The organism is Streptomyces sp. CNP082 (genome assembly GCF_059570535.1).
Map to the genome: position 1 here is coordinate 230,687 of NZ_JCANSZ010000001.1, position 57,671 is coordinate 288,357.

The 57,671-nt window shown below is 72.9% G+C and carries 54 protein-coding genes and 1 pseudogene (2 of these 55 running past the window's edge); 5 read left to right on the forward strand and 50 right to left on the reverse strand.

What is annotated here, in order from left to right; genetic code table 11:
* From metK to pyrR, 13 genes are all read right to left on the reverse strand, one after another.
* Positions 1-299, reverse strand: the start of a protein-coding gene (gene metK / locus B124_RS00940) for a methionine adenosyltransferase (RefSeq protein ID WP_496500646.1). It extends 913 nt beyond the left edge of the window; the window shows 299 of its 1,212 coding nt (coding positions 1-299); the start codon lies at positions 297-299; the stop codon falls past the left edge of the window.
* 218 nt (positions 300-517) lie between these two features.
* The gene (gene coaBC / locus B124_RS00945) at positions 518-1,768 is read right to left on the reverse strand and encodes a bifunctional phosphopantothenoylcysteine decarboxylase/phosphopantothenate--cysteine ligase CoaBC (RefSeq protein WP_496500647.1); all 1,251 of its coding nucleotides are present in this window, start codon (positions 1,766-1,768) and stop codon (positions 518-520) included.
* Positions 1,769-1,860: 92 nt separating this feature from the next.
* The gene (gene rpoZ, locus B124_RS00950; protein ID WP_018836705.1) at positions 1,861-2,133 is read right to left on the reverse strand and encodes a DNA-directed RNA polymerase subunit omega; all 273 of its coding nucleotides are present in this window, start codon (positions 2,131-2,133) and stop codon (positions 1,861-1,863) included.
* A gap of 31 nt (positions 2,134-2,164) precedes the next feature.
* Positions 2,165-2,758: a guanylate kinase gene (gmk, locus tag B124_RS00955; RefSeq protein ID WP_496500648.1), complete on the reverse strand. Its 594-nt coding sequence runs from the start codon at positions 2,756-2,758 to the stop codon at positions 2,165-2,167.
* 38 nt (positions 2,759-2,796) lie between these two features.
* Positions 2,797-3,120: an integration host factor gene (locus B124_RS00960; RefSeq protein ID WP_018836707.1), complete on the reverse strand. Its 324-nt coding sequence runs from the start codon at positions 3,118-3,120 to the stop codon at positions 2,797-2,799.
* 207 nt (positions 3,121-3,327) lie between these two features.
* The gene (gene pyrF / locus B124_RS00965) at positions 3,328-4,206 is read right to left on the reverse strand and encodes an orotidine-5'-phosphate decarboxylase (RefSeq protein WP_496500761.1); all 879 of its coding nucleotides are present in this window, start codon (positions 4,204-4,206) and stop codon (positions 3,328-3,330) included.
* A 29-nt stretch (positions 4,207-4,235) separates the two neighbouring features.
* A complete protein-coding gene (locus tag B124_RS00970; protein WP_496500649.1) occupies positions 4,236-5,378 on the reverse strand; it encodes a quinone-dependent dihydroorotate dehydrogenase in 1,143 nt (380 codons plus the stop codon).
* 118 nt (positions 5,379-5,496) lie between these two features.
* The gene (gene carB, locus B124_RS00975; protein WP_496500650.1) at positions 5,497-8,817 is read right to left on the reverse strand and encodes a carbamoyl-phosphate synthase large subunit; all 3,321 of its coding nucleotides are present in this window, start codon (positions 8,815-8,817) and stop codon (positions 5,497-5,499) included.
* Positions 8,810-10,006 carry a glutamine-hydrolyzing carbamoyl-phosphate synthase small subunit gene (gene carA / locus B124_RS00980; protein WP_496500651.1) on the reverse strand — a complete coding sequence of 399 codons (1,197 nt, stop codon included), beginning with the start codon at positions 10,004-10,006 and terminating at the stop codon, positions 8,810-8,812. The genes carB and carA overlap by 8 nt, the downstream gene beginning before the upstream one ends.
* A complete protein-coding gene (locus tag B124_RS00985; protein WP_496500762.1) occupies positions 10,003-10,617 on the reverse strand; it encodes a PH-like domain-containing protein in 615 nt (204 codons plus the stop codon). The genes carA and B124_RS00985 overlap by 4 nt, the downstream gene beginning before the upstream one ends.
* A gap of 32 nt (positions 10,618-10,649) precedes the next feature.
* The gene (locus B124_RS00990; RefSeq protein WP_496500652.1) at positions 10,650-11,945 is read right to left on the reverse strand and encodes a dihydroorotase; all 1,296 of its coding nucleotides are present in this window, start codon (positions 11,943-11,945) and stop codon (positions 10,650-10,652) included.
* The gene (locus tag B124_RS00995) at positions 11,942-12,997 is read right to left on the reverse strand and encodes an aspartate carbamoyltransferase catalytic subunit (protein WP_496500653.1); all 1,056 of its coding nucleotides are present in this window, start codon (positions 12,995-12,997) and stop codon (positions 11,942-11,944) included. The genes B124_RS00990 and B124_RS00995 overlap by 4 nt, the downstream gene beginning before the upstream one ends.
* Before the next feature lie 93 nt (positions 12,998-13,090).
* A complete protein-coding gene (pyrR, locus tag B124_RS01000; RefSeq protein ID WP_496500654.1) occupies positions 13,091-13,660 on the reverse strand; it encodes a bifunctional pyr operon transcriptional regulator/uracil phosphoribosyltransferase PyrR in 570 nt (189 codons plus the stop codon).
* Between the two features lie 227 nt (positions 13,661-13,887).
* Between pyrR and bldD the strand changes: the two genes are divergently transcribed.
* Entirely contained in the window at positions 13,888-14,391 is a 504-nt protein-coding gene (gene bldD / locus B124_RS01005) for a transcriptional regulator BldD (protein ID WP_018836716.1), read from the forward strand.
* Between the two features lie 341 nt (positions 14,392-14,732).
* Here the strand turns inward: bldD and nusB are convergent.
* The 20 genes and pseudogenes from nusB to B124_RS01105 all read right to left on the reverse strand — a co-directional run.
* Positions 14,733-15,158 (reverse strand): annotated as a pseudogene (gene nusB, locus B124_RS01010) (transcription antitermination factor NusB); the annotation flags it as partial.
* Position 15,159: 1 nt separating this feature from the next.
* Positions 15,160-15,726: an elongation factor P gene (gene efp / locus B124_RS01015; protein WP_496500655.1), complete on the reverse strand. Its 567-nt coding sequence runs from the start codon at positions 15,724-15,726 to the stop codon at positions 15,160-15,162.
* Between the two features lie 67 nt (positions 15,727-15,793).
* On the reverse strand, positions 15,794-16,900 hold the full coding sequence (locus B124_RS01020; RefSeq protein WP_496500656.1) for an aminopeptidase P family protein: 1,107 nt from the start codon (positions 16,898-16,900) through the stop codon (positions 15,794-15,796).
* Between the two features lie 238 nt (positions 16,901-17,138).
* A complete protein-coding gene (locus tag B124_RS01025) occupies positions 17,139-17,873 on the reverse strand; it encodes an AAA family ATPase (RefSeq protein ID WP_496500657.1) in 735 nt (244 codons plus the stop codon).
* A 147-nt stretch (positions 17,874-18,020) separates the two neighbouring features.
* Positions 18,021-18,236, reverse strand: coding sequence for a hypothetical protein (locus B124_RS01030; protein ID WP_496500658.1), 216 nt, complete (start codon positions 18,234-18,236; stop codon positions 18,021-18,023).
* 178 nt (positions 18,237-18,414) lie between these two features.
* On the reverse strand, positions 18,415-18,855 hold the full coding sequence (aroQ, locus tag B124_RS01035; RefSeq protein WP_496500659.1) for a type II 3-dehydroquinate dehydratase: 441 nt from the start codon (positions 18,853-18,855) through the stop codon (positions 18,415-18,417).
* Positions 18,852-19,979 (reverse strand): 3-dehydroquinate synthase, encoded by a 1,128-nt coding sequence (gene aroB / locus B124_RS01040; protein ID WP_496500660.1) that lies wholly within the window; start codon positions 19,977-19,979, stop codon positions 18,852-18,854. Before aroB ends, aroQ begins: the two co-directional genes overlap by 4 nt.
* Entirely contained in the window at positions 19,976-20,581 is a 606-nt protein-coding gene (locus tag B124_RS01045; RefSeq protein WP_496500661.1) for a shikimate kinase, read from the reverse strand. Before B124_RS01045 ends, aroB begins: the two co-directional genes overlap by 4 nt.
* Positions 20,578-21,762, reverse strand: a complete 1,185-nt coding sequence (aroC, locus tag B124_RS01050) for a chorismate synthase (protein WP_496500662.1) — start codon at positions 21,760-21,762, stop codon at positions 20,578-20,580. Before aroC ends, B124_RS01045 begins: the two co-directional genes overlap by 4 nt.
* A gap of 147 nt (positions 21,763-21,909) precedes the next feature.
* Entirely contained in the window at positions 21,910-22,749 is an 840-nt protein-coding gene (locus B124_RS01055) for a shikimate dehydrogenase (protein WP_496500663.1), read from the reverse strand.
* The gene (gene mltG / locus B124_RS01060; RefSeq protein ID WP_496500664.1) at positions 22,746-24,374 is read right to left on the reverse strand and encodes an endolytic transglycosylase MltG; all 1,629 of its coding nucleotides are present in this window, start codon (positions 24,372-24,374) and stop codon (positions 22,746-22,748) included. Before mltG ends, B124_RS01055 begins: the two co-directional genes overlap by 4 nt.
* Before the next feature lie 78 nt (positions 24,375-24,452).
* On the reverse strand, positions 24,453-24,917 hold the full coding sequence (gene ruvX, locus B124_RS01065) for a Holliday junction resolvase RuvX (protein ID WP_496500763.1): 465 nt from the start codon (positions 24,915-24,917) through the stop codon (positions 24,453-24,455).
* Positions 24,918-24,945: 28 nt separating this feature from the next.
* Positions 24,946-27,615, reverse strand: coding sequence for an alanine--tRNA ligase (alaS, locus tag B124_RS01070; protein WP_496500665.1), 2,670 nt, complete (start codon positions 27,613-27,615; stop codon positions 24,946-24,948).
* Positions 27,615-27,965: a DUF6167 family protein gene (locus tag B124_RS01075; protein ID WP_496500666.1), complete on the reverse strand. Its 351-nt coding sequence runs from the start codon at positions 27,963-27,965 to the stop codon at positions 27,615-27,617. The genes alaS and B124_RS01075 overlap by 1 nt, the downstream gene beginning before the upstream one ends.
* A 5-nt stretch (positions 27,966-27,970) precedes the next feature.
* A complete protein-coding gene (locus B124_RS01080; RefSeq protein ID WP_496500667.1) occupies positions 27,971-28,435 on the reverse strand; it encodes a DUF948 domain-containing protein in 465 nt (154 codons plus the stop codon).
* A 211-nt stretch (positions 28,436-28,646) separates the two neighbouring features.
* Complete coding sequence (gene rpsD / locus B124_RS01085) at positions 28,647-29,258, reverse strand: 30S ribosomal protein S4 (RefSeq protein ID WP_496500668.1); 612 nt, start codon at positions 29,256-29,258, stop codon at positions 28,647-28,649.
* 158 nt (positions 29,259-29,416) lie between these two features.
* Positions 29,417-30,799 carry a replication-associated recombination protein A gene (locus tag B124_RS01090; RefSeq protein WP_496500669.1) on the reverse strand — a complete coding sequence of 461 codons (1,383 nt, stop codon included), beginning with the start codon at positions 30,797-30,799 and terminating at the stop codon, positions 29,417-29,419.
* A gap of 33 nt (positions 30,800-30,832) precedes the next feature.
* A complete protein-coding gene (locus B124_RS01095) occupies positions 30,833-31,474 on the reverse strand; it encodes a vitamin K epoxide reductase family protein (RefSeq protein ID WP_496500670.1) in 642 nt (213 codons plus the stop codon).
* Positions 31,475-31,657: 183 nt separating this feature from the next.
* On the reverse strand, positions 31,658-32,944 hold the full coding sequence (gene hisS / locus B124_RS01100; protein WP_496500671.1) for a histidine--tRNA ligase: 1,287 nt from the start codon (positions 32,942-32,944) through the stop codon (positions 31,658-31,660).
* Positions 32,941-33,660, reverse strand: a complete 720-nt coding sequence (locus tag B124_RS01105) for an MBL fold metallo-hydrolase (protein WP_496500672.1) — start codon at positions 33,658-33,660, stop codon at positions 32,941-32,943. The genes hisS and B124_RS01105 overlap by 4 nt, the downstream gene beginning before the upstream one ends.
* A 190-nt stretch (positions 33,661-33,850) precedes the next feature.
* On the opposite strand from B124_RS01105, the gene B124_RS01110 reads away from it, so the two are divergent.
* Together B124_RS01110 and B124_RS01115 are read left to right on the forward strand one after the other, a co-directional pair.
* Positions 33,851-34,702, forward strand: coding sequence for a peptidylprolyl isomerase (locus B124_RS01110; protein WP_496500673.1), 852 nt, complete (start codon positions 33,851-33,853; stop codon positions 34,700-34,702).
* A 229-nt stretch (positions 34,703-34,931) separates the two neighbouring features.
* Positions 34,932-36,161 carry a DUF349 domain-containing protein gene (locus tag B124_RS01115; RefSeq protein ID WP_496500674.1) on the forward strand — a complete coding sequence of 410 codons (1,230 nt, stop codon included), beginning with the start codon at positions 34,932-34,934 and terminating at the stop codon, positions 36,159-36,161.
* An 84-nt stretch (positions 36,162-36,245) separates the two neighbouring features.
* Here the strand turns inward: B124_RS01115 and B124_RS01120 are convergent, their stop codons facing one another.
* The 15 genes from B124_RS01120 to pgsA all read right to left on the reverse strand — a co-directional run bounded on the left by B124_RS01120 (position 36,246) and on the right by pgsA (position 51,744).
* Entirely contained in the window at positions 36,246-38,741 is a 2,496-nt protein-coding gene (locus B124_RS01120) for a RelA/SpoT family protein (protein ID WP_496500675.1), read from the reverse strand.
* Between the two features lie 184 nt (positions 38,742-38,925).
* Positions 38,926-39,474, reverse strand: a complete 549-nt coding sequence (locus tag B124_RS01125; protein ID WP_496500676.1) for an adenine phosphoribosyltransferase — start codon at positions 39,472-39,474, stop codon at positions 38,926-38,928.
* Positions 39,471-40,673: a protein translocase subunit SecF gene (gene secF, locus B124_RS01130; protein ID WP_496500677.1), complete on the reverse strand. Its 1,203-nt coding sequence runs from the start codon at positions 40,671-40,673 to the stop codon at positions 39,471-39,473. The genes B124_RS01125 and secF overlap by 4 nt, the downstream gene beginning before the upstream one ends.
* 1 nt (position 40,674) lies before the next feature.
* Positions 40,675-42,459, reverse strand: coding sequence for a protein translocase subunit SecD (gene secD, locus B124_RS01135; protein ID WP_496500678.1), 1,785 nt, complete (start codon positions 42,457-42,459; stop codon positions 40,675-40,677).
* Positions 42,460-42,620: 161 nt separating this feature from the next.
* Complete coding sequence (yajC, locus tag B124_RS01140) at positions 42,621-43,136, reverse strand: preprotein translocase subunit YajC (protein ID WP_496500679.1); 516 nt, start codon at positions 43,134-43,136, stop codon at positions 42,621-42,623.
* Between the two features lie 231 nt (positions 43,137-43,367).
* Entirely contained in the window at positions 43,368-44,411 is a 1,044-nt protein-coding gene (gene ruvB / locus B124_RS01145; RefSeq protein ID WP_496500680.1) for a Holliday junction branch migration DNA helicase RuvB, read from the reverse strand.
* Between the two features lie 70 nt (positions 44,412-44,481).
* Positions 44,482-45,111, reverse strand: a complete 630-nt coding sequence (gene ruvA, locus B124_RS01150) for a Holliday junction branch migration protein RuvA (RefSeq protein ID WP_496500681.1) — start codon at positions 45,109-45,111, stop codon at positions 44,482-44,484.
* A complete protein-coding gene (ruvC, locus tag B124_RS01155) occupies positions 45,108-45,752 on the reverse strand; it encodes a crossover junction endodeoxyribonuclease RuvC (protein ID WP_496500682.1) in 645 nt (214 codons plus the stop codon). The genes ruvA and ruvC overlap by 4 nt, the downstream gene beginning before the upstream one ends.
* A 77-nt stretch (positions 45,753-45,829) precedes the next feature.
* The gene (locus B124_RS01160; protein WP_496500683.1) at positions 45,830-46,582 is read right to left on the reverse strand and encodes a YebC/PmpR family DNA-binding transcriptional regulator; all 753 of its coding nucleotides are present in this window, start codon (positions 46,580-46,582) and stop codon (positions 45,830-45,832) included.
* 71 nt (positions 46,583-46,653) lie between these two features.
* On the reverse strand, positions 46,654-47,283 hold the full coding sequence (gene pdxT / locus B124_RS01165) for a pyridoxal 5'-phosphate synthase glutaminase subunit PdxT (protein WP_496500684.1): 630 nt from the start codon (positions 47,281-47,283) through the stop codon (positions 46,654-46,656).
* A gap of 11 nt (positions 47,284-47,294) precedes the next feature.
* Positions 47,295-48,215, reverse strand: coding sequence for a pyridoxal 5'-phosphate synthase lyase subunit PdxS (gene pdxS / locus B124_RS01170; RefSeq protein WP_496500685.1), 921 nt, complete (start codon positions 48,213-48,215; stop codon positions 47,295-47,297).
* Between the two features lie 185 nt (positions 48,216-48,400).
* Positions 48,401-48,955, reverse strand: coding sequence for a LemA family protein (locus B124_RS01175; protein WP_496500686.1), 555 nt, complete (start codon positions 48,953-48,955; stop codon positions 48,401-48,403).
* 1 nt (position 48,956) lies between these two features.
* On the reverse strand, positions 48,957-50,129 hold the full coding sequence (locus tag B124_RS01180) for a glycosyltransferase family 4 protein (RefSeq protein ID WP_496500687.1): 1,173 nt from the start codon (positions 50,127-50,129) through the stop codon (positions 48,957-48,959).
* Positions 50,126-51,001 (reverse strand): phosphatidylinositol mannoside acyltransferase, encoded by an 876-nt coding sequence (locus B124_RS01185; protein WP_496500764.1) that lies wholly within the window; start codon positions 50,999-51,001, stop codon positions 50,126-50,128. Before B124_RS01185 ends, B124_RS01180 begins: the two co-directional genes overlap by 4 nt.
* 20 nt (positions 51,002-51,021) lie before the next feature.
* Positions 51,022-51,744 carry a phosphatidylinositol phosphate synthase gene (pgsA, locus tag B124_RS01190; RefSeq protein ID WP_496500688.1) on the reverse strand — a complete coding sequence of 241 codons (723 nt, stop codon included), beginning with the start codon at positions 51,742-51,744 and terminating at the stop codon, positions 51,022-51,024.
* 252 nt (positions 51,745-51,996) lie between these two features.
* On the opposite strand from pgsA, the gene B124_RS01195 reads away from it, so the two are divergent.
* On the forward strand, positions 51,997-54,195 hold the full coding sequence (locus tag B124_RS01195) for an elongation factor G-like protein EF-G2 (protein WP_496500689.1): 2,199 nt from the start codon (positions 51,997-51,999) through the stop codon (positions 54,193-54,195).
* Between the two features lie 92 nt (positions 54,196-54,287).
* Entirely contained in the window at positions 54,288-55,949 is a 1,662-nt protein-coding gene (locus B124_RS01200; protein WP_496500690.1) for an AbeC-like domain-containing protein, read from the forward strand.
* Between the two features lie 74 nt (positions 55,950-56,023).
* Here B124_RS01200 and B124_RS01205 read toward each other — a convergent pair whose 3' ends face one another.
* Together B124_RS01205 and thrS are read right to left on the reverse strand one after the other, a co-directional pair.
* Positions 56,024-56,584 carry an HIT family protein gene (locus B124_RS01205; RefSeq protein ID WP_496500691.1) on the reverse strand — a complete coding sequence of 187 codons (561 nt, stop codon included), beginning with the start codon at positions 56,582-56,584 and terminating at the stop codon, positions 56,024-56,026.
* Positions 56,585-56,639: 55 nt separating this feature from the next.
* A protein-coding gene (gene thrS, locus B124_RS01210) for a threonine--tRNA ligase (protein ID WP_496500692.1) crosses the window boundary here: on the reverse strand, positions 56,640-57,671 show its 3' portion. 951 nt of this gene lie beyond the right edge of the window; 1,032 of the gene's 1,983 nt are visible here — the last part of the coding sequence; its start codon lies off the right edge, out of view; it ends in the stop codon at positions 56,640-56,642.

The window sequence follows — 57,671 nt, forward strand, 5'->3', positions numbered from 1 at the left end:
GACTGGGAGCCGATGGAGACGGAGACGCCGCAGGAGGCGCCGTCGAAGCCCTTCTTCGACGAGTCGTAACCGATCTCGAGGATCTTGTTGCGCACGAGGGTCGCGATGTCCGCGTAGCCCGAGGTGGTGACCTCGCCGGCCACGTGCACCTGGCCGGTGGTGATCAGCGTCTCGACGGCGACACGGGAGTGCGGGTCGTCCGTGAGCAGGGCGTCGAGGATGGCGTCGCTGATCTGGTCAGCGATCTTGTCGGGGTGGCCCTCGGTGACGGACTCCGAGGTGAAAAGGCGGCGGGACACATCGCTCCCCATGGTCGCAGCGGCTGCTGGCTGAATCGGTTGCGGACCCGGCCGGGCGCTTCCGGGACGGGCCCGCGGGCCATTTTATCCGGCAGTCTCGCCCAGGGGACAACCCGTCTCGGTCCCTGGATGCCCGTTGACCAGGGGAACCGCAGGTTCCCTCAGGGGTTCCCCGTGGCAAGCGGCAATAAACTGCCCGGAGTGTCGCCTCGGCTGCCTCAGGAATCGAGCCGCTGCGCCACGAGGTCCCACACCACGTCGGCCAGGGCCTCCTTCGGGCCGTACGGCACGGCCACCTCGTGCCCGTCGGCGGTGAGCACCACGGCCTCGTTGCCGTCCGAGCCGAACGCCTTGGTCTCGCCCACCTCGTTGACGACGAGCAGGTCGCAGCCCTTGCGGGCGAGCTTGGCGCGGCCGTTGGCGAGCACGTCGTCGGTCTCGGCGGCGAAGCCGACGACGACCTGCCCGGCGCGCGGGCGGCCGGCGGAGATCCCGGCGAGGATGTCGGGGTTGCGGGTCAGCGCGATCGGGTCCGGCTCGCGGTCGTCCTTCTTCTTGATCTTGCCCGTGGCGTAGGTCACCGGGCGGAAGTCGGCGACGGCGGCGGCCATGACCACGGCGTCGGCGTCGCCCGCGGCCTTCACCACGGCCTCCTGCAGCTCCACGGCGGTGCCGACGCGGACGACGTCGGCGCCCGCGGGGTCGGGCAGCGCGGTGTTCGCGGCCAGCAGCGTGACCCGGGCGCCGCGGGCGACGGCGGTACGGGCCAGAGCGTAGCCCTGCCGGCCCGACGAGCGGTTGCCCAGGAAGCGGACGGGGTCCAGCGGCTCGCGGGTGCCGCCGGCGCTGACGACGACGTGCCGCCCGGCGAGGTCGGGGGCCAGGCCCCCGGCGCCGCGGGCGAGCGCGCGGCGGCAGACCTCGAAGATCTCCGCCGGCTCCGGCAGCCGTCCCTTGCCGGTGTCGGCGCCGGTGAGCCGGCCGACGGCGGGCTCGATGACGACGGCGCCGCGGGCCCGCAGCGTGGCGACGTTGGCCTGGGTGGCGGGGTGCTCCCACATCTCGGTGTGCATGGCCGGGGCGTAGACGACCGGACAGGAGGCGGTGAGCAGCGTGTTCGTCAGCAGGTCGTCGGCCAGGCCGTGGGCGGCCCTGGCGAGCACGTCGGCGGTGGCGGGGGCGACGACCACGAGGTCGGCCCGCCGGCCGATCCGCACGTGCGGGACCTCGTGCACGTCCGCCCAGGTCTCGGTGGCGGCGGGGCGGCCGGAGAGCGCCGCCCAGGTGGCCTCGCCGACGAAGTGCAGCGCGGCGGCCGTGGGCACGGCCCGTACCGCGTGACCCGACTCGGTGAACAGCCGCAGCAGCTCGCACGCCTTGTACGCCGCGATGCCGCCGCTGACGCCCAGCACCACCTCGGCAGGTGCCGCTGCTCCTGCCGCTGCCGTTTCCCCGGCTGCTTCCGCCATGTCCCGCTCCCCGCCGCTCGTCGCCTGCACTCCCCCCATGACACACCACAGGCCCGGCAGCCGCGCTGCCGGGCCCGGTGGATGAGGGATGCCTACTGCGCGGGGCCCTCGGTGGCCTCGGAGGTCAGCAGACCCGCGTTGATCTCGCGGAGCGCGATGGACAGCGGCTTCTCGTGCACGTGGGTGTCCACCAGCGGGCCGACGTACTCCAGCAGGCCCTCGCCGAGCTGGGAGTAGTACGCATTGATCTGCCGCGCGCGCTTCGCCGCGTAGATCACGAGGCTGTACTTGGAGTCCGTGGCCTCAAGCAGCTCGTCGATCGGCGGGTTGATGATGCCCTCGGGCGCGGTGATGGGAGAGGACAACCTATCCAGCCTTCCAGTGAAACTTCACGAATCAAACCTGCATCAAGGCTAGCAGCTCGGCGGAGACGTCCTCGACAGAGGTGTTGACCAGGGTCGCGTCGAACTCCTCCTCGGCCGCCAGCTCCGTGCGCGCCGCGTCCAGCCGGCGCTCGATGACCGCCGGCGGCTCCGTGCCGCGCCCGGTCAGCCGGCGCACCAGCTCGTCCCAGCTCGGCGGGGCGAGGAAGACCAGCAGCGCCTCCGGCATGCTCTCCCGGACCAGCCGCGCCCCCTGCAGGTCGATCTCCAGCAGCACGGGCTCGCCGGCGTCCAGCCGCTCCAGCACGGGCCCGCGGGGGGTGCCGTACCGGTTGCCGGAGAACTCCGCCCACTCCAGCAGCTCGCCGTTGGCGACGAGCTTGTCGAACTCGTCGTCGCTGACGAAGAAGTACTGGACACCGTGCCGCTCGCCGGGGCGGGGCCTGCGGGTCGTCGCGGAGACCGAGAGCCACACCTCGGGATGGACCTTGCGCAGATGCGCGACGACCGTGCTCTTGCCGACCCCGGAGGGGCCGGAGAGCACGGTCAGCCGCGGACGATCTGCCGGCGGGACGGGGGCCGCCCCCCGGGAGAAGGCTGTACTCATGCAGCGATTATCCCGGTTTCCGGAAGTGCCTCGGACCGTCAGGAACCGGTGCTGCCGAACTCACGCTCCAGCGAGGCGATCTGGTTGGACCCCAGACCGCGCACCCGGCGGCTCTCGGAGATACCGAGCCGCTCCATGATCTGCTTGGCACGCACCTTGCCCACGCCGGGCATGGACTCAAGCAGGGCGGAGACCTTCATCTTGCCGATGACATCGTTCTCCTGGCCCTGCTTGATCACGTCGTGCAGGGAAGCGCCGGAGTGCTTCAGCCGATTCTTGACCTCGGCGCGCTCCCGGCGAGCCGCTGCGGCCTTCTCGAGCGCGGCTGCGCGCTGTTCAGGGGTAAGGGGCGGAAGAGCCACGCCTACGTCACCTCGGATGTCGAACTAATCGGATATGGAACGGTGTGGAACCTAGTGGCCCCGCACCTGCGGAGCAACGAGCAACGCGCTGGCGCCCGCGCTCTGATGACGGAGACTAGCGGCCGAGAACGCGCCAGTCAGCGAGAACAGACGAAAAGTCCTGGTCAGACTCAAGTTCCGCGACAAGTTCTGGGTATATCACCCGGTTTATGAGGATACTTTCCGTACGTCATCGGCCAATTGTTCGGCCGCCGTCCGCAGCCTCGCGATATCCGGTCCGTGGGCCAGCACCGACCGGCTTGCGCTCGGCAGGACCTGGGGCAGTGCGGCGCCGAAGAGCCGCGGGAGGTCGGCCGGCGCGGCGCCCTGGGCGCCGATGCCGGGGGCCAGCAGCGGGCCGCCTGTGGCCAGGTCGGCGCCGGCCTCGGCGAGGGTGGCGCCGACGACGGCACCGACCGAACCGAGCGGCCCGGCACCGCGGTTCTCGGCGGCGATGTGGTCCAGCATCGTCTGCGCCACACTCCGCGCGCCGTGCGCGCCGTGCGCGCCGTGCACGACGGCGCGCTGCACCTCGGCGCCCTCCGGGTTGGACGTGAGCGTGACGACGAACACGCCGGCGCCCGCCGCGCGGGCGGCGTCCAGCGCCGGGCGCAGGGACTCGTACCCGAGGTAGGGCGTGACGGTCAGCGCGTCGGAGCGCAGCGGGGCGTCCTTGTCGAGGTAGGCCGCGGCGTAGCCGCCCATCGTCGAGCCGATGTCCCCGCGCTTGGCGTCCATGAGGACCAGCGCCCCGGCCGCCCGGGCCACCGTGACGGCCTTCTCCAGGACGGCGATGCCGCGGGAGCCGAAGCGCTCGAAGAACGCGGACTGCGGCTTGAGCACGGCGACGCGGTCGGCCAGCGCCTCCACGGCGGTCATCGTGAACCGCTCCAGACCCGCCGGGTCGTCCGGCAGCTCCCAGCGGGCCAGCAGCGAGGCGTGCGGGTCGATGCCGACGCACAGCGGGCCGCGGGCGGCCATCGCGCGGTGCAGCCGGAGGCCGAAGGGCTCGGGGGGCTCGGGGGGCTCGGGGGGCTCGGAGGGCAGGGGGTGCCGGGGGTGCTGGGCGTTCGGGTTCACGGGTTCGCCTTCCTGGTGTCGGCGCCGACGGCGTCGGCGAGGGTGGCGTACGGGGACGCGGCCAGCAGCTCCGCCAGGCCGCGGTGGATCCTGCGCGGCCACAGCGGGCCCTCGTAGATGAAGCCGCTGTAGCCCTGGACGAGGGTGGCGCCGGCGAGAATGCGCTCCCAGGCGTGCCCGGCGGTCTCGACGCCGCCGGCGCCGACGAGCACGATGCCGTTCTCGCCGGGCGCGCCCACACGGGCGTAGAGGCGGCGCAGCACCTCAAGGGAGCGGCGCCGCAGCGGCGCCCCGGACAGCCCGCCGGCGCCGATGGACTCGACGCGGGCCGGCGCGGTGGTCAGGCCCTCGCGGGCGATGGTGGTGTTGGTGGCGATGATGCCGTCGAGGCCCAGTTCCAGGGCCAGGTCGGCGACCGCGTCGACATCCGCGTCGGCGAGGTCGGGGGCGATCTTGACCAGCAGCGGTACGCGCGCGGCGCCGCCAGGGACGCGGTCGGCGGCGGCGCGGACCGCTTCGAGCAGCGGGCGCAGGTGGTGGACGGCCTGGAGGTCGCGCAGGCCCGGCGTGTTGGGCGAGGAGACGTTGACGACGAGGTAGTCGGCGTGGCCGGCGAGCCGTTCCGTGGATGTGACGTAGTCGGCGATCGCACCCGATTCGGGGACGGCCTTGGTCTTGCCGATGTTGACGCCGACGACGGCGTTCGGCCGGTACGGGGTGCGCTGCCCGAACCGCCGTCGGGCGAGGCGGGCGGCGACGGCGGCGGAGCCGTCGTTGTTGAAGCCCATCCGGTTGACCAGCGCCCGGTCGGGGATCAGCCGGAAGAGCCGGGTCGGCTCGTTGCCGGCCTGGGGACGGGCGGTGACGGTGCCGACCTCGACGAAGTCGAAGCCGAGCATGGTCAGCCCGTCGACGCCGACCGCGTTCTTGTCGAAGCCCGCGGCGAGCCCGAAGGGGCCGGGGAAGTCGATGCCGAGGGCGCGGATGCGCAGCTCGGGGTGGCGGGGGGCCGCGGTGGCCCGCACCGCGCTGCGCACGCCGGGTGCGGCGGCGGCGCCGCGGATGGCCGCGAACGCCAGGCCGTGGGCCCGCTCGGGGTCCATGCGGGCGAGGACGGCGCGGAAGAGCAAGGGGTACATAAGGGACCTTCGGCTGCTTCGGGTGCCGTGCCCCGCCGGCCCGGCGGTGGTCCGGCGGGGCGGCGGTGGCCGACGGGGCGGCGGGGACGGGAGGGGGCTCGGCGGGTCGGGGCTGCGGCTAGCGGGAGCGGGCCTCGGTGAGGTGCCCGGCGTGCTCCTGGAGGGAGCGCACCCCCACCTCGCCGCGGGTCAGCGCCTCGATGCCCTGGACGGCGGCGGCCAGCGCCTGGACCGTCGTCAGGCACGGCACCCCGCGGGCGACGGCGGCGGTGCGGATGTCGTAGCCGTCGAGCCGGCCGCCGGTGCCGTAGGGGGTGTTGACGATGAGGTCGACGTCGCCGTCGTGGATCAGTTGCACGATCGTCCGCTCGCCGTCAGGACCCGGGCCCTGCGAGTGCTTGCGTACGACGGTCGCGGCGATGCCGTTGCGCCTGAGCACCTCGGCGGTGCCGGAGGTCGCCAGCAGCTCGAAGCCGTGCTGGACCAGCTCGCGGGCGGGGAAGACCATGGAGCGCTTGTCGCGGTTGGCGACCGAGACGAACGCCCGGCCGCGGGTGGGCAGCGCGCCGTACGCGGCGGCCTGCGACTTGGCGTACGCCGTGCCGAAGACGCTGTCGATGCCCATGACCTCCCCCGTGGAGCGCATCTCCGGGCCGAGCACGGTGTCGACTCCCCGGCCGCGGATGTCGCGGAAGCGCGTCCACGGCAGCACCGCCTCCTTCACCGAGATCGGCGCGTCCAGCGGCAGGGTGCCGCCGTCGCCGGTGGCCGGCAGCATGCCCTCCGCGCGCAGCTCGGCGACGGTGGCGCCGAGCGAGATGCGGGCGGCGGCCTTGGCCAGCGGCACGGCGGTGGCCTTGGAGGTGAAGGGGACGGTACGGGAGGCGCGCGGGTTGGCCTCCAGGACGTACAGGATGTCCCCGGCCAGCGCGAACTGGATGTTGATCAGCCCGCGTACGCCGACACCGCGCGCGATGGCCTCGGTGGAGGTGCGCAGCCGCTTGACGTCGTGCCCGCCGAGGGTGATGGGAGGCAGCGCGCAGGCGGAGTCGCCGGAGTGGATGCCGGCTTCCTCGATGTGCTCCATGACGCCGCCGAGGTACAGCTCGTGGCCGTCGTAGAGCGCGTCGACGTCGATCTCGATGGTGTCGTCGAGGAACCGGTCGATGAGCACGGGGTGCGCGGAGACGAGCCCTGCGTGCCGTTCCAGGTACGCGGCCAGCGACGGCTCGTCGTAGACGATCTCCATGCCGCGCCCGCCGAGCACGTACGACGGGCGCACCATGACCGGGTAGCCGATCCCGGCGGCGATCGTCTTGGCCTCGGCGAAGGAGAACGCGGTGCCGTGCTTGGGCGCCGGCAGCCCCGCCTCGGCGAGCACGCGGCCGAACGCGCCGCGGTCCTCGGCGGCGTGGATCGCCTCCGGCGACGTGCCCACGACGGGCACGCCGTTGTCCTTCAGCGCCTGCGCGAGCCCCAGCGGGGTCTGCCCGCCGAGCTGGACCAGGACGCCGGCGACCGGCCCCGCCTGGGTCTCGGCGTGCACGACCTCCAGCACGTCCTCGAGCGTCAGCGGCTCGAAGTACAGCCGGTCGGAGGTGTCGTAGTCGGTGGAGACGGTCTCCGGGTTGCAGTTGACCATCACGGTCTCGTAGCCCGCCTCGCTGAGGGCGAAGGAGGCGTGGACGCAGGAGTAGTCGAACTCGATGCCCTGGCCGATGCGGTTGGGGCCGGAGCCGAGGATGATCACCGCGGGGCGCTCGCGCGGGGCGACCTCGGTCTCCTCGTCGTAGGAGGAGTAGAGGTACGGAGTGCGCGCGGCGAACTCGGCGGCGCAGGTGTCGACCGTCTTGTACACCGGGCGTACGCCCAGCGCGTGCCGCACCTCGCGCACCACGTCCTCGCGCAGCCCGCGCACGCGCGCGATCTGGGCGTCGGAGAAGCCGTGGCGCTTGGCGTGCGCGAGGAGGCCGGGGCCGAGGTGGTCCGCGGCGGCCAGCTCGTCGGCGATCTCCTTGATCAGGAAGAGCTGGTCGACGAACCAGGGGTCGATCCGCGTCGCCTCGTGCACCTCCGCCTGGGTGGCGCCGGCCCGGATGGCGGCCATCACCGTGTTCAGCCGGCCGTCCGTGGGCACGGCGGCCCGCGCGAGCAGCGCGGCCTTCTCCCGGGGGCCGGGCGGCGGGCCGCCGAAGTCGAACGGGGCGTCCTTCTTCTCGACCGAGCGCAGCGCCTTGTTCAGCGCCTCGGTGAAGTTGCGGCCGATGGCCATGGCCTCGCCGACCGACTTCATCGTGGTGGTGAGCGTCGCGTCGGCGGCCGGGAACTTCTCGAAGGCGAAGCGGGGCACCTTCACCACCACGTAGTCGAGCGTGGGCTCGAAGGACGCGGGGGTCTCGCGGGTGATGTCGTTGGGGATCTCGTCGAGGGTGTAGCCCACGGCCAGCTTCGCGGCGATCTTGGCGATCGGGAAGCCGGTGGCCTTGGAGGCGAGCGCGGAGGAGCGGGAGACGCGCGGGTTCATCTCGATGACGACGACCCGGCCGTCGGCCGGGTCGACGGCGAACTGGATGTTGCAGCCGCCGGTGTCGACGCCGACCTCGCGGATGACCGCGATGCCGATGTCGCGCAGGATCTGGTACTCACGGTCGGTGAGCGTCATCGCCGGGGCTACGGTCACGGAGTCGCCGGTGTGCACGCCCATCGGGTCGAGGTTCTCGATGGAGCAGACGACCACGACGTTGTCGTGCTTGTCGCGCATCAGCTCCAGCTCGTACTCCTTCCACCCGAGGATGGACTCCTCCAGCAGCACCTCGGTGGTCGGCGAGAGCGCGAGCCCCTGGCCGGCGATGCGGCGCAGCTCCTCCTCGTCGTGCGCGAAGCCGGAGCCCGCGCCGCCCATGGTGAACGAGGGGCGTACGACCACGGGGTAGCCGCCGAGCTGGCCGACGCCGGCCAGCACCTCGTCCATGGAGTGGCAGATCACCGAGCGGGCCGAGTCGCCGTGCCCGGTCTTGCGGCGGACCTCCGCGACGACCTCCTTGAACTGGTCGCGGTCCTCGCCCTTCTGGATGGCCTCGACGTTGGCGCCGATCAGTTCCACGCCGTACTTCTCCAGCACCCCCGCCGCGTGCAGCGAGACCGCGGTGTTGAGCGCGGTCTGCCCGCCGAGGGTGGGCAGCAGGGCGTCGGGGCGCTCCCGGGCGATGATCTTCTCGACGAACTCGGGCGTGATCGGCTCGACGTACGTCGCGTCGGCGATCTCCGGGTCGGTCATGATCGTCGCCGGGTTGGAGTTGACGAGCACGACGCGCAGGCCCTCGGCCCTGAGCACGCGGCACGCCTGCGTGCCGGAGTAGTCGAACTCGGCGGCCTGGCCGATGACGATCGGGCCCGAGCCGATGACCAGGACGGACCGGATATCGGTGCGCTTAGGCACGCTGGGCTCCCTGTTCTGCCTGTGCGGCCTGTTCTGCGTGGTCTGCGTGGTCTGCGTGGTCTGCGTGGGCGGTCATGAGCGAGACGAAGCGGTCGAAGAGGTACGCCGCGTCGTGCGGCCCCGCCGCCGCCTCGGGGTGGTACTGGACGGAGAACGCCGGCCGGTCCAGCAGCCGCAGGCCCTCGACGACCTGGTCGTTGAGGCACACGTGGCTGACCTCGGCGCGCCCGTACGGGGTGTCGGAGACCGCGTCCAGGGGGGCGTCGACGGCGAAGCCGTGGTTGTGCGCGGTGACCTCGACGCGGCCCGTGGTCCGGTCCTGGACGGGCTGGTTGATGCCGCGGTGGCCGTACTTCAGCTTGTACGTGCCGAAGCCGAGGGCGCGGCCGAGGAGCTGGTTGCCGAAGCAGATGCCGAACAGCGGGGTGCCGCGCTCCAGCACCGCGCGGACCACGGTGAGGTCGGCGGCGGCCGGGTCGCCGGGGCCGTTGGACAGGAACACGCCGTCCGGCCCGACGGCGTAGACCTCCTCGGCCGTGGCGGTGGCGGGCAGCACGTGCACCTCGATGCCGCGCTCGGCCATGCGCTGCGGCGTCATGCCCTTGATGCCGAGGTCGAGCGCGGCGACGGTGAAGCGCTTCGCGCCGATCGCGGGGACGACGTACGGCTCGTCGGTGGCGACCTCGGGCGCGAGGTCGGCGCCCTTCATCTGCTCCTGCTCCCGCACCCGGGCGAGCATCGCGTCGGGGCCGGTGACCTTCTCGCCGGAGAAGATGCCGACGCGCATGGCGCCGCGCTCGCGCAGATGCCGGGTGATCGCGCGGGTGTCGACGCCGGAGATCCCGACGACGCCCTGGCGGCGCAGCTCCTCGTCGAGGGAGCGGGTGGCGCGCCAGTTGGAGGGGACCCGGGCGGGGTCGCGCACGACGTAGCCGGAGACCCAGATGCGGGCCGACTCGGCGTCCTCGTCGTTGACGCCGGTGTTGCCGACGTGCGGGGCGGTCATGACGACGACCTGGCGGTGGTACGAGGGGTCGGTCAGGGTCTCCTGGTAGCCGGTCATGCCGGTGGAGAACACGGCTTCGCCGAACGTCTCCCCCGTGGCTCCGTAGGCACGGCCGCGGAAGGTGCGGCCGTCTTCGAGGACGAGTACTGCGGGGCTCCCCTGGCCGCGGTGGGCTGCGGTCATCGTCTGCCTTCCGTGGTGGTGCTGTCTGCGGTGCTCGCGGCGTCGGCGACGGGAGCGTTCTCTGCGGCTTTCCCGGCGGGCGGCCCGCCGAGCGCCGCCACCCAGGCGGCGTGCTCGGCGGCGCGGTCGGAGCGGAACCCGGAGTCGTACTCCGCGCCGGCGTGCTCCCAGGTGATCACCAGCAGCCCGCCCTCGGTGAGGACCTTGCCGGCGATGGCCTTGTCGAGCCGGGCGCCGCGCAGGTGCGCGGCGGGGACGAAGAAGTCGGCCGACCCGGGGCGTACGACCACGAGGCCCCGCTCGGTGAGGGTCAGCTCGACGCGGCTGCGTACGCCCAGGCCGTGGGCGACGATGCGCTCCAGCCACTGCCCGGCGGCGGTGGTGCCGTGGTAGCGCCCGGCCAGCTCCAGGCGCACCGCGCCGGGGTCGTCGGGGATGGGGGGCAGGTCCGGAATGCCGGACTGGAGCTGGCCGCGCCACTTCCAGCCCTCGCGCATCAGCCAGTAGACGAGCGCGATGAACAGGATCAGGCCGACGACCCAGCCGATGCGCGCCGCCCAGTCGGTGACCGGCTGCGACTGCCGCTCGTCGGCGATGAGGGTACCGCCCATGCCCTGAAGGCCATGGGGGAGGGTGGCGAGGCTCACGCCGGCTCCCCTCCGGCCAGGGTGGCCCGGCCGCGCAGGAACGTATGCGTGATCCGGCCGGGCAGCTCACGGCCTGCGTAGGGGGTGTTCCGGCTGCGGGAGACGAAGGTGTGCGGGTCCACCGGACCACGGTAGGACGGATCGAGCAGGGTGAGGTTGGCGGGCTCGCCGGGGGCGATGGGCCGGCCGTGGCCGTCGAGGCGGCCGATGGCGGCGGGGCGGAAGGACATCCGGTCGGCGACGCCGGACCAGTCGAGCAGGCCGGTGTCGACCATCGTCTCCTGCACGACGGACAGCGCCGTCTCCAGGCCGACCATGCCCATGGCCGCGGCGGCCCACTCGCAGTCCTTGTCCTCCTGCGGGTGCGGGGCGTGGTCGGTGGCGACGCAGTCGATGGTGCCGTCGGCCAGCGCCTCGCGCAGCGCGCGTACATCGGTCTCGGTGCGCAGCGGCGGGTTGACCTTGTAGACCGGGTCGTAGGAGCGGACCAGTTCGTCGGTGAGCAGCAGGTGGTGCGGGGTGACCTCGGCGGTGACGCGCCAGCCCTTGGACTTCGCCCACCGCACGATCTCCACCGAGCCGGCGGTGGACAGGTGGCAGACGTGCACCCGGGAGTCGACGTGGGCGGCGAGCAGCACGTCCCGGGCGATGACCGACTCCTCGGCCGCGGCGGGCCAGCCGCCGAGACCCAGCTCGGCGGAGACGACGCCCTCGTTCATCTGGGCGCCCGCGGTCAGCCGCGGCTCCTGCGCGTGCTGCGCGACGACGCCGTCGAACGCCTTCACGTACTCCAGCGCCCGGCGCATGATCACGGCGTCGTCCACGCACTTGCCGTCGTCGGAAAAGACCACGACGCCGGCCGCCGACTCGTGCATGGCGCCCAGCTCGGCGAGCTGCTTGCCCTCGAGCCCCACGGTGACGGCGCCGACCGGCTGCACGTCGCAGTAGCCGGACTCGCGGCCGAGCCGCCAGACCTGTTCGACGACGCCCGCCGTGTCGGCGACGGGGAAGGTGTTGGCCATCGCGTGTACGGCGGTGAAGCCGCCCTTCGCGGCGGCGCGGGTGCCGGTCAGGACGGTCTCGGAGTCCTCGCGGCCGGGCTCGCGCAGGTGGGTGTGGAGGTCGACCAGGCCGGGCAGCAGGATGTGCCCGGCGGCCTCGACCACGTCGGCGCCGTCGGCCGGCAGCGCCACGCCGGGCTCGGCGACCTCGGCGATGGTCTCGCCGTCGATCAGGACGTCCCGGGCCTCACCGCCGAGGACCTGCGCGCCGCGGATCAGGGTCTTGCTCATCGGTGGGTCTCCTCGGTGCGTGCGGTGGTCGGGGCGGGCGGGGTGTTCGTGCCGGTGGCCGTGCCCGCGGTCGTGGCTGCTGCCGTGCCCGCTGCCGTGCCCGCGGGGGGCGCCTCTCCCGGTGCGCCGCCGAGCAGCAGGTAGAGCACGGCCATGCGGATGGAGACGCCGTTGGCGACCTGCTCGACCGCCGTGCAGCGGGGCGAGTCGGCCACCTCGGCGGTGATCTCCATGCCGCGGTTCATCGGGCCGGGGTGCATGACGAGGGCGTGCTCGGGCATGCGCGCCATCCGGTCGCCGTCGAGGCCGTAGCGGCGGGCGTACTCGCGTTCGGTCGGGAAGAACGCGGCGTTCATCCGCTCCCGCTGCACCCGCAGCATCATCACGCCGTCGGACTTCGGCAGCACGGCGTCCAGGTCGTACGAGACCTCGCAGGGCCAGCGTTCCACGCCGACGGGCACCAGCGTGGGCGGCGCGACGAGGGTGACCTCGGCGCCGAGGGTGTGCAGCAGGAGCACGTTGGAGCGGGCGACCCGGCTGTGCAGGATGTCGCCGACGACGGTGATCCGGCGGCCGTCGAGCCCGCCGCCGGTGCCGGGCGCCAGGTGGCGGCGCATGGTGAAGGCGTCGAGGAGCGCCTGCGTGGGGTGCTCGTGGGTGCCGTCGCCGGCGTTGACGACGGAGCCGTTGATCCAGCCGGAGGTGGCCAGCCGGTGCGGGGCGCCGGAGTCGTGGTGGCGGATGACGACGGCGTCCGCGCCCATGGCCTCCAGGGTCAGGGCGGTGTCCTTCAGCGACTCGCCCTTGGAGACGGACGAGCCCTTGGCGGAGAAGTTGATGACGTCGGCGGAGAGCCGCTTGGCGGCGGCTTCGAAGGAGATGCGGGTGCGGGTGGAGTCCTCGTAGAAGAGGTTCACCACCGTCCGGCCGCGCAGGGTGGGCAGCTTCTTGATGGGCCGGTCCGCGATCCTGGCCAGTTCCTCGGCGGTGTCGAGGATCAGCACGGCGTCGTCGCGGGACAGGTCGGCGGCCGAGATGAGATGGCGCTTCACTGGGTGCTCCGGGGTGTGGTGGGTACGGCGGGTCGCGCGCCGCGGCTCACGGGGGTGTGCGCCCCCGGCGGCCGGCAGGGCGGGGCGGGCGTCCTACTTGGAGCCGAGCAGCACGGCGTCGCGGCCGTCCTCCTCGGTGAGCTGGACGCGGACCGTCTCCCGCAGCGACGTGGGGAGGTTCTTGCCGACGTAGTCGGCGCGGATGGGCAGCTCGCGGTGGCCGCGGTCGACCAGGACGGCGAGCTGCACTGCCCGCGGTCTGCCGATGTCGTTCAGCGCGTCGAGCGCCGCGCGGATCGTGCGGCCGGAGAAGAGCACGTCGTCCACGAGCACCACGAGCCGGCCGTCGATCCCCTCCGCGGGGATGTCCGTGCGGGCCAGCGCGCGGGGCGGGCCCAGGCGCAGGTCGTCGCGGTACATCGTGATGTCGAGCGAGCCGACGCCCGACTGGCCGAACTTCCTGCCGGTGATCTCCTCGAGCTTCGCGGCGAGCCGGTGGCCGAGCCACACGCCGCGGGTCGGGATGCCCAGGAGCACCACGTCGTGGGCGCCTTTGGTGCGCTCCACGATCTCGTGCGCGATGCGGGTCAGCACCCGCTGGATGTCCGGCGCCTCCAGAACGGGCCGCGCCGGGTCGGGGCTGCCTGTGTCGTGCATGTCCATACGGAAAGGACCCCCTTCCCCGCCTCACAGGACGGGCGTTAAAGGACGTCAGGTCCCCTCTACCGTAACAGCGCGCCCGGACACCACCACCGCCGGGCCCGGACCGCGCCACCGTCGCGCGCCTACCACCCTCATGGGTGGCGACCGGATGAATCTTCCGCTTGACGAAGCCAAGTTACGCTGCGTAACCTCACAGTGAGTTACCAGACTGTCGTCCGGGGAGCCATATGTCCAGCGAATACGCCAAACAGCTCGGGGCCAAGCTCCGGGGCATCCGTACCCAGCAGGGCCTCTCACTGCACGGCGTGGAGGAGAAGTCCCAGGGGCGCTGGAAGGCCGTCGTCGTCGGGTCGTACGAGCGCGGGGACCGTGCGGTCACCGTGCAGCGGCTGGCCGAGCTGGCGGACTTCTACGGGGTGCCTGTGCAGGAGCTTCTCCCGGGTTCGGCGCCCGGCGGGGCCGCGGAGCCGCCGCCGAAGCTCGTGCTGGACCTGGAGCGCCTCGCCCAGATCCCCGCCGAGAAGGCGGGCCCGCTGCAGCGCTATGCGGCGACGATCCAGAGCCAGCGCGGGGACTACAACGGCAAGGTCCTCTCGATCCGCCAGGACGACCTGCGGACGCTCGCGGTGATCTACGACCAGTCGCCTTCCGTGCTGACCGAGCAGCTCATCGGCTGGGGCGTCCTGGACGCCGACGCCCGCCGCGCGGTCGTGGTCCACGAGGACGCCTGACGGGCGTCAGCAGCAGAAACGTACCGCCGCCGGCGGGTCGGACCCGTCCGGGTCCGACCCGCCGGCGGCGGCAGTCCGCAGGAGAGGCGCGCGGAGCGCTAGGTCCTGTCCGACCGCGCGCCGTCCGGCACCTCCTCCGCCGGGACGGCGCCGGAGTCCCCGGTGGCCGCCGCGTCGCCGCTCTCGTCCCGCGCCGCGCTCCGGCCCCCGTCGGCGTCGGTGTCACGGCCCTGGTCCGCACCGGCATCCCGGCCCGCCTGCGGCGCCGACGCGCCGTCCGCGTCCGCTCCCGGCTCCGGGACCGCCTTCGCTTCAGCCGCCGCCTCCGGGCTCGCGTCCGCGTCCCTGCGCAGCCGGGGCTTCAGCTCCTGGAGCCGGCCGAGCAGGCCGTTGACGAAGCCCGGGGAGTCGTCCGTGGAGAACTCCTTGGTGAGCTGCACCGCCTCGTCGATCGCGACCGCGTCCGGCGTCTCGTCCTCCCAGATCAGCTCGTACGCGCCCAGCCGCAGGATGCTGCGGTCCACGACCGGCATCCGGTCCAGCGTCCAGCCGACCGAGTACGAGCCCAGCAGCTCGTCAATGCGGGCGGCGTGCTCCGCGTACCCCTCGACCAGCCGCCGCGTGAAGTCTCCGACCGGCGGCTGCCGGGGGTCGGTCCGGCCCAGCCGGATCCAGTCCTCCAGCACCTGCCCGGCAGGCGCGCCGCGCTGATCGGACTCGAAGATGATCTGGAACGCGCGCTTGCGAGCCGTGTTCCGTGCGGCCACGTCAGCCGCTCACGCGGCCGAGGTACTCGCCGGAGCGGGTGTCGACCTTGATCTTCTCGCCGGTGCTGATGAACAGCGGGACCTGGATGGAAAAGCCGGTCTCCAGCTCGGCCGGCTTCGTGCCGCCGGTGGAGCGGTCGCCCTGCACGCCCGGGTCGGTCTGCGCGACGGTCAGCTCGACGGCCGCCTGCAGCTCGACGTAGAGCGGCGTGCCCTCGTGCAGCGCCACGGTGGCCTCGAAGCCCTCGAGCAGGTAGTTGGCGGCGTCGCCGACGGTCTTGAGATCGACGTGGATCTGGTCGTACGTCTCCATGTCCATGAAGACGTAGTACTCGCCGTCCTTGTACGAGAACTGCATGTCCCTGCGGTCGACGCTGGCCGTCTCGACCTTCACCCCGGCGTTGAACGTCTTGTCGACGGTCTTGCCGGAGAGCACGTTCTTCAGCTTCGTACGGACGAATGCAGGGCCCTTGCCGGGCTTGACGTGCTGGAACTCGACGACGGACCAGAGCTGGTCGCCGTCGAGCTTGAGCACCAAGCCGTTCTTCAGGTCGTTCGTGGTGGCCACGTCGCGAAATCTCCTGGACTGCGTGGACGACAAAGGAGGCCCGGATTCGCCTGCGACCCGGCCGGGGTCAGAGCGCGAGCAGTTCCTTGGTCGTGATGGTGAGTAGCTCGGGACCGCCGTCCGCCGGCGAGCGGACGACGAGCGTGTCATCGATCCGGACCCCGCCCCGGCCGGGGAGATAGACTCCCGGCTCGACGGTGACCGGCACACGAACGTCCAGTTTACCCATCGCCCCCGGGGCCAGCCGCGGGTCCTCGTCGATTTCGAGCCCCACGCCGTAGCCGGTGAACGGCCCGACGCCCTCGCCGTGTCCGGCGGCGGTGAGCACCTGGCGCGCCGCCCGGTCCACTTCGCGGTACTCCACCCCCGGCGTCAGCGCCTCCCGGCCGGCCCGCTGCGCGGCGAAGACCAGGTCGTACAGCTCGATCTGCCAGGCGTCGGGGGCGGTGCCGACGACGAAGGTGCGGCCGATCTCGCAGCGGTAGCCGCGGTAGCGCGCGCCCAGGCAGACGGTGAGGAAGTCGCCCTCCTCCACCCGCCGGTCGGTCGGTACGTGCCCGGCGCGGCCGGCGTGCGGCCCGGTGCCGACGGCGGTGGGGAACGCCGGCCCCTCGGCGCCGTGGTCGACGAGCCGCCGCTCCAGCTCCAGCGCCAGGTGCCGCTCGGTGCGGCCGACGAGGATGGACTCCAGCAGCTCGCCGAGGGCCTGGTCGCCGATCTCGGCGGCGATCCGCAGGCAGGCGATCTCCTCGTCGTCCTTGACGAGGCGCTGCTGCTCCACGGCGCGGGACAGGTCCGTCAGCGCGAGCCGGGGCGCGACGGAGGCCAGGGCGCGGTGCCTGGCCACGGTCAGGTGGTGCTCCTCGACGGCCAGCGCGGTGGCGCCGCCGGCGGCGGCGAGCCCGGTGGCCGCGACGGCGGCGTCCCCGTCGGGGCCGCCGAGGGCGTGGACGCGCAGGTCGTCGGGGTGCGGGACGCCGGCCGGGTCCTGCGCGGGGTCGCCGGGGCGTACGAGTATGTCCTCGCCGGCTCCGAGCAGCAGGACGGCCCCCGGGGGGGCGCAGCCGGCGAGGTAGGTGATGTTCGCCGGCCGGGAGACGAGCACCGCGTCACTGCCGGCCGCCTCGCAGTGAGAGCGCAGCCGGGTACGGCGGGCAGCGTGCACCTCGGGCATGATCCGAGCCTAGGGCGGCGAGGTGCGCGGGGCCGCCCGAGCGCGTCCGTACGGGCACGCGGCCCCGTACGCGGCTCGGCGGCGGACGGCTCCGCGGCCCCGCGCGGGAGCCCGGTACGCGAGCCCGGCGCGGGAGCCCGGCACGGGAGCCCGGCACGGGAGCCCGGCACGGGAGCCCGGCACGGGAGCCCGGCACGGGAGCCCGGCGCGGGCACAGGCACCGGCCCCCGGGGCCGGGCTACCAGGCCGGCGGGCTGGCCAGGCTGCGCCCGACGACGTCGTCGAGCATGCGGACGGTCGCGGGCACGTCGTGGTGCGAGTTGTCGATGATCGGCAGCCCCGACCCGTACCAGCCGGCCATCCGGCCGTGGATGCGGGCGACCTCCTCGTCCGCGAGCCGCCGGTTGCCGACCCGCGCGGCGTTGCGGGCGAGGACGGACTCCAGGCCCGGCAGCAGCACCACGGGCAGCAGCCCGGGGCCGACGTGCCGCTTCCAGCCGCCGAGGCCGACCACGGGGCGGTCGGGGAAGACGGCGTCGTCGAGGATGCAGGAGATGCCGTTGGCCAGGTAGTTGCGGGCGGCGAAGCCGCAGGTGCGGCGGGCCAGCCGGTACTGCGCCTCGGAGTGGTCGGTCCAGCCGGCCTGCGGGTCGGCGAAGCCGGCGCGCACCCACTCGCGTACGTCGTCGAGGCTGATGTGCGCGGTCGGCGCCCTGCGGGTGTCCGCCCAGTGCCGCGCCACCGTCGTCTTGCCGGCCCCGGCCGGCCCGATGAGGAGCACCGCCACCGTCGGCGGCGGTGCTCCGTGCGGCATGGGCGCGGGCGGCGGGCTGGGCAGGGCCACGGGGCCGCCGACCGGGAGCTTGATGTGGCCGGTCGTCTCCACCGCGTCATGCGGCCCGGCCGCCGGCGGCGGGCCGCCCGGCCCAGGTCTGCCCTGGGGCGGCTGCGGAACCCCCACTGCGTGCTGCATCCCGTGCACCCTCGCTCTGTGACCCGTCACGTACCGGCACCCGGCTGGTCATCGCCGTACCCCGCGGTCCGCGGCTGTCCTAGCCCCGCACGGTACCCGTACGACCCGCCATGGTGGGAACGATCCTGCCAGGCGCCCCGCGCGGACCTAGTCCCAGGTGTGCTTTCCGCCGATCAGCAGGGTGTGCTCCAGTACGTCCTCCATCGGGTCGTCGATCTGCCCCGCACGAAGGAGCGCGAAGCTCGATCCGTGCGTGACGGCGCCGCCGTTGTAGTGCTCGTCGGCCGCCGCGACCCCGGCCTGCAACCCCACGCCCGTCGGGGCCGCGACCATCGCGACCGCCACCCGCGCCCATACGCGCATCCGTGTCTCTCCTCGTCATCGGTGAATCCGGGTGTTCTGACAGGGACTCAGCGGTCCCGCCCTCCTATCCGCGGCGGGCGCGCGGAAGTTACGCCTTCGCACCGAAGAGAGGATCCGGAACCCCCAATGGCGGTGCGGGGCGTTTAGCCGTCCGGACGGAGGGGGAGAACCCGGGGTTTCAGGACGCGGCCAGTTCCTCGGCCAGGGCACGCAGCGCCAGCCGGTACGAGCCGATGCCGAAGCCCGCGATCGTGCCGGAGGCCACCGCGGCGATCACCGAGGTGTGCCGGAACTCCTCGCGGGCGTGCGGGTTGGAGATGTGCACCTCGATCAGCGGCGCCGTGCGCTGCGCCGCCGCGTCGCGCATTCCGTACGAATAGTGCGTGAAGGCACCCGGGTTGATCACCACCGGCAGCCGGCCGTCCGCGGCCTCGTGCAGCCAGCGGATCATCTCGCCCTCGTCGTTGGTCTCCCGCACGTCGACCTCGAAGCCCAGCTCCTTGCCGAGGGCGCCGCACTGCTCGACGAGTCCGGCGTAGGACGTGGCGCCGTAGACGTCGGGCTCGCGGGAGCCGAGGCGGCCGAGGTTCGGCCCGTTGAGCACCAGCACGCGCGTCATGCGGCGCCCTCCCCGGCGTCGGCGGCGATCTCGGCGTGCGCGGCGAGCAGCATGGCCGGGTCGGGGCCCTCCAGCACGGCGGGCTTCGCCAGCCCGTCGAGGACGACGAAGCGCAGCAGGTCGCCGCGGGTCTTCTTGTCCACCTTCATGGTCTGCAGCAGCTTGGGCCACTGGTCACCGCGGTACGTCACGGGCAGCCCGACGGCGCGGAGCACCGCGCGGTGCCGGTCGGCGGTGGCGTCGTCGAGGCGGCCGGCGATCCGGCCCAGTTCGGCGGCGAAGACCATGCCGACGGAGACGGCGGCGCCGTGCCGCCAGGTGTAGCGCTCGTTCTTCTCGATGGCGTGGCCGAGGGTGTGCCCGTAGTTGAGGATCTCGCGCAGGCCCGACTCCTTCAGATCCGTGGAGACCACCTCGGCCTTGACCCGGATCGCGCGCTCGACCAGCTCGGCGGTGTGCGGCCCGGAGGGGGTGCGGGCACCCTCGGGGTCGGCCTCGATCAGCTCCAGGATCGCCGGGTCGGCGATGAAGCCGGCCTTGATGACCTCGGCGAGGCCGGAGACGTAGTCGTGGACGCCGAGGGAGTCGAGCGCGGCGAGGTCGCACAGCACCCCGGCCGGCGGGTGGAAGGCGCCGACGAGGTTCTTGCCCTCCGCGGTGTTGATGCCGGTCTTGCCGCCGACCGCCGCGTCCACCATGCCCAGCACGGTCGTCGGCACGGCGACCCAGCGCACGCCGCGCAGCCAGGTCGCGGCCACGAACCCGGCGAGGTCCGTGGTGGCGCCGCCGCCGACGCCGACGACGGCGTCGCTGCGGGTGAAGCCGGACTGGCCGAGGGCCCGCCAGCAGTACGCGGCGACCTCGGCGGTCTTGGCCTCCTCGGCATTCGGCACCTGGATGACGACGGCCTCGTACTCCTGGCCGGCCAGGTCCTCGCGCAGCGCCTCGCCGGTCTCGGCCAGCGCCTCCGGCACGATGACGGCGACGCGCCCGGCCCGCTCGCCGATCAGCCGGGGCAGCTCGCCGAGCAACTGCCGGCCGATGACGGCCTCGTACGGCTCGGTGCCGGCGCTGCCGCCGATGGGGATGCGGGTGGCCTCGGCCCGTTCGGCGCTCGGTGTCATGCGGGGTGGCTCTCCAATGCGGCGAGTACGAGCTCGGCGACCTCGTCCGGCGTGCGGCCGGCGGTGGTGACGGTCGCGCGGGCGACCTCGGTGTAGTGCGGACGGCGCTGTTCCATCAGGGTGCGCCACTGCTGGCGCGGGTTGACGGCGAGCAGCGGGCGGGGGGCGTCGAGGCCGACGCGCTTGACCGCGTCGGCCATCTCGACGTCGAGGAAGACGACGCGGTGCGCCGCGAGCAGCTCGCGGGTGCCGGGGTCCATGACGGCGCCGCCGCCGAGGGCCAGCACGCCGGGGTGCTCGGCGAGCGCGGCGCGTACGGCGGCGCGCTCCAGGGCACGGAAGGCGGGCTCGCCGTCGTCGTAGAAGATGTCGGGGATGGGCTTGCCGGCGGCCTTCTCGACGTCCTCGTCGGTGTCGCGGACGGTGGTGCCGAGGCGGGCGGCGATGACGGCGCCGACGGTGGACTTGCCGGCCCCGGGCGGGCCGACGAGCACGACGGCGGGACCGTCCGTACCGCCCGCGGCGGCACCGTCTGCGGATGCTGCGGCGTCTGGGGTGGCTGCGGTGTCGGGGCGCTCGCGGCCCTCGGTGCTGCTGGTCATCGGATCGCCAGGTTCTCCAGGTAGCCGCGGACGTTGCGGGCGGTCTCCGTGACGCTGTCGCCGCCGAACTTCTCCGCCACCGCGTCGGCCAGCACCAGCGCCACCATCGCCTCCGCCACGATGCCCGCGGCGGGCACGGCGCAGACATCGGAGCGCTGGTGGTGCGCGTTGGTGGCCTCGCCGGTGGCGACGTCCACGGTGGCCAGCGCCCGCGGCACCGTCGCGATGGGCTTCATCGCGGCGCGCACCCGCAGCACCTCGCCGGTGCTCAGCCCGCCCTCGGTGCCGCCGGAGCGGCCCGAGGCGCGGCGGATGCCGTCGTCAGTGCGGACGATCTCGTCGTGGGCCTGCGAGCCGGGCACACGGGCCAGCGCGAAGCCGTCGCCCAGCTCGACGCCCTTGATGGCCTGGATGCCCATGAGCGCCCCGGCCAGCCGGGAGTCCAGCCGGCGGTCCCAGTGCACGTGCGAGCCGAGACCGACCGGCACGTCGTACGCGACGACCTCGACGACGCCGCCGAGGGTGTCGCCGTCCTTGCGGGCCTGGTCGATCTCGGCGACCATCGCCTTGCTCGCGTCCGTGTCCAGGCAGCGCACCGGGTCGGCGTCGAGCCGCGCCACGTCGGCCGGGACGGGGACGCTGCCGTGCGGGGCCCGCGCGCCGCCCAGCTCCACGACGTGCGAGACGACCTCGATGCCGGCGGTCTCCTTCAGGTACGAGCGGGCCACCGCGCCCAGCGCGACCCGGGCCGCGGTCTCGCGGGCGGAGGCGCGCTCCAGCACCGGGCGGGCCTCGTCGAAGCCGTACTTCTGCATGCCGGCGAGGTCGGCGTGGCCGGGGCGGGGGCGGGTCAGCGGGGCGTTGCGGGCGACACCCTCCAGCTCGGCCGGGTCCACCGGGTCGGCGGCCATGACCTTCTCCCACTTGGGCCACTCGGTGTTCCCGATCATGACAGCGACCGGGGAGCCGAGGGTGAGCCCGTGGCGTACGCCGCCGATGAAGGTGACCTCGTCGCGCTCGAACTTCATCCGCGCCCCGCGGCCGTACCCCAGCCGGCGGCGGGCGAGGTGGTCGGCGACCAGGCCGGTGGTGACGGGCACTCCCGCGGGCAGCCCCTCCAGCGTCGCGACGAGTGCGGGGCCGTGCGATTCCCCTGCGGTGAGCCAGCGCAACCTGCTCAACGGTGCTCCCTTACGAATGCGAAGTCCTCGCCCCCGATCCTCGCACGCTCCGGGCCCCGGGCTTGTCCAGGTCCGCGGAATGGACGGTTGGACAGGCAGGCTCCTGTCCCCCTCCGGCAGCGGGTCACCCGCTGAAGGGCCGAGGGGTCAGTCGGTACGGGCGCGGAGCGCGGCCTCGCCGGCCGCGCGCATGGCCGCCAGCGGGGCCCGGGCGGCGCCCGTCATCTGCTCCACCTGCAGCACCGCCTGGTGCACCAGCAGGTCGAGACCTCCGACGACTGTGCCGCCGTGCGCGGCCCACGCGCCGGCGAGCAGGGTGGGCCAGGGCTCGTACAGCACGTCGAAGAGCGCGCCCGGGCGGTCCGGGACCCCGGCCGCGAGGTCGTCGGTGGCGCCGGCCGGGGTGGTGGCGACGACCAGCGGCGCGTCAAAGGCGGCGGCGGCCTTCGACCAGTCCGTACAGCGCACCTGAACACCGAGGCGCTCGCCCCACTGCTCCATCTCCGTCGCGCGGGCGGCGGAGCGCACGTACGCCGTGACCTCTCGAGCGCAGACGGCGGCGAGCGCAGCGAGCGCGGAGGAGGCCGTGGCGCCGGCGCCGAGGACGGCGGCGCAGTCGACCTTCTCGATGCCGCGCTCACGCAGCGCCGCGACCATGCCCGGGATGTCGGTGTTGTCGCCGAAGCGGCGGCCGTCGTCGTGCAGGACGACCGTGTTGACGGCCTCGACGGACCGGGCCGTGGCGCTGGTCTCGTCGAGCAGCGGGATCACCGCGCGCTTCAGCGGCATGGTGAGCGAGAGCCCGGCCCACTCCCCCGGCGTCAGGCTGTCGAGGAAGCCGGCCAGCCGCGTCTCGTCCACGTCGTAGCGGCCGTACGTCCAGCCGGTCAGGCCCAGTTCGGCGTACGCGGCGCGGTGCAGCACGGGTGACAGCGAGTGGGTGATGGGCGAGCCGAGCACGGCCGCACGCCGGGGCCGGTCCCTCACTCGTCCCCCTTCTCGCTCTGGTACTCGTTGAACTTCTCCACGTTGCGGTCGTGCTCCTCCTTGCTCGCGGTGAAGCGCGTGTCGCCCGGCTTGACGGTGACGAAATACAGCCAGTCACCGGGGGTCGGGTCGAGGGCCGCCTCGATGGCCCGCTCGCTGGGGTTGTCGATGGGCCCGGGCGGCAGGCCGGCGTGGAGGTAGGTGTTGTACGGGGAGTCGAACTGGGTGTCCTGGTTGGAGATATTGAGGTCCGACTCGCCCTTGGCGTAGTTGATGGTGGAGTCGAACTGCAGCATGCCGTTGGTGGCGGTGTTGTCCGGCTTCAGGCGGTTGTAGATGACCCGCGAGACCTTGCCGAACTCCTCCTTCGACTGCCCCTCCGCCTCGATGAGGCTGGCGATGGTGAGGATCTCGTACGGGGTCTGCCCCGCCTTCTCCGCCTTCTCCTCCAGACCCAGCTCCGTGTACGTGCCGTTGGCGCGCTTGACCATCTCGCGCAGCACCTTCTTGGGGTCGGTGCCCTCGGCGGCGGAGTAGTTCGACGGCCACAGGAAGCCCTCGGGGTTGCCCTCCGCCCAGTCGGGCAGGCCCAGGTCGCCCTTCTCGGCGACCTTGGCGGTGGTGTCCTCCTCGAGCCCGAGGTGCTCGTCGATCATCGCGTAGACGGCGGTGGCGCGCCGGCCCTCGGGGATGACCAGCGCGTTGGCGGCCTCCGGGCTCAGCATCATCTCGACCGCGGCCTCGCCGGACATCTCCTTGTGCAGGGTGTACGCGCCGGGGTGCAGCATCTCGTCGCCGGCGGCGTCGACGAACGCCTGGACGCTCTTGACCACGCCCTTGTCCTTGAGGATGTTCCCCATCTGCGTGATGCTCGCGCCCTCGGGGATCTCCACGGTCACGCTGCCCTGGCCCTCGCCCGAGTAGTCGGGGGCGGAGCCGAAGCGGTCGCTCCAGAAGTTGTAGCCGACGTAGCCGAGGCCGCCGAGGCCGCCGGCCAGCACGAGGGCGACGACGAGGCAGGCGCAGCCGCTGCGGCGCTTGCCGCCGCGCCGGTCGCGGCCCGTACCGCGGCCGGCGCTCCGGCCGCCGCCGCGGCGGGGGCCGCGGGGCTCGTCGTCGAAGTCGTCGTTACCGTCGTCGCCGTCGAAGAAGGGGTGCTCGTCGCGCTCGCGCGGGCGGGAGGCGGGGTCCCAGTCCTCGCGGTTCCCGGGGCGGCGGCCCCCCTGGGAGGGCTGCTGCCGGTGCGGAGGGGGCCCGGGCCGCTGGTGCGGGTTCGGCTCGTAGGGCTGCTGGTGCCCCTGTTGCGGGTGTGGCTGCGGGCGCCGCGGATGCGGGCTCGGCGGCGGGTGGGCGTCCGGCGTGCCGTAGTAGTCGGGCCGCGGCGCGGGGGCGGCGTAGGGGTCGGCCAGCGGCATCCCACCGCCGGTGGTGTCCCAGCCGCCGGGGTACTGCGGCGTCTGGCCCGAGTCCCAGGAGGACTGCGGCTGATGCTGGTACTGCTGCTGCGGCTGCTGTCCCCCGTAGGTGTGGTGCCCGGTGCCGGGCTGCCCGCCCTGCTGGCCGCTGTAATGGCTGTCGTCGGGCTGCCAGGGTTGGGAGCCGGGGTTTTGGCCGTAGTCAGTCATCAGTCCCCTATGCCGCGTGGCTGCCGGTGCGTTTATACGACGGGTGCCGTGTCCGCGCGGCACGTTACCGTATCGCGATCACATAGCCACTTCGACGCTCTCGCCGGGCGCGACCCCCGACACCCGTTCGGCTTCCAGTGCACTCTGGAGGATGACAACGGCCGCCACCTGGTCGACAACCGACCGGCCCTTGCGGCTCGACCTCCCGGCCGCACGAAGGTTCTGCGCCGCCGTCACCGTGGACATGCGTTCATCGACGAGCCGCACGGGCACGGGGTGGACGCGGCGCGCCAGCTTCTCCGCGAAGCCGCGGACCTTGGCTGCCGCCGGGCCCTCGCCGCCGTGCAGCGAGCGCGGCAGGCCGACGAGCACCTCCAGCGGCTCGTACTCCTCGGTGAGCGCGGCCAGCCTGCGGAACGCCGCCGGCAGGTCCCGGCCCGGCACGGTCTCCACGGGGGTGGCGAGGATCCCGTCGGGGTCGCAGGACGCGACCCCGATCCGGGCGTCGCCGACGTCCACCGCGAGCCTGCGCCCGCGGCGGATCACCGGATCCTCCGGCTGCTGCCCCGCATCAGGCGGCGGTCTCCGCGACACCCCGCTCCACGGCGGCCACGGCCTCGCCGACGGCCTGCGGGTCCTGCCCGCCGCCCTGGGCGATGTCGGGTTTGCCGCCGCCACCGCCGCCGAGCGTCTTGGCGGCCGTACGCACCAGGTCGCCGGCCTTCAGACCGCGCTCGCGGGCGGCCTCGTTGGTGGCGATCACGGTCAGGGGGCGACCGCCCGCGACGGAGAAGAGCGCCACGACGGCCGGCCGGTCGCCGGGGATCCGGCCCCGTACGTCCAGGACGAGCTTGCGCAGGTCCTCGGCGGCGGTGCCGTCCGGCACCCGGGCGGCGACGAGCGCGACGCCGCGGACGTCCCTGGCCCCTTCCGCGAGGCCGGCGGCGGCCTGCAGCACCTTCTCGGCGCGGAACTTCTCGATCTCCTTCTCCGCGTCCTTCAGCCGGGCGAGCATGCCGGAGATCCGCTCGGGCAGTTCCTCCGGGCGGCCCTTCAGCAGCTCGGTGAGCTGGTGGACCACGGTGTGCTCGCGGGCGAGGAAGTTGTACGCGTCCACGCCGACCAGGGCCTCCACCCGGCGCACGCCGGCGCCGATGGAGGACTCGCCGAGCAGCTTGACCAGGCCGAGCTGGGCGGTGTTGTGCACGTGGGTGCCGCCGCACAGCTCCTTGGAGAAGTCGCCGATGGTGACGACGCGGACCCGGTCGCCGTACTTCTCGCCGAACTCGGCCAGCGCGCCCTGCTTCTTGGCGTCCTGCATCGACATGACCTCGGCGGTCACGTCGAGTTCGCGGGACAGCACCTCGTTGATCTTCTGCTCGACGTCGCCGAGGACGCCGGCCGGCACGGCGGCGGGTGCGCCGAAGTCGAAGCGGAAACGGCCCGGGGCGTTCTCCGAGCCGGCCTGGGCGGCGGTCGGGCCGAGGGCGTCGCGCAGCGCCTGGTGGGTGAGGTGGGTGGCGCTGTGGGCGCGGGCGATGGCGCGGCGGCGGCTCACGTCGATGGCGGCCTGGGCCGGCTCGCCGACGGTGACCTCGCCGACCTGGACGACGCCCTTGTGCACGCTGACGCCGGGCACGGGCTGCTGCACGTCGCGCACCTCGACCACGGCGCCGGAGCCGAGCCGGATCCGGCCGGTGTCGGCGAGCTGGCCGCCGCCCTCCGCGTAGAAGGGGGTGCGGTCGAGGATGACCTCGACCTCGTCGCCCTCCGTGGCGGCGGGCGAGGCCACGCCGCCGACGAGCAGGCCGACGACGGTGGACTCGGCGTCGGTCTGGGTGTAGCCGGTGAACTCGGTGGCGCCGGCGGAGTCGGCGACCTCGCGGTACGCGGACAGGTCGGCGTGGCCGGTCTTCTTGGCGGCGGCGTCGGCCTTGGCCCGGTCCCGCTGCTCCTTCATCAGCCGGCGGAAGCCGTCCTCGTCGACCGTCAGGCCCTGCTCGGCGGCCATCTCCAGGGTGAGGTCGATGGGGAAGCCCCAGGTGTCGTGGAGCAGGAACGCCTTGTCGCCGGGGAGCACGCCGGAGCCGGCGGCCCTGGCCTCGGTGACGGCGGTGTCCAGCACGTTGGTGCCGGCCTTGAGGGTCTTGAGGAAGCGGGCCTCCTCGGCGAGCGCGACGGACTCGATGCGCTTGCGGTCGGAGACCAGCTCCGGGTACTGCTCGCCCATGGTGGCGATGACGACGTCGACCAGTTCGCCGACGACCGGGCGGTCGGCGCCGAGCAGCTTCATGTTGCGTACGGCGCGGCGCATGATGCGGCGCAGCACGTAGCCCCGGCCCTCGTTGCCGGGGGTGACGCCGTCGCCGATGAGCATGACGGAGGCGCGCATGTGGTCGGAGACGACGCGCAGCGAGACGTCCGAGTGCTCGGCGGCGCCGTAGCGCACGCCGGTCAGCTCCACGGCCTTGTCGATGACGGCGCGCGAGGTGTCGGTCTCGTACATGTTGTGCACGTCCTGCAGGACCATCGCCAGCCGCTCGAGGCCGAGTCCGGTGTCGATGTTCTGCTGGGGCAGGTCGCCCAGGATGGGGTAGTCCTTGCCCTTGCCGGGGCCGCGCACGTACTGCATGAAGACCAGGTTCCAGAGCTCCACGTAGCGCTCGTCGTTGACGGCGGGGCCGCCCGCCTCCCCGAACTCGGGGCCGCGGTCGTAGTTGATCTCGGAGCAGGGGCCGCAGGGACCGGGCACGCCCATGTCCCAGTAGTTCTCCTCCTTGCCCAGGCGCTGGATGCGCCCGGGGGGCACGCCGACCACGTCGCGCCAGATGCGCTCGGCCTCGTCGTCGTCCTCGTAGACCGTGATCCACAGACGCTCGGGGTCCAGGCCGTAACCCCCCGCGTCCTGGGGGGTGGTGAGCAGTTCCCAGGCGAGGGTGGCGGCGCCCTCCTTGAAGTAGTCCCCGAAGGAGAAGTTGCCGCACATCTGGAAGAACGTGCCGTGCCGGGTGGTCTTGCCGACCTCGTCGATGTCCGGGGTGCGGATGCACTTCTGCACGCTGGTGGCGCGCTTGTACGGCGGGGTGGCCTCGCCGAGGAAGTACGGCTTGAAGGGGACCATGCCCGCGTTGATGAGGAGCAGCGTGGGGTCGTCGGCGATCAGCGACGCCGACGGCACGACGGTGTGCCCGCGCTCTTCGAAGAAGCGCAGCCAGCGGCGGCGGATTTCGGCCGACTCCATCAGTGGTCCTCTTTCAGGTTGCGATTGCGGTGGTACGGGCTCCGGCCCTGGGGCCGGCGCCGGGCGGCTTTCCGTTCGAGCTGCGCCTTGGCGCGCTGCCCCGGCAGTTCCGCGGGGCGGGTGCGGGGGCTGAGCCCGAGGGCGTCGTTGAGCTGGCCCTCGCGCTCGGCCATCGCGGCGCGTACGTCCTGGGCGAAGAGCAGGGCGCGGCGGCCGGTGTCGACGGCGCGGTTGGCGGTCGTGGCGGCGATGCTCTCCGGGGAGACGCGGCGCAGAGCGCGCTGTGCCCTGAGGGTGGCCCAGATGCCGGTGGCCGCACCGGTCGTGAACCAGAAGGTCCGACGGAACATGCTGCTCAGCCCTTTCTGCGCCTGGCGGAAGAGCCCCGGCGGGCGGCGGGCACCCGGGCGCGGCCGGCGGGCCCGCCGACCGGGCCGCCGACGATGACGTCACCGCCGTCGTCTCCGGCCGGGCCGCGGTGCCGGCCGAGCGCGCGGCGTACCCCGTACCCGAACGCGGCCACCTTCACCAGGGGTCCGCCGAAGGCGGTGGAGACGGTGGCGGACAGGGCCGAGGCGTTGGCCGTGACCTCCTGGACGTCGGAAGCGATGGCGTCGACCCGGGCGAGCTGCGTGTTCGCCGAGCGGACCGTGGCGCCGGCCTCCGCGAGCAGCGGGACGGCCTCCTCGGTCACGCGCGTGACGAGTTCGCCTGCCGCGCGGAGCGTCCGGGCGAGCCGGAAGAGGGCCACGGCCAGGAACGAGACCAGGATGGCCCAGAAGACGGCCACGAGGATGCCGGCCACCTCTCCACCGGACACGATGCACCGCTCCTTCTGGGCTGCTCGCCGGGCGAGTCGACGGGGTGTTGCGCTGCCAGGGCAGGCTCCGACCCTATCGCGCCGGACTGACAGCGCCGTACCGGATTACCCCCCGTGCGCAGGGGAGTTGCGCGAGCGGATTGTACGTTGCGCATACTTCCGGGTACGTTCCGTGCCCCCCCGCGGGCGGAGTGGTCAGCGGGCGGGGCCGTCAGCGGGCGTAGTACTCCACGACGAGCTGCTCGTCGCAGATGACGGGGATCTCGCCGCGGTTCGGCTCCCGGTCCAGCCGGAACGCGAGCGCCGGCAGGTTGATCTCCAGGTAGCGGGGGGCCTCCCCGTCCAGCGCGTAGCCGCCCTCGCGCGCGACCTGGAACGGGTACTTCTCGCGGCTGCGCTCGCGGACCGTCACCACGTCGCCGGGGCGGACCCGGAAGGACGGCTTGTCGACCTTGCGGCCGTTGACCTCGATGTGGCCGTGGACGACCATCTGCCGGGACTGGTAGACGGTCCGGGCCAGGCCCGCGCGCAGGACCAGCGCGTCCAGCCGGCGCTCCAGCTCGACGATCAGCGCCTCACCGGTCTTCCCCTGCACCTTGCTGGCGCGCTCGTAGGCACGGACGAGCTGGCGCTCGCTGATGTCGTACTGGGCGCGCAGTCGCTGCTTCTCGAGCAGCCGCACCTTGTAGTCGCTGGTCTGCTTACGGCCGCGGCCGTGCATGCCGGGCGGGTACGGGCGGCTCTCGAAGTACTTGGCGGCCTTCGGGGTGAGCGGGATGCCGAGGGCCCGCGACTTGCGGACCTTGGGGCGCGGCTGGTTCACGCGGTACCGTCCTCCTCAGGAAAGTTAGGCAAGGCTTACCTTAGAGGATGTTGGCCCTGCTCTGCTACATCTCCGGATAACGCCCTCGCGAATCCGGGCATTCCCGGCGGCGGGGCATCGTGATCCTCGTCACCCGGCGGCCGGCCGCACGACGCGCGTCAGCCGCGCACGCCCCGGGCGGGGCCGTCCTGCCCGCCGCCCGCGAGCCGCTCGCGCACCCGCTCGACCACCTCGGCGTACCGCGCCTCCGCGCCGTACCGCGTCGGTTCGTAGTAACGACGGCCGCCGAGGGCGTCCGGGGCGTACTGCTGGGCGGCGATGGCGCCCGGCACGTCGTGCGGATACACGTAGCCCTGCGCGTGCCCCAGCTTCTCCGCGCCCTTGTAGTGCCCGTCCCGCAGGTGCGCCGGCACCGGGCCGGCCTTCCCCGCCCGTACGTCGTCCATCGCGGCGCCGATGGCCTTCGTCACCGCGTTGGACTTCGGGGCCAGCGCGAGCGCCACCGTGGCGTGCGCCAGCGTCAGCGCCGCCTCCGGGAAGCCGATCATGGCCACCGCCTGGGCCGCGGCGACCGCCGTCTGCAGCGCGGAGGAGTCGGCGAGCCCGATGTCCTCGCTGGCGGAGATCATCAGCCGCCGGGCGATGAACCGCGGGTCCTCGCCCGCCTCGATCATGCGCGCCAGATAGTGCAGCGCCGCGTCCACGTCCGAGCCGCGCACGGACTTGATCAGGGCGCTGGCCACGTCGTAGTGCTGGTCGCCGGACCGGTCGTACGCGACGGCGGCGCGGTCCACCGCCGCCTCCAGCGTCGGCAGCGACACCTCCGCCTCGCCCTGGGCCAGCGCGGCCCCCGCCGCCGCCTCCAGCGCGGTGAGCGCGCGGCGCGCGTCGCCGCCCGCGATCCGCAGCAGATGCTCCTCGGACTCCTCCGGCAGCGTCACCGTGCCGCCGAGGCCGCGCTCGGCGGCGACCGCCCGGCGCAGCAGCCCGCGCACGTCGTCGTCGGTGAGCGGCTCCAGCGTGAGCAGCAGCGAGCGGGACAGCAGCGGGGAGATGACCGAGAAGTACGGGTTCTCCGTGGTGGCCGCGATCAGCGTCACCCAGCGGTTCTCCACCGCGGGCAGCAGGGAGTCCTGCTGGGCCTTGCTGAAGCGGTGGATCTCGTCGAGGAAGAGGACGGTCTCCTTGCCGTACCCCCCGGCGGCGCGGCGCGCGCCCTCGATGACCGCGCGGACCTCCTTGACGCCCGCGGTGATCGCGGACAGCTCCACGAAGCGCTTCTGGGTGGCCTGGCTGACCACGTACGCCAGGGTGGTCTTGCCCGTGCCGGGCGGGCCCCACAGCAGCACGGACGCCGGGCCCGCCGGGCCCCCGGCGCCCTCGCCGACGAGCCGGCGCAGCGGGGCGCCGGGCCTCAGCAGATGCTGCTGGCCCACGACCTCGTCGAGGCTGCGCGGGCGCATCCGGACGGCCAGCGGGGAGCTGCCGGGATCCTTCTCCTGGCGCTCCTCGGCCGCGGCGGTGAACAGGTCGGGCTCCACGCCTGCGAGCCTATGCCACGGGACCGACAGCGCTCAGGGGAGCGTCTTCCAGTACGACCACCAGCGGATGCCGATCAGGATCAGCAGGGTCCCGTACCACAGGACGGGCACCACCCAGTTGAACTCCAGCACCGCCTCGCGCACCCGCGCCGAGACCGGGAAGACGCCGGTCTTGATGTTGTGCACGGTGGTGTACCAGAAGAGCAGGATCGTCACCGCCCAGACCAGGCAGCACCACAGGCACAGCGAGCCGATCTCGTACAGCGAGGAGTACTGGAGGAAGCTGACGAAGCCGACCCCGAAGAGGGTGCCCGCCCACAGCCCGGCCCACCACCAGCGCCGGTGCCCGCCGCCGGCCAGCAGGCCGACGCCGATCACGGTGAGCATGGAGAAGGCGACCAGGCCGATGAACGGGTTGGAGAACCCGAAGACCGACGCCTGCCAGCTCTTCATGATGTTGTTGCACGACAGCACCGGGTTGAGGCTGCAGGCCGAGACGTAGTCCGGGTCCTCCAGCAGCTTCAGCTTGTCGTGCGTGATCACCGAGGACGCCACGACGCCCAGCGTGCCGCCGATCACCAGCAGCCAGGCAAACGGTCGGCCCGACCCGATCAGTCCGGAATCGGGCGGGTCCTCGTGCTGGGACGGGGCCGTTCTCGTTGCGGTCGTGGTCATCTCGCTGCTTCCGTGGGCTCGGGGCGGTGGCGGCACCTCATTGTGCCGCAACGCGGGGCGATCGGGCACCGGTGCACCGGTGGTCAGCCGGTGACCGCCGGCCTTCCACCGGCAGGGGTCAACGATGCCCGACCGTGCGTTCGGTCAGCGTAAATCCGCCCGCCGCCGCGCCGCGCGCGGGGGTCAGGCCAGCAGCTCGCGCAGCTCGCCGACGACCGCCGCCAGCGCCACCGGGCGCTGCTCGCCGCTGCCGAGGTCCTTGAGCTGGACCACGCCCTCGTCGAGGTCCCGCTCCCCCGCCACCAGCGCGTAGCGCGCGCCGGAGCGGTCGGCGGACTTCATCGCGTTCTTCAGGCCCTTGCCGCCGAAGGCGAAGTCCGCCGCGACCCCGGCCCTGCGCAGCTCCGTGACCACGCCGAAGAGCGTCCTGCGGGCCTGCTCGCCGAGGGCCGCCGCGTACACGTCGGTGGCCGCGGGCAGGTCCAGCTCCACGCCCTCGGCTTCCAGCGCCAGCACCGTACGGTCCACGCCCAGCGCCCAGCCCACGGACGGCAGCGCGGGGCCGCCGATCATCTCCGACAGCCCGTCGTACCGGCCGCCGCCGCCGATGGCGGACTGCGCACCGAGGCCGTCGTGGACGAACTCGAAGGTGGTGCGCGTGTAGTAGTCGAGGCCGCGGACCAGCCGGGGGTCGTCCTCGTACGCGACGCCGGCCGCGGTCAGCAGCTCGCGGACCTGCTCGTGGTACGCCTTGCACGCCTCGCACAGGTGGTCGCGCATCAGCGGCGCGCCGGCGAGCTGGGCCCGGACCTCCGGGCGCTTGTCGTCGAGTACCCGCAGCGGGTTGATCTCGATCCGCTCTCGGGTGGGCTCGTCGAGGTCGAGGCCGCGCAGGAAGTCCTGCAGCGCGGTGCGGTACGCGGGGCGGCACTGCTGGTCGCCGAGGGAGTTGAGCAGCAGCCGGAAGCCGGTCAGGCCCAGCGCGCGGTAGCCGTCGACGGCCAGGACGATCAACTCGGCGTCGAGCGCCGGGTCCTCGGTGCCGATGGCCTCGGCGCCGACCTGGGAGAAGTGCCGGTAGCGGCCCTTCTGCGGACGTTCGTAGCGGTAGTACGAACCCGAGTACCAGAGCTTGACCGGCAGGTTGCCCTGCTTGTGCAGGTTGCCCTCCAGCGCCGCGCGCAGTACGGAGGCGGTGCCCTCAGGTCGCAGCGCCAGCTCGTCGCCGCCCTTGGTGGTCAGGGTGTACATCTCCTTGGTCACGATGTCGGTGGACTCGCCGACGCCGCGGGCGAAGAGCCGCACGTCCTCGAAGCCGGGCGTCTCGACGTAGCCGTAGCCGGCGCGGCGTACGGGCGCGGCGAACGCCGCGCGGACGGCGAGGTAGGCCGCGGAGCGCGGCGGGGTCAGGTCGTAGGTGCCCTTGGGTGCCTTGAAGGCCGGTGCAGTGCTCACGGAGAGTGTCGTCACATTCGTCGTTGGTGGCGGAGCGGGGCGGCTGTGCCGCCCGCCCGGCCGGCGGCCAGCTCCTGCAGGAAGGGGTTGCCGGCGCGCTCGCGTCCGATGGTCGTCTGGGGGCCGTGCCCGGGGAGCACCACCGTCGAGTCGTCGAGCGGCAGGCACACGCGGGCCAGTGACTCGAGGATCTCGGCGCTGTCGCCGCCGGGCAGGTCGGTGCGTCCGATGGAGCCGGCGAAGAGCAGGTCGCCCGAGAAGAGGACCTGCGGCACATCCTGCTGCTCGGGCAGCCGGAAGGTCACCGACCCCCTGGTATGGCCGGGCGCGTGCGCGACGGTGAGGCTCAGCCCGGCCAGCTCCAGCTCGGCGCCGTCGGCGAGCTCGGCCACGTCGTCCGGCTCTCCCACGGTCAGGTCGCCCAGGAGCGGCGCTCCGACGGCCATGCCGAGCGCCTTCTCCGGCTCGGTGAGCATGAAGCGGTCGGCCGGGTGGATCCAGGCGGGCACGCCGTGGGCGCCGCAGACGGGGATCACCGAGGCGACGTGGTCCAGGTGCCCGTGGGTGAGCACGACCGCGACCGGCTTGAGCCGGTGCTTGGCCACGGCCTCCGCTACGCCGTCCGCCGCCCGGTGCCCGGGGTCGACGATCACGCACTCCTCGCCCGCTGCCGGCGCGAGCAGATAACAGTTGGTGCCCCATGCGCCCGCGGGGAACCCGGCAATGAGCACGATCGTCCTTCACCTGTCGGTTGTCGGCGGATGTGCCGCCGCGGGAGCCGCGCGGCCGGCGGCGGCCCCGGAATTGCGGCCGTTCTGAGACTACCGGCGCTCCTCATCCGGCAGCGAATCGATATACGGTACGGCACACGGAACTCCGGTCCACGAACGCGTGTGGCAGCGACTCGAGGGAGAAAACGCGGTGGTCAGCAGGGACCAGCGGAGGCGGCAGCTCGCCCGGGACAAGTACGAGCGGCAGCAGGCCAGGCGCGCCGACCGCAGAAAGCGCAACCGGAAGCTCGCGGCGGTCATCACCGCTCCGCTGGTGGTGGTGATCACCGCCGTCGCGGTCGTGGCCGTCACCGGCTTCGGGTCGGACGACGACGACAAGAAGAAGGACGAAGCCGCGGCGCCCAGCGCGAGCCCGGAGAAGCCGCACGACCCCTGCGGCAAGCCGGAGAAGGGCAAGCCGTCGAACAAGACGTGGAAGAAGGAGCCGAAGCTCGACGTCGAGGACGCGATGTACACGATGACGCTGTCGACGACGTGCGGCGAGATCGGCATCGAGATGGACGGGGGCAAGGCGCCGCACACGGTGAACAGCATGCGCTTCCTCGCCGGCGAAGGCTATTTCGACCACAGCCCGTGCCACCGGCTGACCGGCGAGGAGTCCGGCATCTTCGTGCTCCAGTGCGGCGACCCGGCCGGCACCGGCCAGGGCGGGCCCGGCTACACGATCCCGGACGAGAACCTCAAGGACAAGGCGGTCAAGGGCGGGACGTACCCCGCGGGCACCGTGGCGATGGCCAACACCGGCCAGAAGGACTCCGGCGGCAGCCAGTTCTTCCTGGTCTACGAGGACAGTCCGCTGCCCCCGAACTACACGCCGTTCGGCACGCTGACCGACGAGGGCATGGCCACCGTCAAGACCATCGCCGAGGCCGGCGCGCAGCCGCAGGACCCGCAGACGGGCAACACCGCCCCGAACGCGACGGTGGTCATCAACAAGGCGGCCGTCACCGAGGGCACCAAGGCGCAGGAGACCGACCACTGAGCCACGGCCGGGCCCGCGTCGTTACGGGATTGGTCTCGCGCGGGATGCGGACAGCCGGCCCGCCGTTCGCCTATGTTGGCGTTGTGCAGGTGCGGGGGTGCCGGCGGCAGTCTCTTCGCCCGCCGCCGGATCGGCCGGATCCGGTACCCCATCCCCTTTCCGGCCGCAGACAACTGTGGAAGACGCCGCCGGGCTGCCGGGCCCGCGGGGCGTCATGTGAGGAGGCGCTGTGAGCAGCGACCCATGGGGCCGGGTCGACGAGACAGGCACCGTGTACGTGCGTACCGCCGACGGCGAGCGAGTCGTCGGCTCCTGGCAGGCGGGTTCGGCCGAGGAGGCACTCGCCTACTTCAAGCGCAAGTACGAGGGCCTGGTCGTGGAGATCGGTCTCCTTGAGCGCCGGGTACAGACCACCGACCTGTCCACCAAGGACGCCACCACCGCCATCGACCACCTGCGTGCGCAGGTCTCGGAGGCGCACGCGGTCGGCGACCTGGACGCGCTGACGGCGCGGCTCGACCGGCTGGTGGAGGCCGTGGGCGCCCGTCAGGAGGAGCGCAAGGCGGCCAAGGCCAGGCACCAGCAGGAGGTGCGCGAGTCCAAGGAGGCGGTGGTCGCCGAGGCGGAGGAGCTGGCGCAGAGCGAGCAGTGGCGCGCGGCGGGCGAGCGGCTGCGGGAGCTGGTGGAGACCTGGAAGGGCCTGCCCCGGCTGGACCGCAGGAGCGACGACGAGCTGTGGCACCGCTTCAGCCACGCGCGCTCGGCGTTCTCCAAGCGCCGCAAGGCGCACTTCGCGTCCCTCGACGCCCAGCGCGAGGAGGCCAGGCGGCGCAAGGAGAAGCTGGTGGAAGAGGCGGAGGCGCTCTCCGACTCCCGCGAGTGGGGTCCGACGGCCGCCCGCTACCGCGAGCTGATGGCGGACTGGAAGGCCGCGGGCCGCGCCCAGCGCGACCAGGAGGAGGACCTGTGGGCCCGCTTCCGCGGCGCGCAGGACGTCTTCTTCCAGGCCCGCAGCGAGGTCTTCGCCGAGCGGGACCACGAACAGCGCGAGAACCTGACGCGCAAGGAGGAACTGGTCGCGGAGGCGGAGAAGCTGCTGCCGGTCACCGACCTCAAGTCCGCCAGGGGCGCCTTCCGTTCGATCAACGAGCGGTGGGAGGCCATCGGGCACGTACCGCGGGACGCGCGGGCGAAGATCGAGGCCCGGATGCACGCCGTGGAGCGCTCCATCGGCGAGGCGGAGGAGGCCGAGTGGCGCCGTACGAACCCGGAGGCGCGGGCCCGCGCCGAGGGGCTCACGGGGCAGTTGCAGGACGCCGTCGACAAGCTCCACCGGCAGATCGAGCAGGCCAGGGCGCAGGGCAACACCGCCAAGGCCGACAAGCTGGCCCGTGAGCTTCAGGGGCGGCAGGCGCTGCTCGACCAGGCGCTCAAGGGCCTGCGGGAGTTCGGCGGCTGAGCGGCGGAGCAGCCCGTACGTGACGAAGGCCCCGCCGGACGGCGGGGCCTTCTCCGGGTACGGGGACCCTCGCGGCGGCGACGCTCAGTTGTGCCGGGCGGAGGTGACGCGGTACACGTCGTAGACGCCCTCCACCTTCCGCACCGCCTTCAGCACGTGTCCCAGGTGCTTCGGGTCGCCCATCTCGAAGGTGAAGCGCGAGGTGGCCACCCGGTCGCGGGAGGTCTGCACGGCGGCGGACAGGATGTTCACGTGCTGGTCGGACAGCACCCTGGTGACGTCCGACAGCAGCCGGGAGCGGTCCAGCGCCTCCACCTGGATGGCGACGAGGAAGACCGACGACTGCGTCGGCGCCCACTCGACCTCGATGATCCGCTCCGGCTGCTGCGACAGCGACTCGACGTTGACGCAGTCGGCGCGGTGCACGGAGACGCCCTTGCCGCGGGTGACGAAGCCGATGATCGGGTCGCCGGGCACCGGGGTGCAGCAGCGGGAGAGCTTCACCCACACGTCGTCGACGCCCTTGACGATCACGCCGGGGTCGTTGGCCGCCCGGCGCTTGCGGGTGCCGGGCAGCGGCGGGGCGCTCTCCTCGATGTCCTCGGTGGCCGCCTCCTCGCCGCCGAGCGCCTGGACCAGCTTCTGCACCACGTTCTGCGCGGAGACGTGGCCCTCGCCGATCGCCGCGTAGAGCGCGGAGATGTCGGGGTAGCGCATCTCGTGCGCGATGGTGACCAGCGAGTCACCGGTGAGGATCCGCTGGATCGGCAGGTTCTGCTTGCGCATCGCCCGCGCGATGGCGTCCTTGCCCTGCTCGATGGCCTCGTCCCGGCGCTCCTTGGAGAACCAGGCGCGGATCTTGTTGCGCGCGCGGGGGGACTTGACGAAGTTCAGCCAGTCCCGGGAGGGGCCCGCGCCGGCCGCCTTGGAGGTGAAGACCTCGACGGTGTCGCCGTTGTCGAGGGCGGACTCCAGCGGTACGAGCCGGCCGCCGACCCGCGCTCCTATGGTCTTGTGCCCGACCTCGGTGTGCACCGCGTACGCGAAGTCGACGGGCGTGGCGCCGGCGGGCAGGGCGATCACGTCGCCCTTGGGCGTGAAGACGAAGACCTCGTTGCGGGAGAGGTCGAAGCGCAGCGCGTCCAGGAACTCGCCGGGGTCCTCGGTCTCCTTCTGCCAGTCGATCAACTGGCGCAGCCAGGCCATGTCGTTGACCTGCTCGGACTTGCTGCCCCTGCGGGTGCCGGCGCCCTGCTGGCGGGCGGCGCCGCCGGTGGCCTCCTGCTTGTACTTCCAGTGCGCGGCGATGCCGTACTCGGCGCGGCGGTGCATGTCGAACGTGCGGATCTGCAGCTCGACGGGCTTGCCCTCGGGTCCGATGACCGTCGTGTGCAGCGACTGGTACATGTTGAACTTGGGCATCGCGATGTAGTCCTTGAACCGTCCGGGGACGGGATTCCACCGCGCGTGGATGGTGCCCAGCGCCGCATAGCAGTCGCGGACCGAGTCGACGAGGACGCGGATGCCCACCAGGTCGTAGATCTCCGCGAAGTCACGGCCGCGGACGATCATCTTCTGGTAGACGCTGTAGTAGTGCTTCGGGCGACCGGTGACGGTCGCCTTGATCCGGGCGCTGCGCAGGTCCTGCTGCACCTCGTCGATGACGACGGCCAGATACTCGTCCCGCTTCGGGGCGCGCTCGGCGACCAGGCGGACGATCTCGTCGTACATCTTCGGGTAGAGGATCGCGAAGGCGAGGTCCTCCAGCTCCCACTTGATGGTGTTCATGCCCAGCCGGTGGGCCAGCGGCGCGTAGATCTCCAGCGTCTCGCGCGCCTTCTGCTCCTGCTTCTCGCGGCGCAGGTAGCGCATGGTGCGCATGTTGTGCAGCCGGTCGGCGAGCTTGATCACCAGGACCCGGGGGTCCTTGGCCATGGCGACGACCATCTTGCGTACGGTCTCCGCCTGCGCGGCCTCGCCGAACTTGACCTTGTCCAGCTTGGTGACGCCGTCCACCAGCAGCGTCACCTGGTCGCCGAAGTCGCGGCGCAGGTCTTCGAGCCCGTACTCGGTGTCCTCCACCGTGTCGTGCAGCAGCCCGGCCATCAGGGTGGCGGGGTCCATGCCCAGCTCGGCGAGGATCGTGGTGACGGCCAGGGGATGGGTGATGTACGGGTCGCCGCTCTTGCGCTTCTGGCCGCGGTGCCAGCGCTCGGCGACCTGGTAGGCGCGCTCTATCTGGCGCAGCGTGGAGGTGTCGGCCTTCGGGTCGTTCCCCCGCACTATCCGCAGCAGCGGCTCCAGCACCGGGTTGTACGGGCTCTGCCGCTGCACGCCGAGGCGCGCCAGCCGGGCCCGCACCCGGCTCGGCGAGCCGCTGCGGCCCGCCTGCCCGCCGCCGTGGCCCGCGGCGGGCTCGACGCGCGCGGCGGTGGCCGGCAGCGCACGCCCTTCCGGCGGCGCCGTGCGGCGGCCGGAGCCATTCTCCGCGGCCCGCGCGGGCAGGGGCCGGTCCGCCGCGGCGGGCTGCCGCTGCTTCTCGGGCGGCGCGGCGGTGGACCGGTGAGCCTCGTCTGGCAAGAGCACTCCTTGACGGTGGACGGCCCACGGGGAGATCCCCGGAACTGCCATGGTATCTGCCGTCGCGCCCCCGCCACCCGGCAACCGCCTGACCAGGCCCTCGGCCGGGCAGAACGCCGGCCCGAAGGCCCGGGCAGGCCCGGCGGCCCCCAGGAGGGACCGGGACCGGGAGAGCCCGGGCGGCTCAGACGGTGAGGAGCGCGTCCAGCGGAGCGCCGCCGAGCGTCTGCTCGACCCGCGCCCGGCCGGCCAGGAAGCCCAGCTCCAGCAGCACGGCCAGCCCGGCGACGGTACCGCCGGCCCGCCGGATGAGCTGTACCGACGCCTCCGCGGTGCCGCCCGTGGCCAGCACGTCGTCGATGATGAGGACCCGGTCGCCGGGCTCCAGGGCGTCGGCGTGTATCTCGATCTCCGCCGTGCCGTACTCCAGGCCGTACGCCTGCCCGAGGGTGGCGCCCGGGAGCTTACCCGCCTTGCGTACGGGCACGAAGCCGATCCCCGCCCGCACCGCGACCGGCGCGCCCAGGATGAAGCCGCGCGCCTCCAGGCCGACGATCTTCTGGGCGCCCTGCGCCCGGCAGACCTCGGTCAGCGCGTCGGTGAGCACGGAGAACGCCTTCGCGTCGGCCAGCAGCGGCGTGATGTCCTTGAACATCACGCCGGGCTGCGGGTAGTCCGGCACGTCCTGGATCCGGCTGAGCAGCAGCTCCCGGGTCCCTTCCGGCACGCTCATCGGCGCTTGCCTCCCGACCGGCCGCCGCGGCTGCCGGAGGGCCGGCCCCGGCCGCGCTGCCGGGACACCGGCTGCTGCCGGCGGCCGTCGGCGCGCGGGGGCCCGACGACGCCCCGGCCCGCGGGCTCGGGGGCGCGGGGCTCGTCCGCGGGCTCGTCGGCGTCGACGGGCGCCGCACCGGGCCCGTCCGCACCCCGGGCCGGCGCCTTGTCGCCGCGGGCGGCGGCCCGGGCGTCGGAGGCGCGGCGGGCGGCCACGCGCTTGTTGTGCGCCTTGATGGCGGGGTCGCGCTCCTTGAAGTCGACCACCAGCGGGGTGGCGATGAAGATCGAGGAGTACGCGCCGGCCGCGAGGCCGACGAACAGCGACAGCGCGATGTCGTTGAGCATGCCGCCGCCGAGCACGCCGCCGCCGATGAACAGCAGGCCGGCGACCGGCAGCAGGGCCACGACGGAGGTGTTGATGGAGCGGACGAGCGTGCCGTTGAGGCTGCGGTTGGCCGCCTCACGGTAGGTGAAGCCCGTCTGCTTGGTGATGTCCTTCGTGCTCTCCTTGAGGCCGTCGAAGACCACCACGGTGTCGTACAGCGAGTAACCGAGGATGGTCAGCAGGCCGATGACCGTGCCCGGGGTGACTTCGAAGCCGACGATGGTGTACACGCCGACCGTGATCGTCAGGTCGTGGATCAGCGCGATGAGCGCCGCGATCGCCTTGCGCCACTCGAAGGCGATGGCGAGGTAGATCACCACGAGGACCATGAAGATCGCCAGGCCCTGCCACGCCTTCTTCGCGATCTGCTCGCCCCAACTGGGGCCGACGAGCTGGTCGTTGATCTGCTGCGCGTCGACGTTCAGCTCTTCGGCGAGCGCCGACTTGACCTTGTCGGACTGCTGCGTCTCGATGCTGCTGACCTGGATGCGCAGCTTCCCGCTGCCCAGCTCCTGGACGATGGCCGCGTGCCCCGAGGCGTCCTCGGCGACCTCCTGGGCCTGGGAGACCGAGGTCTCGGTCTTCGGGGTGGTGAAGACCGCACCGCCCTCGAACTCGATGCCCATGTTCAGGCCGCGGACGAAGAAGCCGGCGATCGCGACGATCGTGATGAGGACGGAGACGCCGTACCAGAAGAACCGCTTGGCGACGAAGTCGTAGCCGGCCTCACCGCGGTAGAGGCGGGCGCCGAGGGTGCCGAGGCGCGACATCTCAGACCTCCTTCGGGTTGACGGGGCCGGCGGCGCGCGGACGGCCGCGCAGCGGTGGCCTGGCTCCCAGCCGTTTGGGATCGAGCCCGGACCAGGGGTGGCCGCTGGCGAAGAAGCGCTTGCGGGCCAGGATCGTCATCACCGGCTTGGTGAAGAGGAAGACCACGACGACGTCGAGGAGCGTGGTCAGGCCCAGCGTGAAGGCGAAGCCCTGCACCTTGCCGACGGTGACCGAGAAGAGCACGGCCGCGGCGAGGAACGACACGAAGTCGGACACCAGGATGGTGCGCCGGGCCCGTGGCCAGCCGCGCTCCACCGCGGGGCGCAGCGAGCGCCCCTCGCGGATCTCATCGCGGATGCGCTCGAAGTAGACGATGAACGAGTCCGCTGTGATGCCGATCGCCACGATCGCGCCGCAGACCGCGGGGAGGTTCAGCGCGAAGCCGATGCCGGGGCCGAGCAGCGCCATGATCGTGTACGTGAGGGCGGCGGAGACCATGAGGCTGACGACGGCCACCAGCGCGAGCCCGCGGTAGTACGCGACGAGGTAGATGATCACCAGCGCCAGCCCGATGGCGCCGGCGATGAGGCCCGCGTTGAGCTGCTCGTTGCCGAGGGCCGGCGAGACGGTGGTGACCTCGGACTCCTCGAAGGACAGCGGCAGCGCGCCGTACGACAGGACGTTGGCCAGTTCCTCGGCCGAGTCCTGCTCGAAGCTGCCGGAGATCTGCGCCCGGCCGCCGGTGATCGACTCGTCGACGGAGGGCGCGGAGACGACCTCGCCGTCGAGCTCGATGGCGAACTGGTTGTTCGGCGGGGCCTGGCTGGCGAGGTCGCCGGTGACGTCGGCGAACTTGCCGGAGCCCTTGTCGTTGAACTCGAGCTGCACGATCCAGCCGGAGCCCTGCTGGGCGTCGTACGTGGCGGAGGCGTCGTCGACGTCCGTGCCCTCGACCTCGGCCGGGCCGAGCGCGTACTTGTACGCGCCGTCGCTGTCGCAGGCCACGATGGTGTCGGTCGGCTTGGCGTTCTCGCCGATCTTGGTGCGCTCCTCGGCGTTGGAGCAGTCCAGCGCGTCCAGCTTCTTCTGCACGTCGGCGGGGACCTGGCCGGTGGGGGCCTGCTCTGCCGGCGGCTGGGTGGGCTGCTGGGAGTCACTGGGGCTGGGCGAGTCGTCGGCCTGGGCGAGGCCCTCGGACAGGGCCCGGCCCTGCTCGGTGGCGTCGTCGCTGGGGGTCGCCTCGTCGGAGGCCGCCCCGTCGGAGGCGGGCTCCTCGGAGGCGTTCTTGGACGGGGAGGGCGACCCGGAGGCGTCCCCCTTGTCCTTCTCCGCGTCCCCGGACTCCGAGGCGCTCGGCGACGGCTTGGGCGCCTCGTTCACCTCGTAGGACAGCACGGGGCGGAAGAACAGCCGCGCGGTGGTGCCCACCTGCTCGCGCGCCGTCTTCTGGTTGGTGCCCTTGGGGATGTTGACGATGATGTGCCGGTCGCCCTGTGTCTGGACCTCCGCCTCCTGCACACCGAGGCCGTTGACGCGGCGCTCGATGATGTTGACGGCGGTGTCCATGTTGGTGGAGTTGATCGCGTCCTCGCCGCCCGGCTGGGGCTTGGCCTCCAGCGTGATGCTGGTGCCGCCGGCGAGGTCGATGCCCAGGCGCGGCGTGGTGTGCCCGGAGAGGAACATCCCACCGGTGAGCGCGGCGATAGCGGTCAGGATCAGCAGCAGGGGCCGCCAGGGCCTGCCGTGAGATCCCTGGGACCTGCGGCCCGTTCTGGGTGCTGCCACCTTCTCGATTCTCCTGTCCAGACACCGCGCGGCGCGGCTCGCCGCGCGGTCACGAAGTGTAGCCCCGCGGTGCCGCGAGGCGAAAAGTGACCGGTCCCCCGTTCACCGCGGCCCGGCGGCGCCTCCGCACACCGTGCGGGGCCGCCGCCGAAAGGCCGCGGTCACTTCGCGGCCGAGCCGCCGTTCTTCTTCCCGCCCTCGTCTGTCGCGTCCCCGCCGTCTGCATCGGCGTCGGAGTCGTCGTCGGTGTCGTCGGCCGCGGACTTCTTGTCAAGGTCGATGCGGTCCGAGGGCTCCCCGCGGTCCTCGTCACCGTCATCGCCGTCGTCACCGGCGGCTTCGGTCAGCGAGGAGGCGTCGTCGGGCGCGGTGATCTCCTCGTCGTCGAGCTCCGGCTCGCCGTGCACGATGCGGTTGTACTCGGCGTCGTCCAGAACGGCGCCGACGGAGTTCTTCGCGTAGAGCGCGTGCACGCCGGGGGCCACCTCCAGAAGGATGGTGTCCTCGTGGACCTCCTTGACCGTGGCGTACATGCCGCCGATGGTCCGCACGCCGCTGCCCGGCTGCAATTGGTCCCGCATGCTCATCATCTGGCGCTGCTTGTTCTTTGCCGAGCGGGTCATCAGGAACATCGCCCCGATGAGCACGATGAACGGCAAGAGAATCGTGATATCCACGGTGTCCGGGTTTCCTTCGTATGACCGCGCTCGCCGCGGCCTCGTTCTGGGGGGCGGGGGTGCCCTCCGGTTCCGGAAGGCGTCGGCGGAGTCTAAGCGAGTTCCGCCGTGTGAACAACGCCCAGCATGTCACCCGCGTTCCGTAACGGGCGACTCCCCGCGCCACCACGGTACGCCCCGGGGCGCCCGCGGCTCCGGGCCCGCCCCGGCCGGCGGGACCCGGCGGGGCGCTCAGAAGGCGGTCTGCTGCAGCCCGCCGCCGGGCTGGGAAGGCGTGAGGCCCAGGTGCGCCCAGGCCGCCGGGGTGGCGACGCGACCGCGCGGCGTACGGGCCAGCAGCCCTTCGCGTACGAGGAAGGGCTCGGCCACCTCCTCGACGGTCTCCCGCTCCTCCCCCACCGCCACGGCCAGCGTGGAGAGCCCGACGGGGCCGCCGGAGAAGAGCTTGAGCAGGGCGCCGAGCACGGCGCGGTCGAGGCGGTCGAGGCCGCGGCCGTCGACCTCGTAGACCTCCAGGCCGCGGGCGGCGATCTCGCGCGTGATCACGCCGTCGGCCTTGACCTGGGCGTAGTCCCGCACCCGGCGCAGCAGGCGGTTCGCGATACGCGGCGTGCCGCGGGAGCGGCCGGCGATCTCGGCGGCCCCGGCGGCGTCCACGGCGACGTCGAGCAGGTGGGCGGAGCGGGTGAGGACGCGCTCCAGCTCGGCTGGCGAGTAGAACTCCATGTGGCCGGTGAAGCCGAAGCGGTCGCGCAGCGGCGGAGGCAGCAGCCCGGCCCGGGTGGTGGCGCCGACCAGGGTGAAGGGGGGCAGCTCCAGCGGGATGGCCGTGGCGCCGGGGCCCTTGCCGACGACGACGTCGACGCGCAGGTCCTCCATCGCCATGTACAGCATCTCCTCGGCGGGGCGGGACATGCGGTGCAGCTCGTCGAGGAAGAGCACCTCGCCCTCCTGGAGGGAGGAGAGGATCGCGGCGAGGTCGCCGGCGTGCTGGATGGCGGGGCCCGAGGTGATGCGGATCGGCGCGGCCATCTCGGCGGCGACGATCATCGCGAGGGTGGTCTTGCCGAGGCCGGGGGCGCCGGAGAGCAGCACGTGGTCGGCGGCGCCGCCGCGCTGGCGGGCGGCGCGCAGCACCAGGTCGAGCTGCTCGCGCACGCGCTCCTGGCCGACGAACTCGGCCAGGTCCTTGGGGCGCAGCGCGGTCTCGACCGCCCGGTCGTCGGCGTCGGCGGCCGAGTCCACCAGGCGCGGGTCGGCGTCCTCCCAGGTCATCGTGGATCCGTCCGTCGTGGTTCGGGTGCCGGTGCGGTTCGTCGTACGCGCCGGGCGCCGGGCGGCGCCGTCATCGGGCGCGGTTCAGGGTCTGCAGGGCGGCGCGCAGCAACTGGGGCAGCGGCGGCGCGGCGCCGTTCTCCTCCGCCTCGGGGGCGACGGCGGTGACGGCCTCGTCGGCCTCGCGCGGCGCGTACCCCAGGCCCGTGAGCGCGGCGTGCAACTGCTCGCGCCAGCCGGCGGCCGGGGCGGCGCCGGCGTGCCCGGCTCCTCCGCCTGCGAAGCCGCTGCTGCCCAGCGGTTCGCCGAGCCGGTCCTTCAGCTCCAGCAGCAGCTTCTGCGCGCCCTTCCTGCCGATGCCGGGGACGGCGGTCAGCGCCTTCTCGTCGCCGGTGGAGACGGCGAGGCGGAGCGCGTCGGGGCTGTGCACGGCGAGCATCGCCTGGGCCAGCCGCGGGCCGACGCCGCTGGCGGTCTGCAGCAGCTCGAAGACCTGGCGTTCGTCGTCGTCGGCGAAGCCGTAGAGGGTGAGGGAGTCCTCCCGTACGACGAGGGAGGTGGCCAGCCGGGCGTCCTGGCCGACGCGCAGGCCGGACAGCGTGGCGGGCGTGCACTGCACGGACATCCCGACGCCGCCGACCTCGATGACCGCGGCGTCGGGGGCGAGGGCGGCCACGGGGCCGCTGACGAAGGCGATCATGCGGGGTCTCTCCGGATCTCGCGGTCCCGGTGCTCCGGGCGGTTCTGGCCGGCGCGCGGGGCGCCCTGGCCGGCCGGGCGGGCGGCCCGGCGGACGCCGGCGGCGCCGCGTACGGCCGCGGCCGGCGCGGGGGCGCCGGCCGCTCGCGCACGCAGCAGCCGCTCCTGGGCGGGGGCGCGCCACAGGTGGCAGATGGCCAGCGCCAGCGCGTCGGCGGCGTCGGCCGGCTTCGGTGGGGCGTCGAGCCGCAGCAGCCGGGTGACCATGGCGCCGACCTGCGCCTTGTCGGCGCGTCCTGAGCCGGTGACGGCGGCCTTGACTTCGCTGGGCGTGTGCAGCGCGACGGGCAGGCCGCGGCGGGCGGCGCAGAGGATGGCGACGGCGCTGGCCTGGGCGGTGCCCATGACGGTGCGTACGTTGTGCTGGCTGAAGACGCGCTCGACGGCGACGGCCTCGGGGCTGTGCGCGTCGAGCCACTCCTCGAGGCCGCGCTCGACGAGCAGCAGCCGCTCGGCGGTCGGTGCGCCGGAGGGGGTGCGCACGACGCCGACGGCGACCATGCGCAGCGCCCGGCCCGGCGCTCCGTCCACGACGCCCACGCCGCACCGCGTCAGCCCCGGGTCCACTCCGAGCACCCGCACCGGCCGCCCCCTCTCGTCTGCCCGCGTACGTGTGTGCAGGCTACCGGTCGGCACTGACACCGCGTACGGCTGCTCGCTCAGGCGGAGGCCTTCTCCATGACCTCGTCGGAGACGTCGAAGTTGGCGAAGACGTTCTGGACGTCGTCGCTGTCCTCCAGGGCGTCGATGAGCCGGAAGATCTTGCGGGCGCCGTCCTCGTCCAGCTCCACCTGCATGGTGGGGACGAAGTTCGCCTCGGCCGAGTCGTAGTCGATCCCGGCGTCCTGCAGGGCGGTGCGGACCGCGACCATGTCGCCGGCCTCGCTGAGCACCTCGAAGGACTCGCCCAGGTCGTTGACCTCCTCGGCGCCGGCGTCCAGCACCGCGGCCAGCACGTCGTCCTCGCCCAGCTCGCCCTTGGGGACGATCACGACGCCCTTGCGGTTGAACAGGTACGACACGGAGCCGGGGTCGGCCATGGAGCCGCCGTTGCGCGTCATGGCGACGCGGACATCGGAGGCGGCGCGGTTGCGGTTGTCCGTGAGGCACTCGATGAGGACGGCCACGCCGTTGGGGCCGTAGCCCTCGTACATGATCGTCTCGTACTCGGCGCCGCCCGCTTCGAGACCGGCACCGCGTTTGACCGCGCTGTCGATGTTCTTGTTCGGGACGGACTGCTTCTTGGCCTTCTGGATCGCGTCGTACAGCGTGGGGTTTCCGTCGGGGTCGGGTCCCCCCTGCCGCGCCGCGACCTCGACGTTCTTGATCAGCTTGGCGAAGAGTTTCCCCCGCTTGGCATCGATCACGGCCTTCTTGTGCTTGGTGGTTGCCCACTTAGAGTGGCCGGACACAACCCCGCTCCATTCCGCGTTCCGCGCATTCGACTAACCGGCAACGAACTCGTCGATCCTACCGGTGCGGGTCAGCCCGCCCGGCGCACCATATCGGCGAAGAGGGCGTGCACGCGGTGGTCCCCGGTGAGTTCGGGGTGGAACGACGTCGCCAGCAGCGGGCCCTGCCGGACCGCGACGGGGTGCCCGCCGACCTCCGCGAGCCGCTCCACCCGGGCGCCGGTGGACTCCACCCACGGCGCCCGGATGAAGACGCCGTGCACCGGGCCGCCGGGGATGCCGGCCACTTCAAGCGGCAGCTCGAACGACTCGTTCTGCCGTCCGAAGGCGTTGCGCCGCACGATCATGTCGATGCCGCCGACGGTCTCCTGCCCGGAGCGCGGGTCGAGGATCTTGTCGGCCAGCATGATCATGCCGGCGCAGGAGCCGTACGCGGGCATCCCCTCGCGCACCCGGGCACGAAGCGGTTCCAGCAGGCCGAAGGCGACGGCGAGCTTGGACATCGTGGTGGACTCACCACCGGGGATGACCAGGCCGGAGACCTCCGCCAGCTCCGCCGACCGGCGCACCGGCACGGCCTGCGCGCCGGCTGCGGCCAGGGCGGCCAAGTGCTCGCGTACGTCGCCCTGGAGGGCGAGGACGCCTATGGCCGGGGTGCTGCCGGTGGCCGGAGTGCTGCCGGTGGCGGGAGTGCTGCCCACGGGTGCCGACCTCACCAGCCCCGGCCCGCGTAGCGCTCGGAGTCGTCGAGGGTGTCGATGTTGATGCCGACCATCGCCTCGCCGAGGTTGCGGGAGGCGTCGGCGACGACCTTCGGGTCGTCGTAGAAGGTGGTGGCCTTGACGATGGCGGCGGCGCGCTTGGCCGGGTCACCGGACTTGAAGATGCCGGAGCCGACGAAGACGCCCTCGGCGCCGAGCTGGCGCATCAGCGCGGCGTCCGCGGGGGTGGCGACGCCGCCGGCGGAGAAGAGCACGACGGGCAGCTTGCCGAGCCGCGCCACCTCGGCGACCAGCTCGTACGGGGCGCGCAGTTCCTTGGCCGCGGCGTACAGCTCGTGGTTGTCCAGGCCGCGCAGCGCGCCGATCTCGTTCTTGATCTGGCGCAGGTGGCGAACGGCCTCGACGACGTTCCCGGTGCCGGCCTCGCCCTTGGAGCGGATCATGGCGGCGCCCTCGGCGATCCGGCGCAGGGCCTCGCCGAGGTTGGTGGCGCCGCAGACGAAGGGGGTGGTGAAGGCCCACTTGTCGGAGTGGTTGACCTCGTCGGCGGGGGTGAGCACCTCGGACTCGTCGACGTAGTCGACGCCGAGGGCCTGGAGGATCTGGGCCTCGACGAAGTGGCCGATGCGGGACTTGGCCATCACGGGGATGGAGACGGCCTCGATGATGCCCTCGATCATGTCGGGGTCGGACATGCGCGCCACGCCGCCGTCCTTGCGGATGTCGGCGGGCACCCGCTCCAGGGCCATCACCGCGACGGCGCCCGCGTCCTCGGCGATCTTCGCCTGCTCGGGCGTGACGACGTCCATGATCACGCCGCCCTTGAGCTGCTCGGCCATGCCGCGCTTGACGCGTGCGGTGCCGGTCTCGGGAGCCGACGGCTGGGGGGCGGAGCTGGGCGTGCTGGACACGGTGGAACCTCGCTCGGGATGTGGGTGCGTGTGTGTGGGGCGTACGGTCGCGCCACTTCTATCGTAAGCACGTTCGGAAACCGGGCCGAACGCGCGTCACCGTCAAGGAAACCCCAGGCGGGAGGGGTCGGGAAAGAGCCAATCGGCAAGCTGTGGCCGCCGAGCCGGCAGCCCGGTCAGACCCGTCAGCCCGCCGGAGCCCGGTCGGTCAGCGCCGGCGGCGGCTCGTCGTCCATCTCGACCGCCAGCGGGAACGGCGCGTGCCCCGCCAGCCGGAACCAGCGCACCTTGCGGTGCCGGCGCAGCGCCCGCGCCGCCCGTACCGCGTCGTTGTGGAAGCGCCGCGCCATCGGCACCCGCCGCGCGGCCTCCGCCAGCTCGTGTACGGCCTCCTCGCCGCCCGGCGCCCCGCGTACCGCCTCCACCTGCTCCGGGGCCTCGAACACCGCCCGCAGCGCCTGGCTCAGCTCGCTCTCGGCGACCTCGCGCTGGTCCTCCTCCGCCTGCCGGGCGGCGTGCGCGGCCTCGTAGAGCACGATCGAGGCGGCCGGGTCGAGCACGCCGCTGGTCGCCAGCTCCTGCGCCACCGAGGCGCGCCGCAGCAACTGCGCGTCCAGGGCCGCCTTGGCGGCGTCGATACGGGTGTGCAGCCGGTCGAGACGCCCGGCGGTCCAGCTCAGATAGACGCCGATCAGGCAGAGCACGACCGCGGCCAGCAGCAGGGTCAGCGGAGTCGACACGTCACGCCTCCCGGTCGCGGGCGGGGCCGAAGCGGGCCGCCCAGCGGCCGGCGCGCTCGTCCTCCGCCACCGACGCCGCGCCCTGGGTCACCGTCTCGTACACCGCGAGGATGTCGGCGCCGACCGTCGACCAGTCGAAGCGCTGTACGTGCCGGCTGCCGCGCTCGCGCAGCCCGGCCCGGCGCGCGTCGTCCAGCAGCAGCCCCGCCGCCCGCTCGGCCAGGTCGTCGGCGTCCCCGCGCGCGAACACCTCACCCGCCGTGCCGCCGTCCAGCACCTGCACGAACGCGTCCAGGTCGGCGGCCAGCACCGGCGCCCCCGCCGACATCGCCTCGACGAGGATGATGCCGAAGGACTCGCCGCCGGTGTTCGGCGCGATGTACAGGTCGACGCTGCGCAGCAGCCGCGCCTTGTCCTCGTCGCTGACCATCCCCAGGAACTCCACCCGCTCGCGCACCTCGGGCGCCAGGTGCCCGGCGACCTCGGCCGGGTCGCCGCGCCCGGCGACCAGCAGACGGGCGTCGGGCACCCGCTCAAGGATCCGCGGGAACGCCGCCATCAGCACCGGCAGCCCCTTGCGCGGCTCGTCGATCCGCCCGATGAAGCCCAGGGTGCGGCCCTGCCACTCGGCCTTGGGCCCGGCCCCGGCGAAGAAGGCGACGTCGACGCCGTTGGGGATGACGACGGCGTCGCCGCCCAGGTGCTCCACCAGGGTGCGGCGCGCGTACTCGCTGACCGCGATGCGGGCGCTGATCTTCTCCAGCGCCGACTGCAGGATCGGGTACGCGGCGATCATGCCGCGGGAGCGCGGACTGGACATGTGGAACGTGGCCACGATCGGCCCCTTCGCCGCCCAGCAGGCCAGCAGTGCGAGCGACGGCGCCGCCGGCTCGTGGATGTGCAGCACGTCGAAGTCGCCGTCGCGCACCCAGCGGCGCACCCGGGCGGCGGACAGGAAGCCGAAGTTGATGCGCGCCACGGAGCCGTTGTACGGCACGGGGACGGCGCGGCCGGCCCCGACGACGTACGCGGGCAGGGGGGTGTCGTCGTCCGCGGGGGCGAGGACGGAGACCTCGTGGCCGGCGGCGCGCAGATGCTCCGCCAAGTCCCGGACGTGGAACTGCACGCCGCCGGGCGCCTCCCAGGAGTACGGGCAGACGATCCCGACCTTCACCGCGGCGCCCCGCCCTCGAGGTCGTCCAGCCAGAAGCGCTGCAGCATGTGCCAGTCCTCCGGGTGCTCGGCGATGCCGGCGGCGAAGTCGTCGGCCATGGCCTGGGTCATGGCGGCGGTCTTCTCCGCGCGGGTGCCGGCCGCGGGCACGGCCACGGGCGCGTGCACCTTCCCCTGCAGGACGGGCGAGTCGTCGTACCAGAGCGTGACGGGCAGCAGCAGCGCGCCGGTCTGCTGGGCGAGCAGCGCGGGGCCCGCGGGCATCCGGGCGGCGGCGCCGAAGAAGTCGACCTCGACGCCGGAGGCCGACAGGTCGCGGTCGGCGACCAGGCACACCAGTCCGCCGTCGCGCAGCCGCCGGGCGAGGGTGCCGAAGGCGCTCGCGCCGCCGTGCGCCAGCACCTCCATGCCCAGGCTCTCGCGGTAGGCGACGAAGCGGTCGTACAGCGACTCCGGCTTCAGCCGCTCCTGCACCGTGGTGAAGGGCACCCCGAGCTTGGTGGTGACCCAGGCGCCCGCCAGGTCCCAGTTGCCCATGTGCGGCAGGGCGAGGATGACGCCGGTGTCCCCGGCGAGGCCGTCCTCGAGCCAGTGCACGTCCTTCGGGTCGAAGCCGTCGCGGACGCGCTGCCGGCTCCAGGCGGGCAGCCGGAAGGACTCCATCCAGTAGCGCATGTACGAGCGCATGCCGGCCCGGCTGAGCGCGGCCAGCCGCTCGGGCCCGGCGTCCGGGACCACGCGCGCCAGGTTCGACGTCAGCCGCTGTACGCCCTTGCCGTCGCGGCGCCAGGCGGTGTCGGCGATGCGCCTGCCGAGGGCGGCGGCGGCGGGCTCGGGAAGCCGTTTCACGGCGGCCCAGCCCAGGCCGTACATCCCGTCGGTCAGGCGCTCCTTCACGCGCGCTCCTGGTCCGCGGGCGCGCCTGCGCCTGCCGAGGGTGGCCGTGGGCCGCCGCGCGGCGCGGGCGGCGGCAGGGGGTCGGCGGCGTCCTTCTCGGCGGCCTCCCGGTGCACGGTGACCATCCGCTGGCCGAGCGTGACGGCGCTGCCCGCGGCGACCGCCCACAGCGCGATGGGCAGCAGGATGTCGATGTGCGGGATGCCGAAGGTGCGCTCCATGCCCGCGAAACCGGTGAGGACCAGGGTGAGCACCAGCCGGTCGGCCCGCTCCATCAGGCCGCTGACCTTGACCGGCAGCCCGATGCTCTCGCCGCGCGCCTTGGTGTACGACACGACCTGGCCGCCGGCCAGGCAGAAGATCGCCACCGCGCACATCGTCAGGTCGTCGCCGTCGCCCGCGTACCAGAGCGCGATGCCGCCGAAGACGGCGGAGTCCGCCGCCCGGTCGAGCGTCGAGTCCAGGAACGCGCCCCAGCGGCTGGAGCGGCCGGACTGCCGGGCCATGGTGCCGTCGATCAGGTCGGAGAAGACGAAGAGGGTGATGATCACCGTGCCCCAGAAGAACTCCCCGCGGGGGAAGAAGGCCAAGGCGCCCGCCATCACCCCGAGGGTGCCCACGAGGGTGACGGTGTCGGGGCTCACGCCGCGGCGCAGCAGCATCGCGGCGATCGGTGCGAAGACACGCGTGAAGATCGCACGCGCGTACTTGTTCAGCATGGCCGTCCCAAAGTTGCCGGTCGGCGGGCCCCGCGGCTGGCCGGGGGACTCGTCGGTGGAAGTCGCTCAACGTAGCGCAGCCATCGTAGCCAGCGCCCGGGCGAAGCCGCGCCGGCCGTATACCGGTCGTCCGCCGGGCCCGTACGCCGGTGACCGGGGGTGCGTCACTCCGAAGCCGTCCGTGCTATGGACGGGGTCTGACCGCGGTGCAAAGCTCGAATGCACCGCACGTGTCAGACGGAGGCGAGACACATGGGTGACAAAGCAAACGCACACCCCGGAGCCGCCGGCAGGGCAGCGGCGGCCGCCCGGCCCTCCGACATTCGGAACGTGGCGCTGGTCGGCCATAGCGGATCCGGCAAGACGACGCTGGTGGAGGCACTGGCGCTGACCACGGGGGCGCTCACCCGGGCCGGCCGGGTCGAGGACGGCGGCTGCGTTTCCGACTACGACGAGATCGAACAGCGCCAGCAGCGTTCTGTGCAGCTCTCACTGGTCCCGGTCGAGTGGGACGGCATCAAGATCAATCTGTTGGACACCCCCGGCTACGCGGATTTCGTCGGGGAGCTGCGGGCCGGTCTGCGAGCGGCGGACGCGGCCCTTTTCGTCGTCTCGGCCGCGGACGGCGTGGACGGTGCGACCCGGATGCTCTGGGAGGAGTGCGCGGCGGTCGGGATGCCGCGGGCGATCGTCGTCACGCACCTGGACGCAGCCAGAGCCGACTTCGCACAGATGACGCAGACCTGCCAGGAGGCGTTCGGCGGCGACGACCCCGACGCCGTGCTGCCGCTCTATCTGCCGCTGCTCGGCGCGACGGCGGCGGACGGCCACGCGCCCGTACACGGGCTGCTCGGCCTGCTCACGCAGCGCGTCTTCGACTACACCTCCGGCGCCCGCGAGGACAGACCGCCGCGCCCGGAAGAGCTGTCGCTGATCGACGAGGCACGGAACCGGCTCATCGAGGGCATCATCTCCGAGAGCGAGGACGAGTCCCTCATGGACCGCTACCTCGGCGGCGAGGACGTCGAGGTCAAGACGCTCGTACAGGACCTGGAGAAGGCCGTCGCGCGGGGGGTGTTCCACCCGGTGCTGGCCGCCGCGCCCGCCGTGGACGGCGGCACGCAGGGGCTGGGCACGGTCGAGCTGCTGGAGCTGATCAACGGCGGCTTCCCCACCCCGCCGGAGCGGCGGATCCCCGACGTCACCACCGTGCGCGGCGAGGAACGCGCGGGGCTGGCCTGCGACCCGGCCGGGCCGCTGGCCGCCGAGGTGGTCAGAACGTCCTCGGACCCGTACATCGGCAGGCTGTCGCTGCTGCGCGTCTTCTCCGGCACGCTGCGCCCCGACCAGACGGTGCACGTCTCGGGACACGGCCTGCAGGACCGCGGGCACGAGGACCACGACACCGACGAGCGGATCGGCTCGCTGACCGCCCCGTTCGGCAAGCTGCAGCGCCCGCTGGACGCGGCGATCGCCGGCGACATCGCCTGCGTCGGCAAGCTGAACGGCGCGGAGACCGGCGACACCGTCTCGGCCAAGGAGGAGCCGCTGCTGATGGCTCCGTGGGTGATGCCCGACCCGCTGCTGCCGGTGGCCATCGAGGCGCACACCAAGCAGGACGAGGACAAGCTGTCGCAGGGCCTGGCGCGGCTGTGCGCCGAGGACCCGACGATGCGGCTGGAGCAGAACGCCTCGACCCGGCAGTTGGTGCTGTGGTGCCTGGGCGAGGCGCACCGCGACGTGGCGCTGGAGCGGCTGCGCACGCGCTACGGCGTGCAGGTCGACTCGGTGGCGCACAAGGTGTCGCTGCGCGAGACGTTCTCGGGCCGGTCGGCGGCCCGCGGGCGCCACGTCAAGCAGTCCGGCGGCCACGGGCAGTACGCCATCTGCGACATCGAGGTCGAGCCGCTGCCGGAGGGCTCGGGCGTCGAGTTCGTGGACAAGGTCGTCGGCGGCGCGGTGCCGCGGCAGTTCATCCCCTCGGTGGAGAAGGGCGTACGCGCCCAGGCCGTCAGGGGCGTGGCCACGGGCTATCCGCTGGTCGACGTGCGGGTGACGCTCGTCGACGGCAAGGCGCACTCGGTGGACTCCTCCGACGCCGCGTTCCAGACGGCCGGCGCGCTGGCGCTGCGGGAGGCCGCGGCGCAGGTGCAGATCCATCTGCTGGAGCCGGTCGCCGAGATCAGCGTGCTGGTCGCGGACGAGTACGTGGGCCCGGTGATGAGCGACCTGTCCGGCCGGCGCGGCCGGGTGGTCGGCACCGAGCAGGCGGGCGGCGGCCGGACGCTGGTACGCGCCGAGGTGCCGGAGTTCGAGATCGGCAGGTACGCGGTGGATCTGCGCTCCCTGTCGCACGGCACCGGCCGGTTCGACCGGGCGTACGCCCGGCACGAGCCGATGCCGCAGCAGTTGGCGGCGCGGATCCGTGATCGGCAGTCCCACGACGGTTGACCGCGGCTAGGCTGGGGCACATTGGTGGTCGGGCCCGCAGCCCGCGGGCCTGGCCCCATCACCGGGGCGGACGTGTGGCGTTGGGGGCGGCAGTGGCAGGTTCTGAGGGGCTGGAGTTCGACTTCGCCCCGCGCGCACAGGTGCCGCTCTCCGGCGCCCAGGGTCAGACGGCCGCCACACACGCGCTCGCCTCCACGGCGTACCGCGACAGCGCCGTCACCAAGCTGCTCGACGCCAACAACGACTGGAGCAAGTCGGACTTCAAGAAGGGCAGGTTCTCGCTCTTCGAGCCGAACCTGGGCGAGGCGTTCGCGCGCGCCGTCACCGTGCGGATGCTCGCCGACGGGCGCAAGCCCCTCATCCAGTCCTTCGGTACGGAGCCGCAGGCGGTGCTGGAGCACTGCCTGGCCGCCAACCGCTACCGCAAGGAGCGCGACACCCGGCTGACCGTCGTGATGGGCGTCTTCGGGCTGCTCTTCCTGCCCGGGGTGCTGCTCTGGCTCGGCCTCTTCCAGCTCCGCCGCACCCTGGCCGGGGCGTCGGACAAGCGCGTCGGCGCGGTGGGGTACGTCCTGCTGGCCATCATCGGCCTCGCCGCCGTCTACGCCTTCATCACGCTGCCGCTCAACGGCCTGCTCGGCATCTATCTGCGCGGCCTGCTGGTCGCGCCGGTCATCGGCTGGTTCTGGGCGAGCCGGATCTGCGAGAAGTACGCCAAGGGCCTGCGCGAGCACTGGTCGGCGCTGCTCTCCGGCGGCGGAGTCGGCGCCAAGATCCCGGAGGCGGTGCCGAGCAACCCCGGCGAGGCCAGCGCCGAGCGGCTGCGCCTGGGCCTGGCGAAGCTGTCGGCGGAGCAGCACAGCAACGTCGTCTTCTACGCCGGCCCCAAGGGGATACTCGGCATGGGCACCCGCTGGGGTGCCTGGCACCTGGCGGAGGACCTCAAGCCGAAGGAGTCCGGCAGCGAGATCCACCCGTTCCGCAGCTGGGACGTCGTCAGGGCGGTGCACGACCAACTGCGCATGCTGGAGCGCACCCCGCTGCACACCGGCGGCTTCCCGGCGCCGGCGATAAAGCACTGGATCGTCGCGCCGATAGGCGAGGGCGCGGGCGAGGTCGCCCGGCCCGGCGGCGCGATCGTCGACGGCTATTCCGTACGGGACTTCGAGGTCCAGCGGATCTGCAACGAGCAGCAGTTCGACGCGGGCAACCGGCACTATCTGGGCGTGCAGTTCACGCTCTGGGACGGCCAGTTGGTCATCACGCTGCTGGTCTCGGTGACCGTGCTGCACCAGACGCTGCGCATCGAGGTCACGGGGCACGCGCTGGGCCCGGTGCACCCGCTGTTCACCAGCAAGCCCAGCCGCGAGACCAAGACGGTCAGCGGCATGAAGTTCTGGGAGACCAAGGAGAAGCCGCTGCCCCTGGTCCGCGCCCCCGAGGTGGTGCGGCTGGCCGTGCGGGCGCCGTTCACCTGGTATCCGCCGCTGCTCGACTACTTGGGCGGCAAGCTCAAGCTCCCCGAGCCCTTCGGGCTGCGGCACGTGTGGGCGGACAAGCCCTGGCGGCACCGCTTCATGGCGGACGACGCGCTGCGCGCGGCGACGCCGGTGCTGCGGGTCGTCCACCAGGCCGCGCTGCGGGTGCTGGAGGACAACAACGTGGACACGACGAGCTTCGGCGCCCGGTCGATGGCGCTCAGCGGGATGGTGCAGAGCGCGGAGCCCCGGCGGGCGGACGTGTACGACGGCTGACGGCGTGCGCCCCGCGGCGCTGCGGCCCGCGGCCCGCCGGACGGGCACGCGGCCACCGCGCAGCGCCGGCGGGGTCAGTCCCGGGGCCAGGCGTCCGCGAGCATCGCGCGGGTGTCCGCCAGCAACTGCGGAAGCACCTTGGTGTGGCCGATGACGGGCATGAAGTTGGTGTCCCCGCCCCACCGCGGCACCACGTGCTGGTGCAGATGCGCGGCGATGCCGGCGCCCGCGACGAGGCCCTGGTTCATGCCGAGGTTGAACCCCTGGGCCCCGGACGCGGCGCGCAGGGCGGTCATCGCGCGCTTGGTGTAGGCCGCCAGCTCCGCGGTCTCGTCGTCGGTCAGCTCGGTGTAGTCCGCGACGTGCCGGTACGGGACGGTCATGAGGTGCCCGGAATTGTAGGGATACAGGTTCAGGACCGCGTAGACCTGCGTGCCGCGGGCGAGGATCAGCCCATCCTCGTCGGACTTCTCCGGGACCGCACAGAACGGGCACCCCTCGCCGGCCGCGGTGCCGGTGGGTTTGTTCTCCCCCTGGATGTACGCCATGCGGTGCGGCGTCCACAGCCGCTGGAACTGATCCGGGGTGCCGACCCCGAGCTGCTGCTCCGGCTCACTGGTCATGCCCAGCAGCATATGGCGTACGACCGCGCGGACCGGGCCGAGGGGCCCGGGCCCGGCCCGCGCCGGCTCACGCCCCGGCGCGCTCCGCGACCGCGCGGGCCACCTCGTCGATCGCCTCGTCGATCGGCACGCCGTTGTTCTGCTCGCCGCTGCGGTAACGGAACGAGACGGCGCCCTTGGCCATGTCGTCGTCGCCCGCGATGAGCATGTACGGGACCTTGGCCTTCTGGGCGTTGCGGATCTTCTTCTGCATCCGGTCGGACGAGGAGTCCACCTCGACGCGCAGCCCGCGGGCCCGCATCTTCGCCGCGACCTCCTGCAGATACGGCACGTGGTCGTCGCCGATCGGGATCCCGACGACCTGCACCGGCGCCAGCCACGCCGGGAAGGCGCCCGCGTAGTGCTCCAGCAGGACGGCGAAGAACCGCTCGATGCTCCCGAACAGCGCGCGGTGGATCATCACCGGCCGCTGCCGCGAGCCGTCGGCCGCGGTGTACTGCAGGTCGAAACGCTCCGGCAGGTTGAAGTCGACCTGGATCGTGGACATCTGCCACGTCCTGCCGATGGCGTCCTTGGCCTGCACCGAGATCTTCGGCCCGTAGAACGCCGCCCCGCCCGGGTCCATGACCAGTTGGAGGCCCTGCTTGCCGGCGGCCTCGCGCAGGATCTCGGTCGCCTCCTCCCAGACCTCGTCGGAGCCGATGGACTTCTCCGGATCCTTGGTCGACAGCTCCAGGTAGAAGTCCTCCAGGCCGTAGTCGCGCAGCAGGTTGAGCACGAAGGTCAGCAGCGAGTCCAGCTCGCCTGCCATCTGCTCCTTGGTGCAGTAGATGTGCGCGTCGTCCTGGGTGAAGCCCCGGGCCCGGGTCAGGCCGTGCACGACGCCGGACTTCTCGTACCGGTAGACGGTCCCGAACTCGAAGAGGCGCAGCGGCAGCTCGCGGTACGAGCGCCCGCGGGCGTCGAAGATCAGGTTGTGCATGGGGCAGTTCATGGGCTTGAGGTAGTAGTCCTGGCCCTCGTCGAGCTGCATGGGCGGGTACATGCCGTCGGCGTACCAGTCCAGGTGGCCCGACTTCTCGAAGAGCTTTCCCTTCGT

Coding starts and splice junctions, on each gene's coding strand:
- coaBC (WP_496500647.1), bottom strand. CDS start 1,768: ATGGCGGAAGCAGCCGGGGAAACGGCAGCGGCAGGAGCAGCGGCACCT.
- gmk (WP_496500648.1), bottom strand. CDS start 2,758: ATGAGTACAGCCTTCTCCCGGGGGGCGGCCCCCGTCCCGCCGGCAGAT.
- B124_RS00970 (WP_496500649.1), bottom strand. CDS start 5,378: ATGTACCCCTTGCTCTTCCGCGCCGTCCTCGCCCGCATGGACCCCGAG.
- carA (WP_496500651.1), bottom strand. CDS start 10,006: ATGACCGCAGCCCACCGCGGCCAGGGGAGCCCCGCAGTACTCGTCCTC.
- B124_RS00985 (WP_496500762.1), bottom strand. CDS start 10,617: ATGGGCGGTACCCTCATCGCCGACGAGCGGCAGTCGCAGCCGGTCACC.
- B124_RS00990 (WP_496500652.1), bottom strand. CDS start 11,945: ATGAGCAAGACCCTGATCCGCGGCGCGCAGGTCCTCGGCGGTGAGGCC.
- pyrR (WP_496500654.1), bottom strand. CDS start 13,660: ATGGACATGCACGACACAGGCAGCCCCGACCCGGCGCGGCCCGTTCTG.
- bldD (WP_018836716.1), top strand. CDS start 13,888: ATGTCCAGCGAATACGCCAAACAGCTCGGGGCCAAGCTCCGGGGCATC.
- B124_RS01020 (WP_496500656.1), bottom strand. CDS start 16,900: ATGCCCGAGGTGCACGCTGCCCGCCGTACCCGGCTGCGCTCTCACTGC.
- B124_RS01025 (WP_496500657.1), bottom strand. CDS start 17,873: ATGCAGCACGCAGTGGGGGTTCCGCAGCCGCCCCAGGGCAGACCTGGG.
- B124_RS01030 (WP_496500658.1), bottom strand. CDS start 18,236: ATGCGCGTATGGGCGCGGGTGGCGGTCGCGATGGTCGCGGCCCCGACG.
- aroQ (WP_496500659.1), bottom strand. CDS start 18,855: ATGACGCGCGTGCTGGTGCTCAACGGGCCGAACCTCGGCCGCCTCGGC.
- aroB (WP_496500660.1), bottom strand. CDS start 19,979: ATGACACCGAGCGCCGAACGGGCCGAGGCCACCCGCATCCCCATCGGC.
- B124_RS01045 (WP_496500661.1), bottom strand. CDS start 20,581: ATGACCAGCAGCACCGAGGGCCGCGAGCGCCCCGACACCGCAGCCACC.
- mltG (WP_496500664.1), bottom strand. CDS start 24,374: ATGACTGACTACGGCCAAAACCCCGGCTCCCAACCCTGGCAGCCCGAC.
- alaS (WP_496500665.1), bottom strand. CDS start 27,615: ATGGAGTCGGCCGAAATCCGCCGCCGCTGGCTGCGCTTCTTCGAAGAG.
- B124_RS01075 (WP_496500666.1), bottom strand. CDS start 27,965: ATGTTCCGTCGGACCTTCTGGTTCACGACCGGTGCGGCCACCGGCATC.
- B124_RS01095 (WP_496500670.1), bottom strand. CDS start 31,474: ATGACCACGACCGCAACGAGAACGGCCCCGTCCCAGCACGAGGACCCG.
- B124_RS01125 (WP_496500676.1), bottom strand. CDS start 39,474: ATGAGCGTGCCGGAAGGGACCCGGGAGCTGCTGCTCAGCCGGATCCAG.
- secF (WP_496500677.1), bottom strand. CDS start 40,673: ATGTCGCGCCTCGGCACCCTCGGCGCCCGCCTCTACCGCGGTGAGGCC.
- ruvB (WP_496500680.1), bottom strand. CDS start 44,411: ATGACCTGGGAGGACGCCGACCCGCGCCTGGTGGACTCGGCCGCCGAC.
- ruvA (WP_496500681.1), bottom strand. CDS start 45,111: ATGATCGCCTTCGTCAGCGGCCCCGTGGCCGCCCTCGCCCCCGACGCC.
- B124_RS01185 (WP_496500764.1), bottom strand. CDS start 51,001: ATGTACGGCCTGGGCTGGGCCGCCGTGAAACGGCTTCCCGAGCCCGCC.
- pgsA (WP_496500688.1), bottom strand. CDS start 51,744: ATGCTGAACAAGTACGCGCGTGCGATCTTCACGCGTGTCTTCGCACCG.
- B124_RS01195 (WP_496500689.1), top strand. CDS start 51,997: ATGGGTGACAAAGCAAACGCACACCCCGGAGCCGCCGGCAGGGCAGCG.
- B124_RS01205 (WP_496500691.1), bottom strand. CDS start 56,584: ATGCTGCTGGGCATGACCAGTGAGCCGGAGCAGCAGCTCGGGGTCGGC.